The sequence below is a fragment of the Photorhabdus sp. RM71S genome (assembly GCF_042879355.1).
Taxonomy (GTDB): domain Bacteria; phylum Pseudomonadota; class Gammaproteobacteria; order Enterobacterales; family Enterobacteriaceae; genus Photorhabdus; species Photorhabdus kayaii.
Genome location: NZ_JBHFKV010000019.1, coordinates 1 through 56310, shown reverse-complemented (window position 1 = coordinate 56310; position 56310 = coordinate 1). Strand labels below are relative to the sequence as shown.

The window sequence follows — 56310 nt, the reverse complement described above, 5'->3', positions numbered from 1 at the left end:
TGTCCATGATGGTCGCGGTGATTCTGGCAACAGCAGGGATCAAAGGCTCGATGTTGGTGGCTATTGGTTCTGTGGTTGTTGGCGTTGCTATGGTTTTCTTCCCGGCGATTGTCCATCCATATATGAAGAAAGTAACAGGTTCTGACGACGTTGCCATTGGGCATTTTTCCTCGCTTTCCTATGTTCTCGCTGGTTTTATTGGCAGCAAACTAGGAAATAAGGCCCATTCAACCGAAGAGATGAATGTTCCGAAAAGCTTGCTGTTTCTGCGTGATACACCGGTTGCCATCTCTTTTACGATGGCGATTATTTTCATGATCAGTTGCTTATTTGCTGGTGGTGATTTTGTGAGGGAAGTCAGTGGTGGGAAAAATGGATTTATATTCTCGCTAATGCAATCTATTACCTTTGCCGCAGGTGTATATATTATTCTGCAAGGTGTGAGAATGGTCATTGCAGAAATTGTTCCTGCATTTAAAGGAATTTCTGACAAACTGGTCCCAAATGCTAAACCTGCGTTAGATTGCCCGGTTGTCTTTCCTTACGCCCCTAATGCAGTATTGGTAGGATTCTTGAGCAGTTTTGTGGCTGGTGTTATCGGTATGTTTGTACTGTATGCACTCGGTATGACGGTCATTATTCCCGGTGTTGTGCCGCACTTTTTTGTTGGTGCGGCGGCCGGGGTTTTTGGTAATGCGACAGGGGGGCGTAGAGGCGCTATTCTTGGGGCTTTTACTCAGGGCTTTCTGATTACCTTCTTACCCGTATTTCTGTTACCCGTTTTGGGGGATATCGGTATTGCCAACACGACATTCAGTGATGCTGACTTTGGCGCATTGGGCATTCTGTTAGGTATTATTGTTCGTTGATTGTGGAGTATCTGGATCTTGGAATTGAAACAGGGCTATAAACACCCTGTCTCTTGTCAAAATGTTGATGTAAACCATTCGACCATGATAAAGCACCCGTCAGTGCTCATGAGAATTTCTTGGTTTCATCGTTTTTTATATAAAGTCTTCAACAGAAATAGAAAAGTAAATTTTCAAAAAAATGATTATTTAGTCACGTTTTTAGCCCTTTATTTTGATTTATCAAATTGTTATCCATATATCAGTTAGGGGAAATTTAAGCAAAATTCAGGTTAATTAAACAGGTCAGAGAGAAATATGTAATAATGAAATCGATTATTTATAGCAAAATATGGCCTATAGATTGAAGGTATTGGGGGGGAATATAAAGATCATAACTATTCTCTTTGCAAAGTGTTCTTAACTCAATTGCTGAGCTAACTGATAGTTTCTCATAGATACTTTCGAAATATTTTTCCACAGTGCGATATGAAATTTTCATTTCGTCAGCGATATATCTATTACTAACGCCACGGCAGAATAAAAAAATGATTATCCATTCTTTCTCTTTTAATAGATTGTTAGGTTGTTGAAATCGAATTGATATAGGAATATTGTTCTCCATATAATGAGATACAGTAAAATTATGTATTTCTCTTGCGTGAGCAATTATACCAATACACTGTTTATTTTCATCCATTAACGGATATTTATCACAGAAATAGGATGTGGCTTGTTCATTTTTTGCTTGAGGGTAAGTGCTAAGAGATGATATTCGTTGCATACCCTGTAACACCTTATGATCATGTTCCTCAAAAAGATGAGAGAATTGATTCACTGGTGAAGGTAATTCTTTATCGGTATACCCAATAATATCAATATTTTCAGGTAGCTTATTAGCTTTGATAAACATTTTATTTGCATAAATAAAGCGGAACTCCTTATCTTTTACAAACCACGGTTCTGAGCTTTTATCCCACATATTAGTTAATTGAGGAGTAATAAAAGGGACTTTTTTACATCCTGATTGACTCATATTTGACCTTTATAACATTATTACCTTATAAAAAATTTGAATAAATAGACGATATTTATAAGTAAGACAATAAGAACCTTTTTGGTGCATAGAGATCAAAACTATTTAGTCGGCAATATTCCTCCAGTTGTGAGTCTGAGTTAACTTTCAATTTATTATAAATCTTTCTTATATATTCCTCTATGGTTTTATCTGAGATTTTGAGTAATTGACAGATTTGTGTCCTACTATATTTTTGTAGAAAAAGAAAGACAATTTCCCATTCCTGTTCAGTAAGGAGATGAGTCGGCGATTGAAACATAATAGAAGTAGGTAGTTTACTGTGAAATAGCCGAGCCAGTGAATTATCCTGAACTTTCCAGGCATGGAAAAGAATACCGATGCATTCACCTTTATCATCATCGAGTGGAAATTTTTCCTGGAAATAAGATGATAAAACTTTATCTCGCCCAAAGACATGTGTCTCTAATGATAAAATACTTTCTCTATTTTTTATTACCTGCAAATCATGTGTAATAAAATCTTTGGCAAATTCATTGCCCCTCCAGGGAATATCACTATCATATTTACCTTCATAATCATAGTTGGCATTTATATTTTGGAGTTTAATTAATGCACTATTACCATAGAGAAAACAGGAAGATTTATCTTTTACTCCCCACGGTTCATTGCTTGCTTCCAATGTGTTGATTATTTGTAACGAAGTGGTTGAATTTTTTCTAGTCATATTTGTGTAATATTTTGATTTAGGAAAACATAATGCTTTCTTGTTGCAAAAATTTTTCTGGTGTGTCGAGATCAACATCGTTAAGACAACAATATTCTTTTTGTTTTTGGTCGATGTATTTTTGTAAAACACAGACAGGTTAGAGAGAAATCTTTTTCTTTATTGGCATCAAAGAGAGTATTAATACAACTTCCTGAATTTTCATATTTTGCAATAGGCGAGGGTAACTCACTTGCTGAAAGTTCGGTAATATCAGAATTTTCAGATAAGTTGAGTCGTTGGCAAAAAAGCGGATTTGCATAGATAAATTTTGACCGGCAATGTTTAGTTTCCCAAAAATCATGACTATTTTCCCACATGTAAACTAATTGCGGAGTAATATTATTTTGTTTATTTTTTATATTTAACATGGCAACTCCTTAATGAGTCTTTAAATCATTATCTGAAGCGTTTTTTTAATGATTACACTTAAAATAACCTGAATATATAAGAGATTGCAATGATTAATTCGTAAAGAAATAAAATTTATTGATTTTTACACATATCTGTTAATTAAATAGTTTATTATTCTGTGTAAAAAATACCTCTATGTAAAAAATATAAGTATTAATATTGTTTAGTTCTGAAATTATTTAAATCGTCTTTATACAGGTTTGATTTAATCCTTAACATCTCTTTCTCTGTTTTTATTTTCCTTGGCTGTCGAGATCATATTGTATAGCTTGTACTCAATGAATTAAGACGTTGCTTGTAATAATAGTAAATCAATGAACATGATCAGATTAGACTCGAATGAAGTTATTTCGTTGATTTCTGCATCGAAATAAATTGCCTCGTCATACAGTGCAAAGTGCACATCAGCTAGTGAAGCTAATGGATTAGCAGATGAGCGGGTAGAGGATGCGGATCACTCCTCAACGTCAATTAACGGGAAAAGTAACATGTAACTTTTAAACGTGTGAGTACACTCGCAAACCAAATTTTGTTGCAAATGATTGGCGGAGGAGGGCAATAATGGGTCATAATATTGAGGTTTAAAAAATTTATAAAAGGCATCATTGATGACGACATGGATAAAATCTGGTAGTGATCTGAAAAGCTGGATATTGTATCTAGCTGATATACCAGATCATTCTGCATAGAGAATCGTCTACCTGTGTTACCAGTTTGTTAGATTTGCTGTCTGCCGGGTTCCTCTAGCAAAGATAGAGAGATTAAATGTTTATCGGAAGCCGGCAAACATTGCTGCATCAACATCCTTCCTTAGTGATTTGAACCAGATATCAATCTGACGGACATGTCCTTTTGTTAAAATGGTTATTGGGCCTATCGCAGCGATTTTTGTTGGTAATTCTAGCCAAAAAGTCTTATTTGGTGGGGATCGGTTAATTGAATCACTATTTTTCTTTTGGCCTTGTGATGGTAAGAATAGGGGGGGATTACCGGAGAACAGACATTGAATATCTATCCATTACGCAGCTTGAGCATAGATCAAGTACAGGAACAGGGTTTTCATACAGTCATCTGCCGCCATTTCGGTGCAGGTTTAATTACTATGGGGGATTTAGGGTTGGTTCCGGGTCTTAATCAGTTACAGATAACGCAGCATGTTAAATGCGTTGAAACAAAGAATATTTGGGATAGACCATAATGGGTCAGCGAAGACATCTAACGCAACACGAAGTGGAAAGTATGCTGGAAATGGCGAAAAAGAGCCCTAATGGGGAGCGCGACTATTGTCTGGTATACATGAGTTTTGTTCATGGCTTACGTGTTAGTGAAGCTAGGTATCTACGGATATCTGATCTGGATTTGGAAGATGGAAGTTTATATATCCGGCGTTTAAAAGGCGGATTTTCTACTATTCATCCTCTTTTGGGCTATGAAATCCAGGCGATCAGGGAGTGGCTAAAAGTCCGTAAAACCTTCCGAGGGGCAGAAAGTGATTGGTTGTTTCTGTCGCGTACCGGAAAACCACTAACTCGCCAGCGCATTTATCAAATTATTAGTCAGTTAGGGAGATTGGCTAATATTTCCGTAGGTTCTCATCCGCACATGTTGCGCCATGCCTGCGGTTTTGCACTTGCAGATAGGGGAATAGATACGCGGTTGATACAAGATTATCTTGGGCACAGTAATATTCGCCATACTGTGCGGTATACTGCCAGTAATGCAGAGCGTTTCCACGGTGTTTGGGGTGTAAAAAGGAATCGGCATCGGGAATTACACTTTGATTATGTCCCACAGGAAAATGCTTGTTCAATTGAATAAGCGATTCTGATGTATGCGCCTGTTAAGGCGCATACATAAAAACCATCTGTAGAACTCGCTTTTCTTCTTCTTCACCTCGTAAAAATAAGCGTTTCGGAAACCCTTCAACTATTTCCAGAATAGGGTAAATAACCGGTCTAAAATCTAGGGTATTTAATGCCGCAGTTTCGCTGAGACTTGTTTGGATTGCCTCATTGATAAATGCGGTTAAACCTGTTCCATCTGTCGATGAAAAAAATGTTTCACAGAACCCTCAACATCGACATCTCTGCCAGCATAGGCAAGCACACTCATCTTGGGAAGGTTGGTGAATGGCAAGTGAGTTATTGGTTTACCAAATCTGTTAAACCGAAGATAGGCAAAAAACGATGGCAGAAAAAATGTGAGTAATCTCAAAAAATTGCGATTTTATTTCACATAAGTATTGAATGAAAATTAGTCATGTCCCACACTCGTTGAAACGTTTCAGTTTTTTATCTCTTTTTTCTTTTATTGGACTTAATGCTTTTTTCTCTACGTATAAACTGAAACGATTCTATTTTTGGTAATAGGGAGAAAATTATGTTCCAGTTGGCTCTGCAAAATATCCATACTGGCGCAATTGCAACCAGTAAAGAGGATGCCATTCGCCAAGTGGCGGCCATGTTAGCCGCGAGTGGTAACGTCAGTGATGCCTATGTTGACGGCATGTTGCAACGTGAAAAGCAAATTTCCACCTACCTTGGCAACGGTATCGCCATTCCGCATGGCACGCTAGATACCCGTGATCTGGTCATGAAAACCGATGTACAGGTATTTCACTTTTCACAGGGTATTGAATGGGATCAAGGAGCGATGTGTTATGTGGTTATTGGTATCGCCGCGCGTTCCGATGAGCATTTAGCACTACTGCGTCAGTTAACACACTTACTGAGTGATGATCGTATTGCAGAGCAGCTAAAAACGATTGAGTCAGCACAGGCACTGCATAGCTTGCTAATGGGAGAAGTTCAGCAGGCTGAGTTTAAATTCGATACCAGCTTGATCACGTTAGATGTTAATGCCCGCGATCTGATGACATTACAGGCATTGAATGCCGGGCGGTTACAGCAAGTGGGGGCCGTAGATACGACCTTTGTCAGCAAAGTGATTAACAGCAAACCACTGGATCTTGGGCAGGGCATTTGGCTCAGTGATAGCCCCGCCGGTAACTTAACCAGCGCTGTGGCAGTGAGCCGATTATTCACGCGGGATAACGAGCCGGTGGTGATGTTGCTGACGGTTGCGGTTGCTGACGACCAACCGCTAAATGTGTTGCACCACCTAAGTAACTTGCTATTAGCACAAAAAGCGGAATGTTTGCTGAAAGCTGATGCGCCGACAGTGCTGACATTACTGACCAGTGGCGTACTGGCGCAGAGCGCCATATCCAGCGGGGAATTTGTCCTGTGCAACGAACATGGCTTACATACTCGCCCAGGTGCTCTGTTGGTTAATGTTATCCGGCAATTTTCCAGTGAAATTACCATCATCAATCTTGATGGTGCCGGTCAACCGGTAAACGGCCGTAGTCTGATGAAAATCATGGCATTGGGCGCTAAAAAAGGCCATCGGCTTCATGTTACTGCCAATGGTGATGATGCGCAGCAGGCGATAGCGGCCATTGGCGAAGCGATTACTTCCGGTTTGGGGGAGGGGCCGCGAGAGTAGAAATCCCCAATTTGCCGTGATAATGGGGCGCGTCGATCTACAACCCTTTTAGCTAACAGCAGGAGAAGCATAATGAAAATGCTGATTATCGTTGATCCTTCACTCGGACTTGCCGGAAGTTATCTGGTGAAAACAATCCTCAGTGCCGCTGCGGCGGAAAACGGACTGATACTAACAGAAAATCCAGCAGAGGCCGATTTGGTGGTCGTGACCGGCAGTCGCATCCCCACCGATAACACATTGAACGGTAAGCTTGTTTATCTCGGCGACACGGAACAGGCATTGCATGCGCCGAAAAATTTCTTTCAGCAGGCAAAAGCTGACGCGAAGCCGTATCAGATACCGGCAACTGACATCAGTTGTGATACAAAACGGATTGTCGCGGTGACTGCTTGTCCTACAGGGGTAGCGCACACCTTTATGGCCGCGGAGGCCATCGAAACCGAAGCCAAAAAGCGCGGTTGGTGGGTAAAGGTGGAAACGCGCGGCTCAGTAGGTGCGGGCAATGTTATTACGCCGGAAGAGGTGGAAAAAGCGGATCTGGTGCTAGTCGTTGCCGATATTGACGTAGATCTGGCGAAATTTGCCGGAAAACCGATGTACCGTACCTCCACCGGGCTGGCGTTGAAGAAAACAGCGCAAGAATTTGATAGAGCGCTAGCCGAAGCCAGGCTTTTCGAACCGGAAGGGCAAAATGTTAAAACTGACCGGAGGGAAGAGAATACCGGTATCTATCGTCACTTGTTGACGGGCGTCTCTTATATGTTACCGATGGTGGTGGCGGGTGGCCTGTGCATTGCATTGTCATTTGCTTTTGGCATCACTGCATTTAAAGAATCGGGTACATTGGCGGCGGCGTTAATGCAAATCGGTGGTAGCTCAGCTTTTGCTCTGATGGTCCCTGTACTGGCTGGTTACATTGCTTTCTCGATCGCTGATCGCCCAGGTCTGACACCCGGTTTAATTGGCGGCATGTTGGCAACTAGCACGAACGCGGGATTTATTGGCGGTATTATTGCGGGTTTCCTCGCCGGTTACGTAGCGAAGTTGCTTAACACCAAAGTGAAATTGCCGCAGAGTATGGCAGCATTGAAACCGATCTTGATCATTCCGCTATTTGCTAGCCTGATCACCGGCCTGATTATGATTTACGTTATTGGTAAACCTGTCGCCGGTATCATGGCGGGGCTAACGTATTGGCTTTCTCATATGGAGACAACCAACGCACTCCTGCTAGGAGCCATTTTAGGCGGGATGATGTGTGCTGATATGGGGGGAGGGATAAACAAAGCTGCCTATGCGTTTGGTGTCGGCTTGCTTAGCTCGCAAACCTACGCGCCAATGGCTGCCATTATGGCTGCGGGGATGGTTCCCCCGCTGGCTATGGGAGTGGCGACACTGATTGCCCGGCAGAAGTTCGATAACGTTCAGCGGGAAAGTGGTAAAGCCGCATTGGTGTTAGGTTTATGTTTTATTTCCGAAGGCGCGATTCCCTTTGCTGTCCGTGATCCGATACGTGTGCTCCCATGTTGTATCGTTGGTGGTGCGGTGACGGGAGCCATCTCTATGGCAATAAGTGCGCAATTAATGGCACCGCACGGTGGCCTGTTTGTGCTGTTGATTCCAGGTGCTATCACACCAATACTGGGTTATTTGATGTCGATTATTGCTGGTACTTTGTTGGCAGGATTGATCTATGCACTGCTTAAGCGTCCAGAAACGACCACAACTAAAACATAAAAACAGAAATTATTAGTTATCAAATTAAAATCATTGAAATTTAAGAAAATTACCTATTTATTCGTGACCTCATTCGCATTTTTGCTATTTTCCGATTGTTATTTGCCTCCTTAAATTGGATATAAATATATTCAAAAAAATGAAGAATTATTATGAGTCATGGGCTGCTTAAAAAAGAGGGGGTTGCACAAGCGTGCCTGGCACGTTATCTGCTAGGTGAGCGCTGTGGTAATCGGTTGAAAACGATTGAAGAGCTGTCATCTGACTATGGGTTATCTGTTGGGTTAGTTCAGTTTGCATTAAAAAAACTGGAGAGTTCTGGTGCGGTTTATGTGGAACGACGGGGGCGCAATGGTAGCTATTTGGTCAGTATGGATCACAAAGCACTGTTAGCCCATGCTGATATTAGTAACGTGGTTTGTGCAATGCCGCTGCCTTATACCCGATTGTATGAGGGGCTGGCAAGCGGTCTGAAAGCGCAATTTGAGGGCATTCCATTTTACTTCGCCCACATGAGAGGTTCAGATGCTAGGGTGGAATGCTTGCGTAAGGGTATTTATGACTTGGCGGTGGTATCACATTTGGCGGCGCAAACTTATTTGGAACAAGGTGATGTTTGTACTGTACTTGAATTGGGACCACATACCTATGTTGGTGCACACCAACTGATTTATCGCAAAGGAGGTGAACATAATATCCGTCGTGTTGGGCTGGATCATCGTTCTGCCGACCAGAAAATCATGACTGAAGTGTACTTTGCCGGGCAGGATATCACGTTGGTGGATATTTCTTACCACGAGAGCCTGTATAAGGTAGCGAAAGGTGACATTGATGCCGTGATCTGGAACGTCAGCAGAGAAGTTGAACTCAGTTCCAGGGAGCTTATTGCAGTACCGCTCCATGGAAGTGCATGTTTTATCCGAGCCTCTGAAGCGGTGATTTTAACCAGAGCTGATGACATTCTGATGCAACAACTTTTACGTACGATGGTAAATACAACAGAGTTATTAGTTCATCAACAACGTGTACTGGCAGGTCAGCAGGACCCAAGCTATTAATTTGGCATAGATGGCGTTAACGAATGGAAAATCGACTGAATTTGCTCTATCAGGGAAATGTCATTGATCAGGATATTCATGATGGCATGTTACAAGTTGTGGCTCAGCTTGAAAACGATTGGGAAATTCCTGTCAGGAATGCGTTAGGAGAAATAGTAATAACACATATGGCCAACGCGTTAATGCGCTCACGCCGGGGAGAACAAATCAGTTCAATGGATACTGAACTGCTGATGGAAGTGCGTCAATCGAGAATCTTTTCTCATTTGCAAGCGATTAATGCTTCGCTATTAGTACATTTTGACGTGCAATTACATCCCTGTGAGGAGGGGTATCTGCTGGCAAACTTGTTTAGCCTTTGGGCGGCAAAGGGGCAGTGATAACACGACAACAGAGATGAAGGATTTTTTTTCCATCAAATATTCAAAAAAATGATGATTTAACATCTAACTTATTGCAGTGGCATTGATCGCCGAAGGAGTACAGGAGGTACAGCATGTTTATACATGCGCTGAACAAACAAAATCCGGCACTGATTGAGGCAGCTCAGACATTATGGGCGCGAGGGGTCTTACTGCCTGATACTTATGTTATTGACGTTGATCAGGTTTTAGAAAATGCCAGACGATTGCTTGCGGTAGCGGAGCATTATGGTATTGCTCTCTATCTGATGACCAAACAGGTTGGGCGTAACCCTTGGTTGGCTCGTAAACTGATGGAACTGGGTTATCAGGGTGTCACCGCAGTGGATTTTAAAGAGGCCAGAGTCTTGATGAGTGGGAAAATCCCGGTGACTCATGCAGGCCATCTGGTACAGATCCCTCGTAATATGGTCTCCTCAGTGATGCAGCAACATCCGGAAGTGATCACAGTATATTCTTTAGAAAAAGCGGAGGAAATTTCCAGTTTGGCGCAGCATGAGGGAAATGTGCAACGCATTATGCTGAAAATCTATGATGATCATGATCATTTATATCCAGGTCAGGAAGCGGGTTTTCACTTGTCGAAATTGCGCACCATCGTTCAGCGCATCATGGCAATGCCCGGTGTAAAACTGACGGGGTTGACACATTTTCCTTGCTTGTTGTGGCAAGAGGATCAGCAGCAGACACTGCCAGCGCCAAACTTATTTACTTTACTGAAAGCAACAGACATTTTACGACAAACTGGGATTGAGGTGACGCAGATAAATGCGCCGTCGGCGTCAAGCTGTAGCACACTGCCGCTATTGGCAAAGTATGGCGTTACCCATACCGAGCCTGGACATGCGCTAACAGGAACAATCCTTGCCAATTTTCGGGGAGAGCAGCCAGAGCGCATCGCTATGCTCTATCTGACGGAAATATCCCACCGATTTAACGGTAACAGTTACTGCTATGGGGGCGGTTATTACCGTCGTGGACGGGCGCATAACGCGCTGATATTCCTGCCAAACGGCCAGATTACCGCCACGCACCTGTTACCGATGGATGACACCAGCATTGATTACCATTTTCCTCTGAGCGGTGAATTTCCGGTCGGCTGTGTTGTCGTGCTGTGCTTTCGCACCCAGATATTTGCTACTCGCAGTGATGTGGCGTTGGTTAGCGGTATCCAGTCAGGGCATCCGGTCTTGGAAGGGCTTTATGACAGCCAGGGAAACCCTATCCCGATTAATGGAGAAAATGGCCTGTGAACAGACGCAGTTTTACTCTCTTCGTCTGAGGACTCTCTTACTCATGACCCAGAAAAACAGAATTGATGCATCTGGCTATACCTATGCACATGAGCACCTGCATCTCGATTTATCGTCATTTAAAAACAGCATTGACTGCCGGCTGGATCAGTACGACCTGATTTGTGAAGAGATGAAAACGCTGGTCAGCCTGGGTGTACACAATATTGTGGAGATGACCAATCGTTACATGGGACGTAACCCACAGTTTATGCTGGATTTGATGCGGGACTCCGGCATTAATGTAATAGTTTCAACTGGCTATTACCAATCTGCCTTTTTTCCTGAACATGTAGCACATACCACAGCTCGACAACTGGCGGATGAAATGATCGCTGAGATTGAACAGGGTATCGACGCTACGACGCTGAAAGCCGGAGTCATTGGGGAAATTGGTTCCAGCAAGGGGGTAATTACGCCTGATGAAGAGAAAGTATTTTATGCTGCGGCGATAGCCCATTTGGAGACCGGGCGTCCTGTTTCGACCCATACGACATTAAGCACAATGGGTCTTGAGCAACTGGCATTACTGAAAAAGCACGGTGTAGATGCTGAACGCGTAGTGATTGGTCACTGTGATCTTAAAGATAATCTGGACAACATCTTGCGCATCATTGAACAGGGGGCCTACATCCAGTTCGACACGATTGGCAAAAACGATTACTACCCGGATGAAAAGCGGATCGCTATGTTACAGACTCTGGCCCAACGTGGCTTGCTTAACCGCGTCATGTTATCGATGGATATTACCCGTCGTTCTCACTTAAAAGCCAATGGTGGCAATGGATTTGCTTATTTAATTACCACCTTTGTGCCGATGCTAAACCGGGCTGGATTAACGCAAACCGATATTGATTTGATGTTACGTGATAACCCAATGCTATTTTTCAACTAAAGGAAAAACATATGAGATTTGTTATTGGAGGACAAATTGAGAAAGAAAAAATTGCTGAAACTTTACGCCGTCTGGCCGGGGATAAAACCTTATCCATTACCGTGATGGGTGACATAGATGCCGCTATGGCGCTTAAGAGTGGTGATGCGGATTACTACTTGGGAGCCTGTAATACCGGTGGAGGCGCTTTGGCAATGGCAATTGCGATTGTTGGTATTGACAAATGCGCCACCATCAGTATGCCAGGGAAGATCCTGCCTGATGAAGAAATTATTGCCCATGTTAACGCCGGGAAAACGGCATTTGGTTTTACTGGTCAGGATATAGACGCGGTTATTCCGGTGGTTATCAAGGCTATTCTTTCTTCATGAGGACAGGAAAATGGAATATGAATTTTTCACTCGCTTAATGGAAATTGATCCGTTTAAAGCGGGTTTGTTAGCGGTGATTGGTGGGATATCTGCCATGATGGCTAACCGCGGTATTGCTGTATTTCATGATGGGCTACGTCCTTTAATGCCGGAGCATCTGGAAGGGCGTATGAATCGTAAAACCCTGGCTGCCACCAGTTTTGCCCTAAGTTTTGGGTTGGTTATCGGCTTTGGTATTCCGTTCTCGCTGACCGCCCCGATTATTCTGGTGCATAGCTTATTATTGGGAACCGATGTCATTGGTACCTGGTGTGCAAACAGTAAAAAAGGTTTCATACTTTCCGCTGTCTTGGGAGCGCTATATGCCGTTGCCTTGATGACCGGTTTACGATCTGTTGTCGATATCTTTGCCCATTTGCCGGTTAATTTCATGGGTAACCTGAGTAAAGTTGGCGATCCTATCGTAGCCTGCTTTGCACTGTTTCCTGCGATTGTTGTGGCCTATCAATACGGATATGGCAAAGGAATATGGGTACTGATTGCGACATTGGTGGGATATATCGCGACGAAAGCGGTAGGATCATTGAGTTTTGGTGGGGCTCTGAGCAAACCGGTGCAATTGGATCCTAACGGGATAGCTCTGCTGATATCAATGATTGTGATGTTCTACTTTGCTATGAAACAGCGTGCTCCCAAAGCCGGCGAGGGAGCTGCTCCGGCTAAAGGTGCGAATGAGACGCTGGTTGGACTATTCTCCACGCGGATACAGCGCATTCAAAATAACATCTGGTTGCTGGTATTAAGTGGTGGTTTGACTGCGGTAGCGGCTTCGATGTCACTCAGTCTGCTGGCGGAAGGTCCGGTATCACTGCAACTGATGGCGCAGGGGGAAGGGGCTAACGCCATGTTGGTGGCGCTTGCCAGAGCGATCAGCTTTGTGCCGTTAGTCGGTATGACAGCCATTGCGACTGGGGTTTATAGCCCGGTCGGCATGAAGTTCGTGTTTGTCGCCGGGTTAGTCACCAATAATCTGTGGATTGCCTTCATTGCCGGTAGTTTGATTATGTTTATAGAAATCAAACTGCTGGCGAGAATTGCTATCTGGTTGGATAAATATCCCGGAGTCAAAGCTTGTGGTGAGCATATTCGTACTGTTATTACCCGCATGTTAGAAGTTGCCTTATTGGTGGGGGGAATGATGGCTGCCAACGCCATTCTGCCGGGCATGGGATTTATGGTGGTGGCGGGTATTTATCTACTCAACCGTACGGCTAAACGTCCTTTGGTTGAAATGGCGATTGGGCCGATTGCAACGATTGTGGTTGGTGTGCTAGCTAACGTCATCTATCTGTTGGGCATCAGCTAATTGAATATACCCGTCATCTTTCAAGCTGCCTCTTTGTTGGCGGCACTTACTCACCCCGGTCACATAGTTCTCTATGCTTCCGGGGATTTGCTCCCTTGCCGTCGTGATGCATCTTGAAATCCATAGGGTATAAATTTCCCCCTTTATTTTGTGATGATAAAAATAGAGGGGAAGCACGAGAAAATAGATTAATGCGGGAGAGCCGATATTGAACACCTATCCATTACCTAGTCTGAATATGGAGCAGGCGCAGCACAAGCAGTTTCGTTTAGTTGATATTATCTGCCGCTATTTTCCAGGTGCGGATTTTCTCACTACAGGAGATTTAGGGCTGGTGCCGGGATTGAACCGGCCACAGATAACGCAACGCGTTGAACAGGTCATTGCCGATTTCTTTTCTGCTGAGGCTGCTGTGTTAGTACAAGGGGCGGGAACTGGGGCAATACGTTGTGGGTTGTCGGCATTACTTAATGCGGGCGATAGCCTGCTGATTCATGATGCGCCGTTATATCCTTCGACAGCGGTTACTGCCGAGCAAATGGGCTTGCATCTGGTGCGGGCCGATTTCAATCAATCCGAACAAATACGGGCTGCGATTTTGCAACATTTACCGGTCGCGGGGTTGGTACAACACACGCGGCAGAAAATTGATGATGCTTATGAGCTGGCAGACGTTATATCACTGTTGAATGCTGCATCACTACCGGTTCTGGTTGACGATAACTATGCTGCCATGAAAGTGGAACGTATCGGTTGTGAATGGGGGGCTATGTTATCGGCTTTCTCCAGCTTTAAACTGTTTGGCCCGCAAGGTATCGGTGTTGTGGTAGGTCAACAAGCGGCAATAGAGCGCATCCGGCGTAGTATGTATTCCGGTGGCAGTCAAGTACAGGGATTTCAGGCATTGGAAGTATTGCGTGGATTAGTATTTGCTCCGGTGATGCATGCTGTGCAGGCACAGGTGAGTGAAACATTAGTGGCCCGGCTTAATCAGGGAATCATACCGCAGGTGAAACAGGCGTTTATCGCCAATGCACAATCGAAAGTATTGCTGGTGGAGTTTTATGATGAGATTGCCGAACAGGTACTTCATGTTGCTCATAAGCTTGGTGCACTGCCATATCCGGTGGGCGCTGAATCAAAGTTTGACATTCCGCCACTGTTTTACCGGTTATCTGGTACATTCCGTCAATCTGATCCCACGTTAGAGAGACGGATGATAAGGATAAATCCTAATCGAAGTGGTGCGGAGACAGTAATAAGGCTCCTGAGTCAAAGCTGTGCACAGGCCGCTTCCTTGCTACACCCTCAACCACTCCCGATATACCGCTTTCCATCAGTATGAGAGGCAGACAACAAGCCCGTTCTTGGGTCTCGTTTTCATTTTGCCGGCGCGTGTGACGATGCTCGAAGTTGTGAAACACTATACGGGACTAACGTCCCGTCGAAACTCCCTTCCCGCCTTGTGTCGGCGAGAGTACCCTCTTAAAGGAAAAGATGGGGAAATCGATATCAAGGCTCAAGGCTTATAAATCCTGAATTAATGTAAAGGTCGGCGATGTCATTAATTGTATCCCTAATTATTACCTGAATGGTTAATAGAATTATTAATAATTAACAGTAAAATCGATTATTTATAATATAAAATGACCTATTGATAGAAAATACCTTGGTGGAACATAGAGATCATACCCCTTTTCTTTGCAAAGTAATCGTAACTCAGTCAATGAGCTGACGGATAGTTTTTGGTAAATACTTTCAAAATGTTTTTCCACCGTGTGGCATGAAACATTCATTTCAATGGATGTTTCATTATTATTCATACCGCAGCAAAATAGAAAAATAACCATCCACTCTTTCTCATTTAACAAATCATTAGGTGGTCTGAGACTGGCTGACGTTGGTATATTGTCTTTAATATAATGATAAACCGTAAAGTGCTCTAATTCTCTGGCGTGAGAGATAATGCCAATACAGTGATTATCCTCACCCATCAATGGATATTTTTCGCAAAAATAGGATTTAGGTGGCCGACCATTACCTTGAGGATAAGTGCCGACAGAGCATACTTTCTGCATGCATTCTAAGACCCTGCGATCATGTTCTTTAAAGTGATGAGCAAAACCATTAACAGGTATTGGTAATTCGTCAACGGTATACCCTATGATATTAAAGTTTTCCGGTAACTTAATGACTTTAATAAACTTGGTATTTGCATAAATAAAGCGGGATTCCTTATCTTTTACAAACCAAGGATCTGGGCTTCTGTCCCATATATGTGTTAATTGCCGAGTAATAAAAGGGACTTCTTTAAATCCTGATTTATTCATAAATATCCTTTAAGATAATTATTGCTTTTTTGAATTATTGAATGTAAATATATCATTGAAAGCAAAGCATATTTCCATAGGGTTGTCTATTTTATCAATAAATAACTAACAAAGGTAGTATGTAGAAACTGGGAAATAATACGTAATCTAAGACAATAAAAACCTTTCTGGGATATAGTGATCAAAATTATTGGCTCGACAATACTCTTCCAACTGTTGACTGGAGTAAATCCCGATTTTACGATATATCCTTGACATATGTTCCTCAACCTCATGATAGGCGATATTCAATATTTTCCCAATCTGTTTTTTGGGCTGTTTCTGTAAGAAGAGAAAGATAATATCCCACTCCCGATGAGTAAAAAGATCGGAGGGGGGTTGGAGTAGCATGGATGACGGTAATTTATCATAATATTGATGTAGGTAGGTCAATGAATACTCTTTAGCCTTCCACATATGGTACATAACTCCCATACAATTACCATTGTCATGATAAAGAGGCAACTTTTCACAAAAATAGGATGACAAAATTTGCTCTTGCCCAAAAACATGGGTTTCAAGTGAACAGACTCTTTCGCCTTTAACCATGACATTTTTATCGTGGAGAATAAACTCATTGGCGAATTCAGCACCATCCCAGGGCAGTTCATGATCATAAAGCCCTTCATAATCAAATGACTCTTTAAAATTATGAATAAACCTCTTTGTGGCTGAATTACCGTAAATAAAGTTTGAAGAACTATCCTTTATTCCCCACGGTTCATTACTTATTTCCATTGTATTAATAACTTGAGGTGATATTGCATAGTTATTTTTCATATTAACAAAACTCCTTTATTCTAAAGGTTAAAGAAAAACTCTGTTTTTTGGATGGATAAATTTTTTGGGCATATAGAGATCATAATCATTGGTGCGACAATATTCTTCCAATTGATAACTAGAATGAACCCCAATTCTTCCATATATTCGTGAGATATGAGTTTCAACCGTACGATAAGAAATATTTAACATTCTACCAATTTGCTTGCTGGTATACTTGTGTAACATCAGGAAAATAACATCCCATTCCCGTTGAGTAAAGCGATCGGTCGGTGGTTGAAATAATATAGACGCCGGGAGTTTTCCATGAAATAGGCGAGTGAATGAGAAATCTTGGGCTTGCCAACCATGATATATAATGCCTACACAGCTTCCGTCTTCATGATAAAGAGGATATTTTGCAAAAAAGTAGGATGATAGAATTTGTTCTTTTCCATGTATATGTGTCTCAAGTGAACATATTCTTTTTTCCTGTTCTACCACTTTTTTGTCATGGGCCATGTATTCTTTGGCAAATTCGGCGCCATCCCAGGGCAATTCATGCTCATAAAGCCCTTCATAGTCAAAAGAGCTTGAAATATTTTGAAGACGTTTACATGCCTGATTGACATAAATATAGCGTGTATTTTCATCCTTTATTCCCCATGGCTCATTACTCTGCTCCATTGTATTAATAATCTGAGGGGAGATGACATATTTCTTCTTCATATTAGTGAGAACTCCTTTTAATCTAAGGGTTAAGGGAGCATTCTGCTTCCAGGTTGCACAAATCTTTTTGGCACATAGAGATCATAATCATTGGTGCGACAATATTCTTCTAATTGACGACTAGAATGAAGACCCATTCGTTTACATATGCGTGAGATATGGTTTTCAACCGTACGGTAGGAAATATTTAACATCATACCGATTTGCTTATTGGTATATTTGTGTAACATCAGGAAAATAACATCCCATTCCCGTTGGGTAAAAAGATCAGTCGGTGGTTGGAACATAATATTGGCTGGCAATTTTCCACGAAATAGCCGGGTGAATGAAAAATCCTGAACTTGCCAACCATGATATATTGTTCCTATACAGCTTCCGTCTTCATGATAGAGAGGGTATTTTTCAAAGAAGTAAGACGATATAATTTGTTCTTTAAAAAATTTATGTGTTACAAGTGAACATATTCGCTCTTCTTTTTCCATTACTATTTTATCATTGGTCATGTACTCTTCAGAAAATTCAGCACCATCCCAGGGAAGATCATAATCATAAAGACCCTCATAATCAAAGGAACGTGAAATATTTTGAACGCGATTACATGCTTGATTAGCATAAATAAAGCATGAGTTTTTATCTTTTATTCCCCAAGGCTCATTACTCTGCTCCATTGTATTAATAATCTGAGGGGAGATGGCATAGTTCTTCTTCATATTAGTGAGAACTCCTTTTAATCTAAGGGTTAAGGGAGCATTCTGCTTCCAGGTTGCACAAATCTTTTTGGCACATAGAGATCATAATCATTGGTGCGACAATATTCTTCTAATTGACGACTAGAATGAAGACCAATTCGTTTACATATGCGTGAAATATGGTTTTCAACCGTACGGTAGGAAATATTTAACATCATACCGATTTGCTTACTGGTATACTTGTGTAACATCAGGAAAATAACATCCCATTCCCGTTGAGTAAAGCGATCAGTCGGTGGCTGGAACATAATATTGGCTGGCAATTTTCCATGAAATAGCCGGGTGAATGAGAAATCCTGAGCTTGCCAACCATGATATATTGTTCCTATACAGCTTCCGTCTTCATGATAAAAAGGATATTTTTCAAAAAAATAGGATGACAGAATTTGTTCTTTTCCATGTACATGTGTTATGAGTGAACACATCCTTTCTTCTTTTTCCATTACTATCTTATCATGAATCATATATTCTTTAGCAAATTCGGCCCCATCCCAAGGAAGGTCATAATCATAAAGCCCCTCATAATCAAAAGAGCTTGAAATATTTTGAACATGTTTACATGCTTGATTAGCATAAATAAAGCATGAGTTTTTATCTTTTATTCCCCAAGGCTCATTACTCTGCTCCATTGTATTAATAACCTGAGGTGATATTGCATAGTTCTTCTTCATATCAGTGAGAACTCCTTTTAATCTAAGAATTAAGGAAACATTCTGCTTTCTGGATGCACAAACCTTTCTGGCACATAGAGATCATAATCATTGGTGCGACAATATTCTTCTAATTGACGACTAGAATGAAGACCAAGTCGTTTATATATGCGTGAGATATGGGTTTCAACCGTACGGTAGGAAATATTTAACATCCTACCGATTTGCTTACTGGTATATTTGTGTAATAGGAGGAAAATAACATCCCATTCCCGTTGGGTAAAGAGATCAGTCGGTGGTTGGAACATAATATTGGCTGGCAATTTTCCATGAAATAGCCGGGTGAATGAGAAATCCTGAACTTGCCAACCATGATATATTGTTCCTATACAGCTTCCGTCTTCATGATAGAGAGGGTATTTTTCAAAGAAGTAAGACGACAGAATTTGCTCTTTGAAGAATTTATGTGTTACAAGTGAACATATTCTTTCTTCTTTTTCCATTACTATTTTATCATTGGTCATGTACTCTTCAGCAAATTCAGCTCCATCCCAGGGAAGATCATAATCATAAAGCCCCTCATAATCAAAGGAACGTGAAATATTTTGAACGCGATAATTAGCTTGATTAGCATAAATAAAGCATGAGTTTTTATCTTTTATTCCCCAAGGCTCATTACTCTGCTCCATTGTATTAATAATCTGAGGGGAGATGGCATAGTTCTTCTTCATATTAGTGAGAACTCCTTTTTAATCTAAGGGTTAAAGAAACATTCTGCTTTCTGGATGCACAAATCTTTCTGGTACATAGAGATCATAATCATTGGTGCGACAATATTCTTCCAATTGACGACTAGAATGAAGACCAATTCGTTTACATATGCGTGAGATATGGTTTTCAACCGTACGATAGGAAATATTTAACATTGTACCGATTTGCTTGCTGGTATACTTGTGTAACATAAGGAAAATAACATCCCATTCCCGTTGAGTAAAAAGGTCAGTCGGTGGCTGGAACATAATAGATGCTGGAAGTTTTCCACGAAATAGTCGGGTAAATGAAAAATCCTGAGCTTGCCAACCATGATATATCACGCCCATACAGTTACCATCTTCATGATAGAGAGGATATTTTGCAAGAAAATAGGATGACAGAATTTGTTCTTTTCCGAATAAATGTGTTTCGAGTGAACATATTCTCTTTTCTTGTTCCATGACTTTTTGATCATGAACCATGTATTCTTTGGCAAATTCGGCGCCATCCCAGGGTAATTCATGTTCATAAATCCCTTCATAGTCAAAAGAACTTGAAATATTTTGAAGACGTTTACATGCCTGATTGACATAAATAAAGCATGAGTTTTTATCTTTTATTCCCCAAGGCTCATTACTCTGCTCCATTGTATTAATAATCTGAGGGGAGATGACATAGTTCTTCTTCATATTAGTGATAACTCCTTTTAATCTAAGGATTAAGGAAACATTCTACTTTCTGGATGCACAAACCTTTCTGGTACATAGAGATCATAATCATTAGTGCGACAATATTCTTCTAATTGACGACTAGAATGAAGACCAATTCGTTTATATATGCGTGAGATATGGGTTTCAACCGTACGGTAGGAAATATTTAACATCCTACCGATTTGCTTACTGGTATATTTGTGTAATAGGAGGAAAATAACATCCCATTCCCGTTGGGTAAAGAGATCGGTCGGTGGTTGAAATAATATAGATGCGGGAAGTTTTCCATGAAATAGTCGAGTAATTGAGAAATCTTGGGCTTTCCATGCATGGAGAAAGAGACCGATACATTCATTTTCATCATTATATATTGGATATTTTTCCGAAAAATAAGATGATAGAAATTTATCTTTCCCATATGTATGTGTTTCAAGTGAACATATTCTTTTCTCTTGTTTCATAACATTTTTATCGTGAATAACGAATTCTTTTGCAAATTCAGCCCCGCTCCAAGGGAGTTCAGTATCATATTTCCCTTCATAATCAAATAAATCTGGGAGATTTTGGATTTGTCTGAATGCCAAATTACCAAAAATCCAACATGAGTTTTTGTCTTTGATTGCCCAAGGTTCATTACTTTGCTGCATGGTGTTAATAACTTGAGATGAAATAATTAATTCATTTTCCATGTTATCATTCCTCTTTCTAGCTTTAAAATTAGATTTTTAATCTTATAATCAATTTAACTCACGACTACCTCAAACCCTAGGGTAGTTCATGATCATAAAACCCTTCATAATCAAATAATTGTTTAAAATTATGAATAAATTTTTTTTTAGCTGCATTGCCGTAGATAAAGTTTGAAGAACTATCCTTTATTCCCAACGGGTCATTGTTCATCGCCATTGTATTAATAATCTGAGGTGATATTGCATATTTCTTCTTCATATTAGTGAGAACTCCTTTTTAATCTAAGGGTTAAGGGAGCATTCTGCTTCCAGGTTGCACAAATCTTTTTGGCACATAGAGATCATAATCATTGGTGCGACAATATTCTTCCAATTGACGACTAGAATGAAGACCCATTCGTTTACATATGCGTGAGATATGGTTTTCAACCGTACGGTAGGAAATATTTAACATTGTACCGATTTGCTTACTGGTATATTTGTGTAACATCAAAAAAATAACATCCCATTCCCGTTGAGTAAAGCGATCAGTCGGTGGCTGGAACATAATATTGGCTGGCAATTTTCCATGAAATAGCCGGGTGAATGAGAAATCCTGAGCTTGCCAACCATGATATATTGTTCCTATACAGCTTCCGTCTTCATGATAAAAAGGGTATTTTTCAAAAAAATAAGACGAAAGAATTTGTTCTTTTCCAAATGAACATGTTATAAGTGAACATACTCTTTCTTCTTTTTCTATCACTTTTTGATCATGAGCGATGTACTCTTTGGCGAATTCGGCCCCATCCCAGGGCAATTCATGATCATAAAATCCTTCATAATCAAATGACTCTTTAAAGTTATGAATAAATTTTTTTGTAGCTGAATTACCATAAATAAAACATGAGTTTTTATCTCTTATTCCCCAAGGCTCATTACTTTGCTTCATTGTGTTAATAACTTGAGATGAAATAATTAATTCATTTTCCATGTTATCATTCCTCTTTCTAGCTTTAAAATTAGATTTTTAATCTTATAATCAATTTAACTCACGACTACCCCAAACCCTAGGGTAGTTCATGATCATAAAACCCTTCATAATCAAATAATTGTTTAAAATTATGAATAAATTCTTTTTAGCTATATTGCCGTAGATAAAGTTTGAAGAACTATCCTTTATTCCCAACGGGTCATTGTTCATCGCCATTGTATTAATAATCTGAGGTGATATTGCATAGTTCTTCTTCATATCAGTGAGAACTCCTTTTAATCTAAGAATTAAGGAAACATTCTGCTTTCTGGATGCACAAACCTTTCTGGTACATAGAGATCATAATCATTAGTGCGACAATATTCTTCTAATTGACGACTAGAATGAAGACCCATTCGTTTATATATGCGTGAGATATGGGTTTCAACCGTACGATAGGAAATATTTAACATCCTACCGATTTGTTTACTGGTATATTTGTGTAACATCAGGAAAATAACATCCCATTCCCGTTTAGTAAAAAGATCGGTCGGTGGTTGAAATAATATAGACGCCGGAAGTTTTCCATGAAATAGCCGGGTGAATGAGAAATCCTGGACTTGCCAACCATGAAATATCGTTCCCATACAGCTTCCGTCTTCGTGGTAAAGAGGATATTTTTCACAAAAATAGGATGACAGAATTTGTTCTTTCCCAAATAGATGTGTTTCGAGTGAACATATTCTTTCTTCTTCTTCCATCACTATTTTATCTTGAGTCACGTGTTCTTTAGCAAATTCAGCACCATTCCAAGGAATTTCATAATCGAAAAGCCCTTCATAGTTAAAAGAATTTGAAACATTATGAAGAGATTTTAATGCCAAATTAACATAAATAAGGCATGAATTTTCATCTTTTATTCCCCAAGGATCATTACTCTGTTCCATTGTATTAATAACTTGAGATGAAATAATTAATTCATTTTCCATGTTATCATTCCTCTTTCTAGCCTTAAAATTAGATTTTTAATCTTATAATCAATTTAACTCACGACTACCCCAAACCCTAAGATAGTTCATGATCATAAAACCCTTCATAATCAAATAATTTTTTAAAATTATGAATAAATTTTTTTTAGCTGCATTGCCGTAGATAAAGTCTGAAGAACTATCCTTTATTCCCAACGGGTCATTGTTCATCGCCATTGTATTAATAATCTGAGGAGAGATGACATAGTTCTTCTTCATACTAGTGATAACTCCTTTTAATCTAAGGATTAAGGAAATATTCTGCTTTCTGGATGCACAAACCTTTCTGGTACATAGAGATCATAATCATTGGTGCGACAATAATCTTCTAATTGACGAGTAGAATGAAGACCAAGTCGTTTATATATGCGTGAGATATGGGTTTCAACCGTACGATAGGAAATATTTAACATTCTACCGATTTGCTTACTGGTATATTTATGTAACATCAGAAAAATAACATCCCATTCCCGTTGAGTAAAGAGATCGGTCGGTGGTTGAAACATAATATTGGCTGGCAATTTTCCATGAAATAGCCGGGTGAATGAGAAATCTTGGGCTTGCCAACCATGATATATCGTTCCCATACAGCTTCCGTCTTCATGATAAAGAGGGTATTTTTCAAAAAAATAAGACGAAAGGATTTGTTCTTTTCCAAAAGTATGTGTTAAAAGCAAACATACTCTTTCTTCTTTTTCCATCACCTTTTGATCATGAGCGATGTATTCTTTGGCAAATTCGGCCCCATCCCAAGGTAATTCATCATCATAAAGCCCTTCAAATTCAAATGAACTTGAAAAATTCTTAAGAGATTTTAATGCCAAATTACCATAAATAAAGCATGAGTTTTTATCCTTTATTCCCCACGGGTCATTACTTTTCTTCAATGTATTAATAACTTGAGATGAAATAATTAGTTTATTGTCCATATTATTACCCCTATTTTTCTAACCTTAAAATTAGATTTTTAATTTTATAATCAATTCAATTCCATACTACCTATAGTGACAAATCTTGCGGGAATATAAACGTCAAGTTTATTTTCTTTGCAGAAATCTTTCAATTCTTCGTGTAATGATAAATTGAATTTTTGGTAAATTGACTGAATATGATTAACCACATCTTCGGCACTTATCATTAACTCTTCACCGATTTTCTCTTCATCTAATGAGCGCAGAGTTAGAAAGAGAACTTCCCATTCAGTTTGTGTCAATTTGTCATTAGGGGCGATAAATTCCAACGTTGCCGGAGGGGTTTTATCATAATAGTAAGCAGTAGAAAAGTTTTGGGTTTTGCACATATGAAAAGTGATCCCAATACAATTGCCATCTTCATCACAAAGTGGGTATTTATTACAAAGATAGATTTGCTTAATCTTATATTCTTCAAATGGATGCGTTTCTAGTGAACTAACGCGTTGCATAGTTTGAAGAACTTTTTGATCCTGACGGTGGAATTCTTTTTCATATTCTGCAATAGGTGAGGGTAATTCACCTGTTGTAAGCCCGGTAATATCGAAATCTTCAGGCAAATTGTGTAGTTGATAAAAAGCGGAATTGGCGTAAATAAATCTTGATTGGAGATCTTTGGCCCCCCAAGGTTCATCGCTGTTTTCCCACATATGAATTAATTGTGGGGTGATATTATTAGGTCTGTTTTTTATATGTTGCATTGGTGACTCCTGAACGATTATTTCAGTTGTTATCTGACATGTTTGTTAACTAATTATACTCAAAATTCCTTGGTAATATAATAGAATATAATAACTTGCTCGTCAAAATACATATATTTATTAATTAAGACTTTTATTGTTATATAATGATACTTTTAACATTAACGAATATAACTAAAAATACTATTTTGTATAAAAACATTTTAGTTTACTTACTAAACAGCAAAATTAATGAATAAGCTTTTTAAATCATGAGTAATTAAGTGACGTAGATCAAAAATTTTCTGTCATTAACCAAAGCGTGAGGGAGTGGTTGTTATAACGATGATAGGTAATAGGATGAAAAAGAAGGTGTTATTTTTGGAGCGGAATAATGGCGAAAAAATGGCATTTAATCGGAATAATATTCGATCAATTAAAGAATGCTTTTTAAACGGCGTATGTAGAGCATTGTAATTAGATAAACCATATTTTGGAATTATCAGAATAATCAACTAAATAGAGTTTTCAATCTAAAAACCGAGTTTGAATTTGCCTACTGCGGACAATGGCTATTCTTAAATAAAATTAAGGTTAGGTAAATTCTATAAAATTAAATTATCGAAGAATAATTAAATAAAAAACTTACTTAAAATGGTATAGTCCGAGATATAAAGTTGCATTTCAAGTTCCACTTAGATGTTTGTTACAATCAGGTTCTTACCCCATATCCCGCAGTTTGTATCAATGATTTTCTGCTTTGACAGTGCCGGCGAGGTAACGCCGGAGGTAAAAATTTGACCTGATTTTCATTAACTTCAGAATATTCCTATATTTTTTAACTTAAATTTGTTGCATTATTGATCATCGCTTAACACTTAAGTGGTAATAATATGTCAATGATTTTAGTTAAACCCATGCTTCATGTGGTAAGTCAATGGAAAAGTGAATAGATGGCAATAGGATATTTCCTGCTGGTTGGTGACAAAACCACCTGTGGCGGACAGATTATTACTGGTGACCACACCATGACATTTAATGGACGCGCAACGGCTCGCGAAGGGGATAAGGTTACCTGTGGTAAGCATCCCGGTACTTACATCATTGTCGGTGGTGTATCCGATATGTTTGACATGGGGCGAAAGTTGGCCGGCACACTGGATAGTGTCAGCGCTTTCCCCTGTCGGGCCCGGTTTATTAATTCTGAGATGGACAGCTATGAGAAGCAGGATCAGCCTCGTCAACAAGCGGTAATGGCGGCGCAGAACTTCTCATCACCGGTGAAGGAAGTGAGGGATATTCAGCCCAGTCCTCCACCAGTAACGCAGGAGCTTCCGCCTCCGATCCCGGTATTTGCCAAATCCCGCCAACGGGCCAAAGGTTGTACTGATGCCGGTACGGAGACTGAACCGGCAAATAATTTTGGCAGGATAGCGATATATCAGGTGCCGTCATCTCCTGCGCCGGTCACGGCACAAGAGCCTGAACAGCCTCCACAGGGCAAGAAATACCCGCCAAACCGGATAAGCCGCAGGATAAAAAATTACCGTGGTATAAGCGGTGGTTTAGCGGTAGCAAAGATAAGGCCGAAGCCGCCGTTACCGCTGTGGCCGCCATTGCTCGCGGTGCGATAGCGGACGGTGAAGCATTGGTGATGCGTTACGTTGGTGGTGGCGTTACCAGTGCTGGGCGCTGGCTGGCGGCACCGAATCTGTTGACAGTCGGATTAATGGGACTGTTTTATTCATCGGAGCTAAATCAAGGCGAAGAGGACTATTTAGATCGGTATCACCTGAGTGAAATTGCGGAACGGTCCGGTAAAGCGCCGACTCGTGTTCGCTTTCGTTGGATCAGAGATGAAAAAAGCGGAAGGATGACGGTTCAGGGCTATCACGTTAGCCCGGAAAGTGGTTTGGATAAAGTGCCAGTTCGTATGATGAGATTGAATCCGACTACCGGTAATTATGAATGCACAAACTTAATCAGGAACAGGAGTTATACAAATAATGGCGGCCAACATTGAAGCATTGATTAATTTCTTGGGTAAGTCTTATCAGGAAATTTTTGATAAAGGGTTAATTCCTTATAAGACCAAGCCAACAGGATACCCAGGAGATCCTGATATCACTTTGGATATGATTAAAGAAGGGATGTATTTGGCTTTTAAGAGGGATGGTAAGATTCTGTTTGCTATATACCCGTCATCTTTCAAGTTGCCTCTTTGTTGGCTGCACTCGCTCACCCCAGTCACATAGTTCGCTATGCTCCCGGGGATTCGCTCCCTTGCCGTCGCGATGTATCTTGAAATCCATAGGGTATATAATATTTTTAAATAAAATATTCCAACAGGGCGGGTTATTTTCTCCATTAATAATGAATAAGAACAACATGAAAAAACTAGGAATAAATACGTAATCTAAGACAATAAAAACTTTTCCGGTATATAGTGATTGAAATTATTGGCTCGACAATACGCTTCCAGTTGTTGGCTGGAATTAACCCCTATCTTACGGTATATCCGAGTCATATAAGATTCAACAGTGCGATAGGCTAGATTCAGTATCCGTCCAATCTGCTTTCTGGTATTTTTCTGTAAAAAGAGGAAAATGACATCCCATTCACGTTGAGTAAAAAGATCAGTTGGTGGTTGCAGCATAATTGAGGCGGGAAGTTTGTTGTGGTATTGATGTAAATAGGATAATGAATAGTTTTGTGCTTTCCAACCATGATATATGACTCCGATGCAATCTCCATCTTTATGGTAAAAAGGTGATTTTTCGAAAAAGTAAGACGATAGGATTTTCTCTTTGCCAAATATATGGGTTTCGATTGAACATATTCTCTGCTGTTTTTCTATTACCTTTTTGTCATGATTAATAAATTGTTCCGCAAATTTAGCGCTATCCCAAGGAAGTTCATTTTCATAGACCCCTTCAAATTCAAATGAATTTGAAAAGTTCTGAAGAGATTTTAATGCTAGATTACCGTAAATAAAGCATGAATTTTTATCTTTAATTCCCCAAGGCTCGTTGCTTACTGCCAGTGTATTAATAACTTGAGATGATATAGTTATGTGATTACTCATATTATAGTTCCTTTTTACCTATTTTGGGTTTAAGTCGTGATATGTTTGAATCATATTGTCAGTTTAATACTTTATTACCAGCAATAACAGGCTTTTTCATAAAATAATTATTATGGTTATTTTTATTACGAGAATTGTTTAGTTGTATATGACATTGTAGATTTAATTTTGGGTAAATTTTCTTACTATAATTAACTGTGTTTTCTACAATAGATGAAGGTAATTTACCAGTTAAAAATCTTTCAATATCCTAATTCTTAGGAAAATTGTGATATTGGTAGAGAATAGGGAGGGGGATTTTTGATAAATAATTATTTTTATTGGAAATTATTGCCTTTTTTACACAGGTAAATTAGTTCAATAATGGTATTATTTTTGTTGTAATTTATAGTTAATATGACATTTTATTATTTAGGTGATTATTTAAATGATTTATTTGTTTATGATATTTAAAATAGCTGTGTTTTATAATAGAGAGAAATGGCTAATTCTTTCTTTTAATTAAATTTAAATTTATTTAAGATGTGAATTTCAAATATGAGGAAATGTAACAGGAAATAATTATTTTTTCTAAAAATTAAATAGGCATTAAGCTGTTTATGTAACTGATATTTTTAATATATGAAAATTATGCCGGTATAATTTGAAATAATCTTACCATCCATTGATGGTAAGATTGTATTATACCGACAGCGATAAACTATTTAATCATGCTTTTTATGATTAAAAAATAGTAAATAAAATCATTAAGATAGTAAAAATTTTTCGGGTACATAGCGTTTAAAATTGTTGATGAGACAGTATTCTTCCAGTTGTTGGTTGGAGTCAACACCTATCTTGTGATATATATTGGTTATATGGGATTCAACTGTACGGTAAGAGATATTTAATATTTTTCCAATCTGTTTCCTGGTGTATTTTTGTAAAAAGAAGAAAATAATATCCCATTCACGTTGGGTAAAAGAATCTGTTGGTGGGTGAAATATAATAGAAGTGGGCAGCTCGTTATAATATTGATGTAAGTTAATTAATGAAAAATCTTTGGCTTTCCATCCATGAAAAAATATGCCTATACATTCCTTTGCATCGTTATATAGTGGTAATTTTTCTTGGAAGTAAGACGATAAGATTTTTCCTTTTCCATATGTATATGTTTCAAGTGAACAGATTCTTTTCCCTTTTGTTATTACAATTTTATCATGATCAATAAATTCTTTCGCAAACTCCGCTCCACTCCAGGGAAGTTCGTCATCAAAAAGCCCTTCATAATCAAATGACGTTGGAATGTTTTGAATAGATCTTAGGGCCAGGTTAGCATAAATAAAGCGTGAATTTTTATCTTTGATTCCCCACGGTTCATTGCTTGCTTCCATCGTGTTTATTATTTGTGATGAAATATATGTTCCATTAATTTTTTTCATGATTAAGACCTATTATAGTGATGATAAGTTTATAATACTCGGCAACCCTAAGTGATCAATATTTATACCCGTTATCCTTCAAGTTGCCTCTTTGTTGGCTGCACTCGCTCACCCCGGTCACATAGTTTGCTATGCTCCCGGGGATTCACTCCCTTGCCGTCGCGATGCATCTTGAAATCCATTGGGTATATAGGGTGTAAAAGAGGGTAGTTATTTTTCTTGTAGTGGTCTCCAAATGAGTGAGTTTCTAGCAAAGTGACTCTGCATCGTTTCAAAGTATGTTTTATCTTAGTGGAGGAATTCTTGTTCATATTTTAAGATTATCAAATATAATTTATATGTTTAAATGACTCTATTTTTATTCTTCGTACAAGTTAAGATTAAAGTGATACTGTTTAGTTTACTTTTTATATTTTGCATAGTAAATCCTTGGTGATTACTTAAGACATTATCTGAATGATTTAAGTAATAACTCTACTTAACATGATTTGATTCTATAGCATAGAACAACAATTTGTTTTTCAAGGGAAAATAACTATTAATTAAATTCTTTATTATTTAATAGAAAAACTTTAAATAAAAAAATATATTTATGGGTATTATTTTACAGAAAAATTATTTAATAAGGGTGTTTTTTATGAATGTTCAATGATAGCTGGTAATACTTATTTTTTTCGATGGTAATTATTGATGAATGGTTATATACCCTATGGATTTCAAGATGCATCGCGACGGCAAGGGAGTGAATCCCCGGGAGCATAGCAAACTATGTGACCGGGGTGAGCGAGTGCAGCCAACAAAGAGGCAACTTGAAAGATGACGGGTATAATTACTTAAATTTCCCTATAATCTAACTTTTCAAATGAATTTATAGCGCTATTTTTCGATAGATTATAAATTTTAACTCCTCTTTTTATTGCTATTTCATGAGCTAGGTTGAAACAAGGAATGATGAAATCATGTAAGTTATTATTTAATTTGGTATCTAGCTGATCATTTTGGGTTTCATAAAATCTTGCTTTCGAAAAATTGTTCATGTCTAGACCTGCGAAATATATTTTTTTATAGCCCAAAAACAATGCTATTTGCAGAGCGGAATATGCAACTGTTGTTCCGTTGTAGAATCCGAGATTTAAGTTTAATGAGAATGCTACACTATTCTGTATTATTATTTCATCACTCTTTATTTCAAAAAGTTCTTTTTCCTCTTGATAAACTGGCTGGTCAATGTTCTCAATAATAATGACTTTACATGTTAATTCAAGATAGCTGTAATGAATTAAGATATCATTGAGACAATCCATTGTTGTGAAGAGTATCAATTCATCGTCTTTTAATATATTTAAAACGATATTCTTCCTATTTAGAATGAATGTGCGGTCAATTATAACATGGTATTTGAATTTCACTTCTGGTGATAATTCATACGAGCCGTTAACACCCATAATATCAAATTTGGTATCATCAAAAAAATCTGTTTTGATGGTAGATACCGACGGTCCAGATGCAATAATGATTAAGGGTTTTTCTGATTTTTTTGGGAATTCATTGATGTTTATATTTTTCTTATTGAATGAAATGGAGTCGATTTTGCCATTAATGTTTCTTGAGATCTTTATGTGAGGCCAAAAGTTCATATTGTGTTTCATTTTTTTACTGGATACATTTCTGTATATTGATTTTGTTATATTCTGCTTACAGAGCATACCTAGTTTTAAAAGATATTTATATTTAAAAAACATATTGTAGTCCCATTGTTCATTTTAAATTGGAATATTCAATTATTTATTTTTTGCTTTTTTATCTTTATCTCATTTTGAGATTTAGGTGTATATGCAATACAATTAGCAGGGATATCTTTATTAACAAATGACATTGCGCCTATGTAGACATTATCTCCAATTGTTATATTATCACTTATAATACAAGAGTTTGCACCTATTTTTACATTATCACCTATACTTATTTTCCCTTGAGTATCTTCATTAAGAACGCCAATGGTTGTATTTTGTAAAATATGAAAGTTATCACCAATAACGCAAGTGCGGGAAATAACAATGCCAACATAATGAGATATACGTAAATTTTTTCCTATATAGGAGCCTAATCCTAAATCACATCCATATTTATTTCTTAAATTTCTATTGATACGAATTGAGATTTTCTTGGCTTTATTTGTCCTGTATAAATAATTAGCAATTCTCCACCAGAAATAGAACCTGCGGTCTGGGCATTTAAGGACTCGATGGATTGTTTTGAACCATGAAAACGATGTCCGTGAACAGATAACTTCGCTGAGTAAACATGCTTTTAAATGGCTTAGCTCTTCTTTATGTGATAACACCGTGTTCATTTTTTTATCAATACCTTGCACTGATTAGCCGTATCATTTTTCAGACATGGATTATATTAAAAATGTTGAATTTAGCCAAATAAATCGATTTGGCAAACCTAGCTATGTGAATTTTTGTTGACGAAATACAAGTGAATCCCAAGAAAAAACCACCGTCAAGTGCAAATGACGTAAATTCAGTAAACACAGGCACAATTTCAATTGTTGCCAACGCTGATATTGCGGTAGGAACAGCAACGTACTGGAAAGATCATAAGTTTGGTATTGCTCTTGCTCAAATCGTATTAATTAAAGTTGGAAATTTTTAAATTATCAGTAATTAAAGTGTCAATAGTGATACTGAATTGGTATTAATAGATAAATTTCTGGATGTAGTTTCTAATGTTGAATTACTGATTGCTAGCAATTATATAAAAATAATTAACCTTGTAAGTAATAAAAACACTGCATTATTCTTTTTCTGAACTAGACTTGATTGGCGCGAATTGCAAGAGGGATTGCTTTTACAATAATTTAATATATTGATTATAAAATAATATTATTTAATTTTAGGAGAAAGTACATGAGTTATAAGAATGATTTTAAGGCTTTTTCTATTGGTGATAATGCGAATGTGGTAAATCAAGGAAAATATGAAGAAAACCAAAGTTTGAAGAGTGGATTTACACCAGATAATGTTCCCACTCACTTGTTAAATAAGGTATTACGTCAAGCGTCAACCATATCATCTGTCGTGGCTGATTTTATCGCGACACGATCTGGCAATGATGTTCTGGATGATGGCAACATAGCCAAACTCACCGATCAATTAAATAAAGCGCTAGAGCAAAAAATTACAACAGACATTCCCAGTGCTTCATTAACACAAAAGGGCGTTGTTCAGCTTACAAATGTGATTGGCGATAGCAACACATTGGCGGTTACACAAAAGCTTGTTCAGGAAGTCATAAATTCATTACGTGAATATACCCGCGAAGAGATAGATAATCGGATTAAAACAGCCAATGAAATTCCTGTTGGTTCTCCTATTCCGTGGCCGTTACCTCATCCACCGTTTGGTTATTTCGCTTGTAATGGTTCAGCATTTAATAGATTGCAGTATCCGAAGTTGGCGGAAGCTTATCCTGACGGTAGATTACCTGATTTAAGGGGCGAATTTATCCGCGGATGGGATGATGGTCGAGGGATAGATCCAGAACGTTCATTATTGAAGTTGCAGGAGGGGTCTTATTTACTACAGGAAGCTGGTGGAGCTGATAATGTTGTTAATTTTTCACGTAATGATCGTGTGGCATTACAGTGGGATATTCCGCAAAATAAAACCATTTCATTAAGGGCTAGGGCTGCTACAGCAGGCCCTGGGACTTGGACCACCACTGCAACTTATATAGGGGTATCAAGACCTCGCAATATCGCATTTAGCTACATAGTGAGAGCAGAGTAATGGCTGAAAATACGCTTGATAGCCAGAATATAGAAGCATCCTAGGATATGGGAATTTTGCTTGTTGATGGACAAGCATGTTGGCTGCAAAGGGTAAAATGTAACTGAAAAAATGATATTTCCCCGAACCTAAATTTTACCCTTTTTTAATGACCAACTATAATTCATTGATTTTTAATGAAATTTAATTTCTCTCATAAAAAAGGGTTTTTTTGCTTTTGATAAATATATTCTTTGATAGTCAGTGAGTTGGAGTTAATATGTAACAGTGCACTGCCATACAGGCAGCTTAGAAAAACAATGCTACGTTGTTTTCCTCAGACTTGTGGATATGCTCTTCTAAATGGTGGCGAGTCATTAAGATGATTAGGGTATACAAGTATTGGTTTATGAAAACAAGTAATACTTGTTTTTAAGGTGGGTTTATTTTTATTGATTGTTAGAAATGTGACTGCTTAGACATTCTTAGATGATAGTGAAGGATATGGGACAGAAAAGCCACCGAGTGGTGGCTGGTATAATTATTATGCTTTCTTTCTAAAGTTATCGTCGTTTTTAACAAACTCAAAAGCATCAAGGATAATACCTGTTATCCTCAATATATCTTCTGGAGCTTCTATAAATATTCTTGAGTTATTAGCAGATAATCCAGCTCTATTAACTTCGTTGGCTAATATATCAGTTAGCTCAATAGGTATTTGGATATAAGGTTTATTCTTCTTGTCAAAGTATCTTATTATCCATCTATTTGATTTTCCTTGATAAAGGATACCAAAGTAAGATTCTGTATCCTTGTATTGCAAATCAACAGAATCCCCGACTATTGATTTTGCTTTTTCATATAGAGTTAATTCGTTTTTAGTGGTGACAATATTAGGGTTATCTAGATCTACTATCTCATCTGGTTCTTTCGGATTCTCTTGAGGTTCTATCTCGTCTTGAACTCCATCAATTGGAACATGTTTATTTGAAAGACCGGAAACCACCATTGCGCTGACAGATTTCTCAACAGCTTGTTTTACCAACGGGGTGATTGATTCAATAAAGCGCTGATTTAGTTGGCGTTCGACATTAGATCGATTGGCAACGTATCTCACAAATTCACTATCAACATCTCTTAAGCTAGTGCTGATGGTTTTAGTAAAAGCGGATAAGTAAACACTTTCCTCTGCAAGCGTTCTTAGTGCTTCCGGTTTGAATTTATCGTGTCTAAATCGATAGAGCTGGCCTACATCCGCATCGCTAACTTCATCCATTTTAATGCGTAAGAATGGGGTAGGGTCCATTACGTTTTTTTGTTTTAAATCGGTAAAGAAACGCCACTCTAATCCATTTGTAATTGCTGAAATAGTCACTTCTGGAGTAGAATTAAAGTATCTGGATAACTGAGGACAGTGGTTATCTAGCTTTTCGCTGTATCCCTTTGCTTCAATAAACATAACTGGGACACCTTGGCAAAACAAGGCATAATCAACCCGCTCATTTGCTTTTAACCCGGGGAAATCCGCTCCGTATTCGGCTTTAACTTTTTGAGGGTCATACGGACTGAACCCAAGAATATCTAAAAAAGGTAATATTAATGCTTGCTTAGTTGTTTCTTCGGTGGTGCAGTGTTGGCCCGCACTCTTAACGTGGTCAACATGATGTTTTATTTTTATCTTAAAATTGTCCATTCCATAACCTTAATAATCTAAAACGGAATACCAGAACATTCTCCCGATGATGTTCACTTGATCTTCATCTGCAACTTCATCTTCGTATTCATCACGGTTATAACTTCTGATAAGTAATTTTCCTCTCGGGCGTCTGTAAAGACATTTAAGACGCTTTAATCCATCCTGTTCAATCGCATACACTTTTCCATCAATAATTTTCTTATTAGAGATATCTACTGCTATTGTTGTTCCATCCGGGATAACTGGCTCCATGCTGTCGCCCTTGGCAGGAAAACAAATAATTGTAGAGCCGTCAGTTGGGGCGCCAATTTTTCTTAATGTTGCTTTGGAAAATCTTAACTTAAAGCTGTTATAATCCGCATCAATACACCCACCATTGCTGCATGAGAATTCAATATCCTTTAAGAACGGCACCTTCACCTCATCGCCATCTAGTAGCATGTTGTTGTCCCATTGCGCCTCGCTATCAGGTGGAACTTGGTCCGCACCCTTTTTGAGTGTTTCGCCAAATAAAAGCCAGTTCACATCAGCGCCAAGGATAGATGCTAATGTTGTTAGCCTCGATTTTCTTGGTTCTGTGTTTGATTCCCACTGTTGTACAGACTGTGGAGTAACGCCAAGCATATCTGCTAGTTCAGCTTGAGTTAATTTTTTTGCAAGCCGAGCTTGCTTGATTCTTTCGTGCATTGTTTTCATGCCTTAAATATATAAGCGAGGCTTTTATTTTTATAGCAAGCAAAACTTTATTTTTAAAGTATTTATTGTATTTTGTTTGTTGTTTTTAGTAAAAAAAGAAAACCTTTATGAGCATACTGGTTTTGAAAAATAACAATGCTAATAGTTAGCAAGGTTAATAATGTATTAGAGGAAATTTTAAATATTATTAAAAACTGCCAATGATCAGGAAATGGGCTATAGAATTGAAGCGTTGTATTAACAGTTTTTCCGAGTAGAAATATAATATTAATTATGGATAATTTTTGGGAGTATGCATCAATAATAGACTAATTGTCATAGAATAAGGAAGGTCAATGTTGATTAATATTATAAGAGCAAAATGGTTTTCAGATGTTAAATATAAATGGTTTGGGCATGTTTTTCATTCTAAAATATTTAATTACTTATTGTTGCTAATTATATAAAAACAGTCAATCTCCTAATAAATAGGAATGCTGTATTACTCTCCTTTCTGAACTAGACTTTAATTTAAATGAATTGCAGACAGATTATTTTTACAGTAATTAAGTATATTGATTATAAAAGATATTTTTTGTTTAAGGAGTAAATACATGAGTAAAAAAAATGATTTTAAAGCTTTTTCTATTGGTGATAATGCTAATGTAATTAGCCAAGAAAAATATGAAGAAAATCAGAATTTGCAGACTGGGTTTCCACAAGATGGTATTACTACTGATATGCTAAATAAGGCATTACGTCAGTCGTCCACGATATCTTCTGTAGTCGCTAATTTTATCGCCACACACTCTGGCAATGATGTTCTGGATGATGGGAATATAGAGAAACTCAACGCTCAATTAAATAGAGCACTGGAACAAAAAACAAAGGTTCCTGATGCCTCATTAACACAGAAAGGTATTGTTCAACTTACAAATGAGGTTGGCAATAGCAATACATTGGCTGTTACACAAAAACTTGCTCAGGAAATAATAAATTCATTACGTGAAGAAATTAATATCCCTGTGGGTTCCCCCATTCCGTGGCCGTTACCCTATCCACCTATCAACTATCTCGTTTGTAACGGTGCATTTTTCAATAAATTACAGTACCCAAAGTTAGCAGAAGCTTATCCTGACGGCAGATTGCCCGATCTAAGGGGAGAATTTATCCGTGGCTGGGACAGTGGTCGAAATGTGGATCCATCTCGTTCAATATTGTCATGGCAGGAAGGGGCTTATTTGCTACAGAATGTTGATCGGGCTAATAATTTTATGATTACTCTCTCACGTAATGAGTTTGCAAAATTGCAGTGGGATATTCCCCAAAATAAAAATACTTCGGTAAAAGCTGTATATTATAAAGCTCAGGCAGATTGGATTGCAAATTCCGCATTTATAGGGGTATCGAGGCCCCGTAATATAGCATTTAACTACATAGTGAGAGCAGCAGCATGCAGCATAATGACAGAACAAAAATACGCTTTAGAACATGAAACCGCCGTATTGGGTGAAGACGGATTAGCAATTCAAGCTGGCTGGATAAAAGTTTATCACACGGATCAAATAACAAGAGAATTTACTCACGCTGATATTGAATATGTCATGCTCGGTGTCAGTTTGTCAGCGAATTCTTATTTAGATGCACCAGACTTTCCCGATTCTGATGATGTGGCTGTTTGTCGCAGTGAAGACGGTAAGTGTTGGGAAATCGTCCCTGATTATCGGGGGAAAATAGCTTACGGCACGTTAACACGAATTCAACAGAAAATCACTGAACTGGGTGAATTGCCTGAAACTCTGACCTTCAAGCAACCGACCACCGATTTTGATAAATGGGATGGCACAAAATGGGTCACTGATAATGTAGCTCTAAAAGCAAATCAGATTGAACAAGCGGGGCAGCAGCGTGTAATTCTGTTGCGACACGCGAATGAATCCATTGCATTACTGCAAGATGCTGTTGATTTAAATATCGCTACCGAAGTAGAAAAATCCGCTTTACTGACATGGAAAAAATACAGGGTAATGCTCAATAGAGTAAATATTTCGCTGTCTCCCGATATTGAATGGCCGGAACTGCCGAGGTAAAGAGTATAATGAAAGGATATAGTGAATAGTGATTTCCATCACGAAAAAAAGCCACCTTGCGGTGGCCTTTTCTTTTCCCTAACTCACTGTTTTATAGTAAGTTTTCATTTGGTGCCCAGGGCGGGACTTGAACCCGCACAGCCTTAAGGCCGAGGGATTTTAAAAACCATCACAGCATTTTAAGAAACAATAAGTTAAGTTAAATCAGTTAGTTATATTTTATATATGTGCATTAATGTAGAGCTATATATGATGTTGTCGCCACTTGAAATCAGTCATCTTCAATCTGATCATAAGGGTTGAGAGTTAGTGCCAAATCGAGATGCTCTGGAGCAAAGTGTGCATAGCGCATTGTCATATTTATAGTGCTGTGACCCAATATTTGTTGTAGCACTAAAATATTACCGCCCCGCGTCATAAAATGTGATGCAAATGTATGACGGAGCACATGAGTTAATTGTCCATCCGGGAGGCTTATTCCCGCTCTTGATAATGCTCCTTCAAAGGCGTCGTAACAGTTCGAAAACAGAATTCCTCGGCGCTTCGGTAATCTATCGTATAAGCGTTTTGATATTGGCACTGTACGATTTTTGCTACTTTTTGTTTTTGTGAATGTTACTTTGTATTTCATTACTTGGGATTGAGTTAATTTTTGTGCCTCTCCCCATCGGGCCCCGGTTGCAAGACATATACGTACAACATGACCTAGGTCTTTATTTTTGGAATCATCGCAGGCATCCAACAAGCGTTTAATCTCTTCTTGGTACAGAAATGCTAGTTCTTGGTCTCCTTCCTTGAATTGTCTGATGCCACTTAAAGGGTTGTCCCTTTCCCATTCACCCATTCTCTTTAATTCTGAGAATACGGCATGCAAATATGATTGTTCTCTATTAACTGTAGATTGCGCCGGTGATTCTCGGCCTTTTGCGTTCCATTTACCATTCAGTCTTTCTTCTCGATAAATAGCAAATGTATTTTTATCGAAATCAATAGCAAAGGGATCACCTAATCGTTTACATAAAGTATCTAATTTAGTTTTGCGTGATTTGCCATCATTAAGTGTTTGCCCGTGCATTTCATACCAACGATCAACCAAGTCGCTTATCTTTTGAGTATTCTCAGCGCTAATGTCTAAATGTTCTGTGGAAGTCATGCGACGATCAAATGAAAGTGCTTCCCCTTTTGTGGCAAACTGTTTTCTTACTCGCTTTCCATCTCGTCCGTTGGGGTAGCATTCACAAATCCATTTGCCGGATTGTAATTTTCTTACTGTCATAGAAATTTCCAAGAATTTAATTGTAAAATATCATCAAAAAATTCTTCTTTACTGTATTTCTTTCCTGCGTATTGGATTTTTGATGTTATCCGTTTTACTTTGAATATTCTGTTGTCAGATGCATTCATACAGAAGCAATTAAAATATGGTTCACTTTCTGAGTTTATCGAAACCTCATTCAATAAAACATTTCTCCTACTTCTATTGTTGTTTAAGTCTCTGTAACTGAATTCTACACTGATAGGATTATCAGCCCATATGACAGATAAATTTTCTTTAAATTCATTGGATTGTGATTCATTCCACATATCAGTGTCATGGGGTGTATCTTCGGTATCATTTTTATCACTGAATATGACTCTATCCACCATTTCTTGCAGATTTAAAAGTTCTTCTCTATTTAGAGAATTGAGATAACTCCTGATTTCTTTTTCTGATTTGAAGTTTGAAATAGGATTATTTGTGATTTTTTCAATATCTTTTTTATATCCCCTGATAAGATCATCTTGTATTTTTAGTTGCTCGTCCGTTTTTTTTGCTTGCTCTTTTAATTTTTTATTTTCTTCCGTGGTAGCATATGTACCAATGGAAAACACAATGATGGTCCCTAGTACCCACAAAAAAGTAGTCATAATTATCTCCTAAGTTAATCAACAGCATTTAATAATGCTGTTGATATTGCAATCACTTATTGCAAAGTTCTAATGCGGCATCAATAAAAGGTCCCAAGCTTATTTTTGCTCCGGGCATGTGTGGATTATCTTTCCAGTAATCTGAGTTGTTGATGTCTTCTGCTGGATACTTCCCTTTTCTAGCTAATGCATTGGCTAAACCAGTCATCGCATACACTCGATTTGTGTCTAGATCCATGATAAAGGCACCGCCATAAATACACTGTAATTGTGCTTCGTTACTATTGAACGCCCATTCATCACCGTATTCATCTTTAGTAATACCCTTAAAGGGCACTGCAAAAGCGACAGATGATAAAGTTAATAATAAACAACTAAGAGTGAATTTTTTGATTTTCATTTTGTTGGTATCCTTTTATTGAGTATTGAGTATTGAGTATTGAGGTTTTCTGGCAATAGGTATACAAAGCAATTAAAGTAATAAATATCTACGGCCCTAATTTAGCAAAATAATCGGGCTAATTTAGAAGTCAGTGATTGTGAGGTAAATCACAATCAGAAAATTAATCATCCTGCCTCTTTTTTGGGCTTTGACTGCGCGAACGAATCGCTAACTGCCTGCATATTTAACTGCGCCGCGCTGTCCATCGCACGATAATTTTCTATTAGCTTCTGTTCCTCGTTTGTTATGTTTGTTTGAGGGGTTCGCCTCCCTGTAAGTACATATGAGATATCTATACCAAATCTCTCGCCAAGAAGAGTAATTGTTGCTGCATCAGGCATTGTTTCCCCTCTCTCATATTTTCCCCAAGTGCGCGTAGAGATACCAAAAACAGATGCTATAGCTTCCTGGCTATTACCTGTTTTTTCCCTTTCTTCACGCAACCTAGAGCCAATTAGGAATAATAGTGCCTCTTTTGTTGTTGACATAAGAATAAAACTTCCTTAGATTGTGTTGTACAGGAACTTAGTGGATCACAATATATCATTATGAATATGAAACAAGTCAAACATGTTCAACGATCACGTATTCCTAGGGGGTTTGTATCAAAAAATCCCGTACCGATACGTCTCTCCCCTGATGAGCGTCTAGAGCTGGAAATACTTGCTGAGAAGGAAGGTCGCTCACTTTCTAGTATGGCGAGAATTGTTCATCTTGCCGGAATGGTAGCTATTGAGTCCGAACTTCAAGCGGATTAAAGAGGCGATATGCAAAACATTACAATAAATATCAGCGTTCCTGTTCCGTATGTATCAATTGATGAATACTCACGCTTAAGTGGTATTCCTGTAGATACATGTAGGGGAATGGTCAGCGATGGCCGAATTATTATTAGGCCAAAGCAACAACCAAAGGAAAAAATCGAAGTAAATTTAGTAGCAATGTTGAAAGATGCTATTAAAAATAGCTGAGGTGATAATGATGAATCACACCAATCTCATTCTAAAACCAGTCAGCAATCATACAGAAACCTACGGCGCTTTTGCAATTCGCCGGTTGCCGAGAAACAAAATCAATACAACCACTCGCTACCAGATCAGCGACGGCGAGTATTCATATGGCAAGTTTGATTCAAAAGAACAAGCAATGAGTCAGGTCAGACAGTTATATAGGAGCAGACAGTGAATAGCGTATATAAAACAAAATATAAAGTAGGGGATACCGTTATTCATGGTACCCGCCTTGCTTACTCGGCTTACGGTCAAATAGTTAATATCAATGCGTATGATTTTCTTGAGCAGCTCCCTGCAACAGTTCGGCGCGTTGAATATAGCCTTGAAGAAACTTCACCGTGTCTTTTGCTTGCTCAAGAGTAAGCCCGGTAAATAGCTGACCGTCTTTAGGTAGTTTATGTGGTGGTTTGAGGCGATGTGGAACCGGAGGCAAGCCAGATGATTTGCTTCGATGTATTCCAGTTCGGCGGGGATATAAATAGGTACTTCTTTTTTAGACATTTTGCTTACCTTTTTGGTCGTATGGACGCACCAGAATACCATGTGCCAGATATGGATAAAACCAAGCAACATTTGATCAATACTTGAGAATAGTTTGATTGTATGAGGTGAAAAATGGAATGTTTAATGTTTCAGCATAACAAAAAAACTATTTTAGTGATTGAAAGTGATATTGCTTACAGTTATCCGGTTTCATCATTAAGTTGTTTATGTATAGTCATGAATAATGGAAAGAAATATAACGCTACCAATGTTGTATCGGTATCCCTTGAAAACATTAATGGCGAACTCTTGTTAACAGAACAATGTTATCAACAAAGTCAGGTAATTATATAGGAGTAGAGAACATGCAACGTCTAACAACTGATTCTGGATTACCAAATTTAAAATTATTATCACATATTGAACGCGCCGATCTTCATTTAACCATCGTGCGTCGAATAACAGATGTCCTGCAATATGCGGGAGACGAAACCCCGCTGTCTCTTTCTGACGTGATAGCAATCTTTGAATCATTCATGAAGATTAGCACCGGTGAAAATTACGAACTGAGATTGTTAAATAGAGGATTAAGCAATGTCACAAAATAAAAAACACGTACACGCTAAATTAATGATGCAATATGCACGAGATGCTTTGAAGACAGACGAGCCGTGGTTAATGTGGGAACGGCTTCATATTGAAGCAGTCAACTGGGAACAATGTCTATATAGTCCGGCGTGGAGCACAGAATTTAAATATCGCCGCAAGCCTGAAATGATCACGGTCGGAAAAGTGAGTTTTCCGAAGCCTGTTGATTATGAGTTAAATAACGGAGATGAGTATTATTCTGTTATTGAATCAATGTCACGTAATGAATTCGGTCAGCTTGCTTGGTTCGGAGATGATATTGACAATTTATATCTTAACAACGGATGCATTCATTTAACTGAGGAAGCTGCTAAACAACACGCCGAAGCATTAATTAAAATCAACAACGGGGAATTCTAATGAACTCACTCGAAAAGATGTCTCATAAATATAAATTGACTGGCGAAGACTTTAAGTCACCAAAACCGACTGACGGCTTATTATATCCGCTCGTCATGTTGTATGTTGCGTCCGCTATTATTTTCTTACTGAAATAAACTTCCCTATATTTGAAAAAAAAGGGGGGGGGAGGCATGGCAAATACAGAAGCATTCCGCTTTGCTGAAATAGCGATGGGAAACCGGGCCGATGCACTTAATCAGTTATCGGCAATACGATATCAACACTTTGGAGAGAATCAAAAAGAGTTGAGCGAGTTTATTTCACTCATGAGGGATAAATGGGAGTGGCCGGATAGCTTCGCATTTAACAAGCGCGTTCTGACTGCTATTTTCAATCTCGCTGGTATTCATGAATCCCGACATGATATTAGCTTTAATGAATTCACTCATGATGAGAAGAAATCATTAGTACGGACAATTAATCATTTAAAAGTCGTGGCTAGCATATTTCCCGAACGATTATCTATGCCACGTTAATTGATGATTAATTTACTGGCGTAAACCCGCCCGGCTTTTTGTTACCTAAATAAAGGAAAGTGAAAATGAGAAATATCGAAAAGAGAAATATAAAAATTGGCGGCAAAGTTGAAGAAAATACTTTGCTGGAATTGCTCAACGACGCACGCGCGGACGAAAGGCAATGCTGCGCTGCTCGCTTCTCTGCGCGTCTTGTCAAACTCTCAACGCGCATTCTTAAGCATAAGCTTGATTATGCCAATGCTTCTCTATTGTTAACCGACGAAGCGCGGGAAATCGAGCGTCAGGCGGAGGAGTGGCATTATGTCTGATTCTGTTGATATTGCTGAAAAACATATTGCCGCCACTTTAGAGCGTCAAATCAGAGCTGTGACTGACCGTTGTACCAGTGTTTCAGCTTTTGAGTGTGATGACTGCGGTAATTCTATCTCAGAAGAACGTAGGAAAGCTGTAATAGGCGTCACTCGCTGTATTACATGCCAGTCAATCATTGAACTGAAACAGAAGCATTATCGGAGTGTGTGAAATGGAAAATAAACCAGCTTGCAATACTGAAAAGCAGATTTGCTGTCATAATTGTCATGTGGATATTGAATTAAGTGATTTGATTTTTCAAGAAAATATAACGGGTGACGATGAAGGATATTTTCATTGCCCATCATGCCTAGTTCCACTCTTGACGGAGAGTGATTTCTCAAGCGGGAATAACAGCCATGAATAAAACAATTTTAAAATGGGCGGGCAGCAAAGCTCGCGTCATGGATAAATTATTACCACATTTACCAGCCGGGGGACGGCTGGTAGAGCCGTTCGCTGGCTCTTGTGCTGTCATGATGAATACCGATTATGACGAATATTTAATTGCTGATATCAATTCAGATCTGATTAATATGTATCAGCAAATTAAAGATAATGTTGAATTATTCATAGAATTATCACGAGATTTTTTTAAGTTCTATAATAATGAGCATGGCTTTTATTTGTTGAGAGATAAATTTAACTCAGAGTTGCCGGAGTGCCGTTCCCCGCTTATTCGCGCCGTTTGGTTTTTATATCTGAATCGTCATTGCTTTAATGGCTTGTGCCGATATAACAAAAGTGGTCATTTCAATGTGCCGTTTGGTAAATATAAATCTGTGTATTTCCCGGAAAATGAGATCCGTGCATTTGCTGAAAAAGCGCAGCGAGCGGCGTTTATTTGCGCTGATTGGAGAGAGACATTGCAGCTTGTCAAAGCTGATGATGTTATATATTGCGATCCGCCCTATCTTAATAAATTCACCAGTTACTACGATAACCATTTCAGCGTTAGTGAACAGTATGAGCTGACCATCGCGTTAATCATATTGCATGACGAATCGGGTAATTCTATTGTTGTATCAAATAGCATAGATGCCAAAAGCATTTATAAAGGTTTTGATGTTTTTGATATTACAGAAATTACAACTCATCGTTCTATTGCAGCGTCAGGCAATAGCAGAAAACCCGCGACAGAAATTATTACCAGTCTATTGATGGGGGTGAGCTAATGATTGATATCCGGTGTCATGCAGATAATACCATCAATGTTATCTCCGTCTCTGGGGGTAAAGATTCCTTGGCTCAATGGTTGTTGGCTATTGAAAACGGCGTAAATCATATTGCTGTATTTGCAGATACGGGACATGAACACCCGCAAACCCTAGAGTATCTGGATTATCTGGAAAGCCGTTTGGGGAAAATTCATATCAGGCGTGTAGTTCTGTTTATGCTGGAGTGTGTGAGTGAATATGCAATGTGAATGGGCGTTTTCGTGGAATGCGCCCCGTCCGGCGATAGCATCACCCTTTTTTGAGGATGCTTTGTTATCAAAGGGTGAGGTGACGTCCGAACATCCACATGTAAAAAAATATCTGACCCGCTTAATAGAGCGGGATTTGCTGCATAGCCAGGTCTTAACGCCCGCACAGCAAGAGGCTCGCCGCCAATGTGCTTTACAAGAGAAACAGGCTTATGAAGAGAATCGGCGCTCGTGGCATGAAACTGCCGCAGGTGTTGAGTCTTATTTAAATGAGCAACCGCATTTTATTAAATCGTATTTTCAGAAAAAAATAATTTGGCTGCGTAAAAATCGCGGTATCAAACATAGCAATGCATTTTTGCTCGGAACAGTTAAGAGTGCATTGCTGCGTTTAAATGCCGTCAGAGAAAAACAAGGCGTCAAGCCTTATTGTGAACTGGCGTCTTATTACCAGGGCGTTTACCGCCATCTTGCCGAAATGAATAAGCGCCGGATTAAATCGCTGGCGAATGAAATCGCGGCGCGTATCAATGAGATGTTTTGTATTGAAACAGAAAATGCAAACGGTGAAACCGACGATTTAACAAAAGCTGATCTCTTGCTGATATATCGCAATTTGGCCGCCGAAGTTTATTCACTGCATATTATGCCGCCCGCCTGGTCACAACTAAAACCTATTCCCGGTCAATCTGACGATGAGCTGGATTTATACCCGGCTCTACCCGCGATATCAAGAATGATTAACACAGATTGGTGGGAGCGCCAACTCTGGCGTCTGCGCTGCGACTGGCGCGAGGGGCAGCTACGCGCAGCAAATCAGGTCAATAAAAAGGCTCATCCTTACCTGAGTTACGAAGCGGTTTCGGACTGGCAGGAACAACGTCGCCGCAATGCTGAATTCTTTAAAGCGCACGATTTGGTTGATGAAGCCGGTAACGTGGTTTCATTGGAAAATATGGTTTATGCAAGCATCAGTAATCCGGTTATTCGTCGCCATGAATTAATGGCGCGAATGCAAGGCATTGAGTTTGTTGCTCAAGAACGCGGTGACGTTGGCGTTTTTTATACTATAACTTGCCCGTCCAAATATCACGCCAATAATCATAGTGGTCATGCTAACCCAAAATGGAATCATTCAACGCCCGTTCAGGCACAGCATTATTTACGTAAAGTGTGGGCCAATATCGGCTCAAAACTGGATCGAGATGGGTTGCGAATTTACGGCTTCCGGGTTGTTGAGCCGCATCATGACAGTACTCCGCACTGGCATTTATTGCTGTTCATGCGCCCGGGTGAGCGTAAAGCCGTCACTGATATTATGCGCAGTTATGCCATCAAAGAAGACAGGCAAGAATTAGGTAAGCGGACAAGCGCCCGGTTTACCGCCAAAAAACTCGATCCGAAAAAGGGCAGTGCTACGGCATATGTTGCTAAATACATTTCAAAAAATATTGACGGTTACGCGCTTGACGGCGAGCGTGATAAAGAAACCGGTAAGCCACTAAAAGAGACGGCCAAATTCGCGATGGCGTGGGCTTCTCGTTATCGTATTCGTCAGTACCAGGCAATCGGGACTCCGCCCGTCACTGTCTGGCGTGAATTGAGAAAACTCAGCAATCAATTAACATCGGTATTAAAAATTTCAGGTGAGTTTAAGCGTGGGAAAGCGCTATTAAGTGACCCGCAAATGGATGCGGTTACTGCCGCCGCCGACGTCGGGTGCTTTGCTTCATACATCATGAAACAAGGCGGTGTGCTGATCCCGCGTAAAGATTATGTTGTTCATCTTGCGTATCAGCAAAATGATGAACCCGATGCCTATGGTGAAGTGGTAGATAAGATTTTTGGTATTTGGTCGCCACATATCGGCGAAGATTCCCGCGTATGCACCCGTCTTACAAAATGGAAAATTGTCTCTAAGAAAATTAACTCCAGCTCTAACAACTCTGAATCCGTAGGTTTGTCTTTTGGGTCTTTGTCTTTTAGCGGCCCCGCCGCCCCTTGGAGTTCTGTCAATAACTCTCCGGTGGTTCAAAATTCAAACAACAACAGGAGAGAAATTGACAGACATTACGATGATTTGTTGGTGAATGAGTTTCATCAAAACTACCCGACAATGCATTTTGATGAAAAAGTGAAACGGATTTATGAGTCGGCAGCACTCAATAACATCGACATGGACGATTTTTTAGCTCGCTCATTACTTGATGGAGGAAATATTATCGTCAATGACGAACGTTATTGCTTATCTATGTTTGGTTATTTGCAGAAAGAAACCAAACAACATAGAAAAAGCGTAAAAGCAATCATGAACAGGTTAAATGATAAATTGGGTAACCCTATTAATCTTAACGATATTTTTCATGATCCCGGAGGGCATTACTCTGCCATGGCTGAAGAGGCCGAAAGAAAATATTTTGATGAGCTAAGGGGTTAAAAATGACTGACTATTCAACTACGTGCGCAATGAACAATGTTCTGTCAGAAATGACAAAACAAGATGAACTCTGGGGTGCTGACCGTGATCATGACCCGTTCGTGTGGGCGGCAATATTGAGTGAAGAGATTGGGGAGTTCGCGCAGGCTATTTTGCATGATGAATTCGGCGGCAGTCACGCAGGAACGGCAAGAGATGAAGCGGTACAGATTGCCGCCGTCGCGCTGCAAATTATTGAGTATTATGACCGGAAAAAACGGAAACGACCCGATTTATCATTTTCGAATAACCCGGTATGGGTTGGTTTTGATCCGGGCGAAGAGCACACATCATGAAGGTGACAAAATTTCAACAAAAAGAAGATAAATTACTGGCTATTTTAAAAGAAAATAGTGACCGTTTTTATATTGATGATAACGGTATGATCCATATCAACTGGGAGCACCCCGCAGTACGCGCGGAAGTGATGAAACATATTGAGCAGCTTGCTCATATAAAACCGGGTGATAAGCTGCCGGGATGACCTCGATTAAATTAACTTAAGCCCGTTAATAGCGGGTTATTTTTACCACTTTGGTTTATTTTACTGATAACTATATAATTTTTATGGTAAATATCGGATGAATGAATTTCTCAAAAAAATCATTGAGTATTGCGACAGGAAAAAACCAAAATATCGACAAAACGAGTCACACATGATTCAATGGGATCAGTCTTGGCATTCAGGATATTATGTATGAGTAACACTAAAATTACCTCTATGGCGGCGGCAATGGCGATTGCGATAGCCCCTGTGCCAGCTGATAGCATAGGGTGCCATGATGCAATAACCAGCACCAAAAACACCATGACATTACAACAGGTGAGTGATTCAGTCGTTTTTCTTCCCATTGAAGAGGCGACTGCTTTTATCGCGAATATCGCTAGTCGGATGCGATTCCATTTAAAAAATCTGCGATCTGAGTGGGAATCAAAGCGTATCCCCATTGACGATAAAAGCATGTCCAGTTTTGCGAAGGACAACATGCATTACCTGGCTAAACATATTGTTGTCTGTGCAAGCTTCATTCAAGCGGCAAAAGTCGCGTTGACTGCCGTTCCTGATACAAACGCAGAATTACGCAGTATGATTACGCGCTTCGGGCGTGCATCTGCTGACTTACGGTATACGTTGGAAGAAATCACTGCATTTTCAAAAAGTACGCATATCCCTAATAAAGCATCAAATGCCGGTGCTGACTTAGATAAAGATGCGGTCCGGGAACTTATTCGTACCGAACATGTTGCTTTAGGCTTGGAAGCTCCAGTTTTCCATTGAAGGGGATACCGTGATCCACGTTTCTATTCACAAAGATATTGAAATCCCCGCAGTGGCAAGGCAGTATGCAAAAATTTTGCAAGATTGGAAAAATGGCGGATCGCTTCCCGCCATTTTTGGTGATGAGGGACGCTGGGAAGACCACGCGTCTCTATGTCAATCTTATGTTTTTAAAATTCATATTAGATTACCCGACGAACCTCCCTGGCCTAGTCATTTACCCGCTGCCGCCAGAAAATCTGATAGCTACCTGGTTTATTCCCGACATTGGTGTGATCCATCAAAATATCAAATCATTAGCATCATGAGTCCCAACGCTCATGAGCTAGCAAGAACCTCATTTCTTGCCGTGCTGGTTGATCGCGCGGAAGATTTTCAAAACACATGAGAATGAGTTTGCCCGCCAACTGGCGGGTTATTTTTTTGTATGAAATTCATTGCACAAATCTGCATAATTTTGCACAATAATCACCACGCCAGCGATCCCCTTCCGCGCCAGACCCGGCAAGCCTTCATCCACTACGCACAATTGCACAAAAACGCGCCCTTTTTGCGTGCGGGCGAGGCGGGGGAGCAAGCGCGAGCAAAGAGGGGGTATTCGTGGGTTACTTTGGTAATCGCGAAATAGGCCGCTGACACCGCGCCAGAACCGCGCAGCGACGCGGATGTCTCAGCGTTCAAGGCGGGGGGCGGAAAAGAAAGAAAATGAACACAGCGCGATTGGGTGACGATTAAATGCGTTGTGTCCGTGGGAAAGGTTGGTTTGGTCGTTATTTGCTGCTGTTCAACGCATCAAGCAAAGCGTAGCGATTGAATTGCACAACGGCTTCACCCGCCCAATCATTGACTGACTTCAAGCTTTCAGTAATGGGGTTAAGTTCATTGATAGAAAAAACTTTCGCCGCTTTCTCAATATCCCCAAAGTTACCCCCACTCGTGGGAACAATCCCCATCAATTGCGGTGGCACGCGGTGCATAGCTAGCATGTCATCGCGGGTTGCTTCTTTAACGTTAGTAAATTCATCTTTGGCGCTGATTTGGCTGAACGGTAGGATTTGCAGCCCGTCTTTCTTTCCGTTGGCTGCATAGACAAACAGGTTCTTGAATGCGCCATCTCGCCGGGATTTTTGCAACGCAGTTTTCAAATTGTCTACGCCTCTGGGGTCGGCAAGCGCATCAGTCAGATAGACAATAACGCCTGCGTGACTGCCGTTTTCGTAATAGTTCATTCTGAATGTTGTTGCAGCCCGGTTGAGGTTGGCGGAAAGAAGACCGGCTAAATATTCAGGTAAACCGTAAATTTCTTGATGAATGTCGGGGTTCATCAGATGAAAAATACTGCCAGCGCTGAATTCAAATTCTTGTAGCCAGCTTTGTACGAACCAGTATTTGTCGATTTCTTCTCCCCGTCGTGTGTACTTTGCTGGCGTGTGCTTGAGCTTTAACAGTCCGCCAACTCGATTCATTCGCTTTTCCAGATAGGCATTACCAAATACCAAATAATCCAGTACATAGGCGGCCATGTCCTGTCGTGACAATAGCGGGTGAGGTTTAAAGCAGCTCATGATCACATTACGTTTAAAAAATAGGGGCGACTGATGATAAACCGCCGCTGAAAATGCGCGGGCCAGGCCGTAAAAATCAATGGGGGTTTCATACCAGCGGCCATTTTTGGCGCATTCCATGCAATCCAGCAGATCCCAGCCAGATGTGATTGGGGTGGGTGTATCAAAAGTAAAGGCTGCGCACTGTGCCACGTCGCCGTCATTGATTGTATTCGTTACTTCAGGCTGGTGTTTATTTTCAGCCGGTAAAAGTGTGTGCATGATTAAAACTCCATTACAAAAGACTCATTCGTGCCCGCATCGCTGGATATTGGCTCGGCATACAGGGCATTCATAACAGCCCACGCAATGTCGCCGTGATCGGCTCCGCGCGTGCGGTTGGCGTCATAAGTCACAACACTGCCCTGTGTAATTATTTTCTTAATGGACATAAACGAGGTAGCGACTTGTTTCATGCCAGCGTCATATTCAAACCTGCCGGAACGGATTAGCATTTGTGCTTTCATCACTAGCAGGCGCTTAAGCGGCGCGGAATATTTCAATAGGGTTGCGGCCGGAAACCATTTGCAGACCAGTTCATGCACGGCTTCACCCGTTCCGCCTGTGCCATCTATTGTTATCCCCTGTACATTATAGCGTTCGGTGAGTTTACGAATTTCTTCGGCTTGCTTCTCAAAAGCCATACCGCGGCATTGCAGGGCTTCGATGACCCGCCATTTGCCGCCGCTGACAGCAGGCGGTGACATTACAACCAGCCCTAAACCGTCACCGTTGCCGCCTGTACCAGTTGGATCAGCGCCGATATAGACGGGTTTGCGTCCTAGCGGCCGCAGCGCATAGGGTTTCCAGTCCGGCCAGACATTGTCGTTGTAACCGTCAACACCGCATTTAATCACTTCGTTATAGTCAAAGGCTCGTTCACCCGATTTAACAAAAATGCAGCGGTACAGGTTGTCAAAATCAGCCGGATTGTTTTCGCTCTCAATTTCTTCTAAGTCAACAAGATTTAGACCTGCCGCGATAGCGTCATGAATAGTCACGATCTGTCGCCAGATGTTATCTCCGCACAACACGCCATGCCGTAATGCGGCATGGCTGGTATCAATAACAACTTGTTTCTTGCCGCCGCGGGCTTTATTAAAAAAGTCGCCTGTCCAGAACGGGAACCCTTCGTGTTCCTCGCTGGACGGTACCGAAAAATAAGTTCGTCTTAATCCGATGTGGGTTGCCATCCCCGCCGCCACTTTGCGCAGGTTCATAAAATTGCTAACCCAAAAGAATTCATCGAAATAGAGATCGCCGGTATAGGATTGCGCGGTTGCTGCTGATGTGCCGAGAAAATAGAGCGTGGCGCCATTTGACAGGGTAATCTCGTCACCGCCTTTAAGCTCAACACCCACCTGGCGGGCGACAATCTGGATAAATTTCTTGAACTGATATGCCTGCGCACGGCTGGCAGACAGAAATATCTGGTTATTGCCGGTTTCCAACGCGGTGATCAACGCTTCACGGGCAAAATACCATGTGGCCCCAATTTGCCGCGATTTTAATATCATGCGGTTACGGCGGTCTTTCTGTTTGTACCAGCGTTTTTGATACTCAAACAGGGATTCATAAACCGACGCACGCAATGCAGCGACTTGCTCATCACTAAAATGATTTTTCGGGGTTTTTACCTTTTTCTTTTCTTCTTTTTTAGCTTCAGCGCGATCGAAACGTTCCAACTGGCGATAAAGAAAATCAAGCGTCTTAAAATCATGCGGTGCCAGGGTTTCTTTCGCTTGTAACCGTAATATTTTTACGTGAAGCTCGCCGTTGACGCGCTCGCGGGGGTTGGCTTCATCCCACTTATCGCGCCGCCGCCACGAATAAATCGTGTTCGCACTGACGCCCAGTCGTTTTGCTATTTGCGAAACGCTGTAGGCTTGCCAGTACAGGCTTTTTGCTTCGTGTCGAGGATCATGTTCTGTCGTCATCATGCCGCCACTTTCCCACGGTCACGCGCGTGCCGCTATGACTCCTGCCTGTCGCGGGGCCCCGACACGGCGAAAGCTTTGAGTCAAAAAGCCGTGACTGCGAACATAGCGCTATCAAAAGTCAGAAGTGCCTGTTGGAGAAGTGACAATGCCAAAAACCATTAAATTAACGGTCTGCACGGAGGGAATGACGCTCAATGGCTTTGCCGTCACCCGCGAGCAGATCCAGCAGATGGCCGATAGCTATAACCCTCGACTGTACGCCGCCCGCTTGAATCTGGAGCACGTCAAAAGCCTGTTCCCGGACAGTACGTTTCGTCAGTTTGCGTTAGTACAATCTGCCAGTGCCTACGAGGTTAAAGACGGCCCATTACAGGGCAAGCTGGCGCTGGAGGCCACTGTTGAACTGGATGAAGAAAAGGACGCGGAATTAATCAAGCTGAACCAGAGTGGGCAGAAGATTTTTTCCAGCATTGAGTTTTACTCCCGTTTTCCTCAGACCCAGAGCGCCTATTTGACCGGCATTGCGCTGACGGATACCCCCGCCGCTGTCGGTACGGAATTAATCAAGCTGAGTGTGCAGGAGCGCGGTCTGCCGGCCAGTGATGATCGCTATTTGTCGGCATCACTGGAAACCATGGTTGAATTGCTGGCGGGGACTGAACAGAACCCTGTCGATGATAAATCCCTCGGTGAAAAGTTTGTTTTATCCGTGAAAAAAGCGCTAGGGCTGCACCGTGATCACAACAACGCAGAATTAAACATTTTGCGGGAAATGGTGCAATTAACCGCTGAAAAATGCGGTGAAGCCCTTAATCAAGCGCAAAAGTTGTGCCAACTGGAAACCCTATGCGCCAGTCAGTCGGAAAAAATCACTGTGCTTGAAAATGAACTCTCTACGCTGAAAAGCCAACTCAGCAAGCAGGATAATTCATCAACACATCGACCACTGGCAAATGGTTCAACCCAAGTGTTAGCCGATTATTAATTGCTACAGGAATTTTATTTATGTCACTCAGTAACGAAGGACGTCAACAATATCTGTCCTACCTTGACCAGCAAGGCAAATTAAACGGCGTCAGACGCGAAGGGGATAGCATTCAATTAACGGTGACCCCCGCTGTTCAGCAGCGTCTTGAAAAAGCCAAGATGGAAGCCAGCCCATTTTTGAATGAAATCAATTCTGTCGGTGTAACCGAGCAGGAAGGGGAAAAAATCGGCGTGGGTATCAACCGCACCATTGCTAGCCGCAACACATCCACTACGGAACGCCGTGAGCCAGTCAGTGTCCATGATTTAAAGGCTAACAGATATCGTTGTGAGCAAATTAACTTTGATACCTTTGTCAGCTATACGCAAATTGATGCGTGGAATGACCACCCGGAATTTCAGCAACTGATTAGTCAGCAGATTGTTCAGCAGGAAGCCAATGACCGTCTAATGATTGGTTTTAATGGTACATCGTGCGCCCTGAAATCCGACAGAGCAAAAAACCCGCTGTTACAAGATGTCAATATCGGCTGGTTACAGCACATGCGCGACAACGCCCCGGAGCGTGTGATGAAAGGCATTACTATTACCAGTCGTGACGAAGACGGGAAAATCATCAAGAAAGGCGACTACGGCAACTATGACGCCGCTGTTTATGACGCGGTGACCTCTTTACTTGAACCTTGGCATCAGAATGCCCCCGGTTTGCTCGCAATCACCGGTTCACGCCTGACGACACAGAAAAATTTCAAGATCCTGAACCAACACAGCCAAAACAACCCGAACATTGAACTACTGGCCGGTAATGAGTTGATGAAACTTAGCACGCTGGGTGGTCTGCCGACGATGAAAGTCCCTTTCTTTCCTGACGGTACTATCTGGATCACCACATTTAAAAACCTGTCGCTCTATTGGCAAAAAGGGAAATACAACCGCTATATCAAAAACGAGCCGGAATACAACCGTATAGCAACCTATGCGCAAAGCAATGACGGTTATGTTATTGAAGACTACGGCCTGAGTTGTCTGATTGAGGGGATTTCGTTGGCAAGCGCAAAAAGCAGCGGCGAAGAATAAGTCACAGTATCTGGTGCCGTCATCATGCGGCACTGGCACGAGGGGGAATGATGCTGACACCGGCACAACAACATTGGCAACAGGTTATGGCTTCACGCCGTGGCGATGAAACTATGTCATCGGAAGCGCTGACCGCCTATGAACAGATATTACACCGCCTGCGCATTGATCAGTCACGGTTATCTGACCTGCAAGGCACAGAGCGAAAAATTGATTACAAACGCGAAGTCATTGCGCATTATGACAGTTGGGTTGACGGAGTGTTGGCAGCCGGTACCGGGCAGGCCGACGAGGTACTCATTCACGTGATGATTTGGAGTATGGACATTGGTAATTACGCGCGGGCACTGACGCTGGCCGAGTATGTCATTCGCCATAACCTGCCCTTGCCCGATCACTATCGCCGTACCGTAGGACCATTATTAGTAGATGAGATTTGCGATAAAGCCCTAACGATTTTTTCAGCGTGTAGCGAGTCCGTTGAGCCTGTCCCTCTCGCAATACTTGAGCGACTTGCTGAATTGGTTGAATCATTGGACATGCCCAATCAAGTTAGAGCCAAGCTGTTTAAAACAGTGGCGTATACCCTGCGCCTCAGTAAGCAGCGAGCAGACAAAGAACGCGCATTATTCCTCATGCAGCAAGCATTGTTATTGTTTGCCAATATCGGGGTGAAAAAAGATATCGAAACTCTGACGCGAGAATTAAAAAAGGCCGCTGATGGCCCGGCCTCACCAGATAGCGCAGTAACTGAGTCCCCAAAGACGAAGCCAGCGGCGACGGGGAAAAAAACGACCAAGGCAAAAACAACAGCGGCGAAGAATAAATCTTCACGTTAACTGAATGCACCCCGCGTGCCAGGCGGCACGGTGATCAGACCGGTTTTTAAACTCAGTCCGTTTTGCCGTTCACCGCCGTTTCTTTCAGCAGGTGGATTATGAGCTTAGTAGCAGCCAAACAACCCCGTTCTATCGATACTCATGCAGATATCAATGACGGTGGGGCAAAAGTCACTTCCGGTACATTCTGGCCGGATATCACGCTCGCTGATTTGCGTAATTCGATGCGCCTGAGCGGAGCAGTGACAACTGAACGATTGATACATATCACTGTTGAAGCGGTGTTATATGTCAATCAATTGCTCGCTGTGTGGCAACAAGAACAGGAAGAAAACGGCTTTGCTTCACTGGCTGCGGTTCCTTCTCCTGCTATCAACGACACTACGGCGTATATTTTCCGCTACCGACACGCGGTTTACAGTTTCACTAAAGCTTTGCTGATTGAAAATTATCGCGACATTGACACAACACGCGACGGAGAAAAACACGCCGAGGCGTTGAGTACGCAAATTGATGATCTGCGACGCGATGGACAAAATGCGGTTCGTGATGTGCTCGGTAAAAATCGCATGATAGCGGAGCTGGTTTGATGGAAGTGCAAGCGCTACAGGGGGATACCGTTGATCTATTGTGCCAGCGCTATTATGGCCGTACTCAAGGCGTTGTTGAGGCTGTGTTGAATGCTAATAACAATATTTGCAACACGACGCTATTACGCCCCGGCCAGCTTGTCATCTTACCCGATTTCGCGCCATCGGCGCAGGATAGCATCGTTCAATTGTGGGATTGAATACCGGGCTGTAGGGAGCCTGTGATTAAGGAAAGGATGATACATGAAAAATCAGCCTGACGTTTTTTTTCAGTTATGGGAGTGGCTGCTATCAGTTAGAGAACAAGGTATAGGTGCAGCACTGGCGGCCGCAATGGCTTATCTCAGGGGTCGCTATAACGGCGGTAAATTCTGGACGACAATGATGGACGCCATTATGTGTGCCATGATCGCCTGGTTTATCCGTGACGTGTTGGATTTCTTTGGTATGAGCACGGACTTGGCTTACATCGGCAGTGTGATTATTGGTTATCTGGGAACAGATTTTTTTGGTCAGTTACTTCGCGGAACGTTAAATAATAAAGCGGGGATAAAAGAATGAATATAAGCAGAGGTATTCGAAACAATAACCCCGGCAATATCCGTTGGGGTGATGACTGGCAAGGATTGGTCCCTCAATCACAACGTACCGACCAATCTTTCTGTCAGTTTGTCAGTCCTGAATATGGTCTTCGGGCCATGATTAAAATTATTCAGAATTACCATCGGAAATACGGAATCAATACAGTCAGCGGCATTATTTCACGATGGGCTCCCACTAATGAAAATAATACTGATGCCTATATTAACCACGTATGTAAAGACACGGGAGTGACTCGCGATCAGGTTGTTGATGTATTTAATAAAGTA

The 56310-nt window shown here is 40.3% G+C and carries 65 protein-coding genes and 5 pseudogenes (1 of these 70 only partly in view); 40 read left to right on the top strand and 30 right to left on the bottom strand.

Going from position 1 to position 56310, the window contains the following annotated elements; genetic code table 11:
- On the top strand, positions 1 to 869 hold the 3' portion of the coding sequence (locus ACGF5R_RS12040; RefSeq protein ID WP_112876914.1) for a PTS ascorbate transporter subunit IIC. It extends 388 nt beyond the left edge of the window; the window shows 869 of its 1257 coding nt (coding positions 389-1257); its start codon lies beyond the left edge, outside the window; the stop codon is at positions 867 to 869.
- A 319-nt stretch (positions 870 to 1188) separates the two neighbouring features.
- Here the strand turns inward: ACGF5R_RS12040 and ACGF5R_RS12035 are convergent, their stop codons facing one another.
- From ACGF5R_RS12035 to ACGF5R_RS12020, 4 genes and pseudogenes are all read right to left on the bottom strand, one after another.
- Complete coding sequence (locus ACGF5R_RS12035) at positions 1189 to 1884, bottom strand: helix-turn-helix transcriptional regulator (RefSeq protein WP_112896016.1); 696 nt, start codon at positions 1882 to 1884, stop codon at positions 1189 to 1191.
- A gap of 55 nt (positions 1885 to 1939) precedes the next feature.
- Positions 1940 to 2611, bottom strand: a complete 672-nt coding sequence (locus ACGF5R_RS12030; protein WP_112877006.1) for a LuxR C-terminal-related transcriptional regulator — start codon at positions 2609 to 2611, stop codon at positions 1940 to 1942.
- A gap of 80 nt (positions 2612 to 2691) precedes the next feature.
- The gene (locus ACGF5R_RS12025; protein WP_262981063.1) at positions 2692 to 3021 is read right to left on the bottom strand and encodes a hypothetical protein; all 330 of its coding nucleotides are present in this window, start codon (positions 3019 to 3021) and stop codon (positions 2692 to 2694) included.
- A gap of 326 nt (positions 3022 to 3347) precedes the next feature.
- Positions 3348 to 3506: pseudogene (locus tag ACGF5R_RS12020) on the bottom strand (MurR/RpiR family transcriptional regulator); the annotation flags it as partial.
- A 755-nt stretch (positions 3507 to 4261) separates the two neighbouring features.
- Between ACGF5R_RS12020 and ACGF5R_RS12015 the strand changes: the two are divergent.
- From ACGF5R_RS12015 to ACGF5R_RS11970, 10 genes are all read left to right on the top strand, one after another.
- Positions 4262 to 4882 carry a tyrosine-type DNA invertase gene (locus ACGF5R_RS12015; protein WP_112876918.1) on the top strand — a complete coding sequence of 207 codons (621 nt, stop codon included), beginning with the start codon at positions 4262 to 4264 and terminating at the stop codon, positions 4880 to 4882.
- Between the two features lie 561 nt (positions 4883 to 5443).
- Positions 5444 to 6571 (top strand): fused PTS fructose transporter subunit IIA/HPr protein, encoded by a 1128-nt coding sequence (fruB, locus tag ACGF5R_RS12010; protein WP_112876920.1) that lies wholly within the window; start codon positions 5444 to 5446, stop codon positions 6569 to 6571.
- Positions 6572 to 6643: 72 nt separating this feature from the next.
- The gene (gene fruA / locus ACGF5R_RS12005; protein ID WP_387691008.1) at positions 6644 to 8311 is read left to right on the top strand and encodes a PTS fructose transporter subunit IIBC; all 1668 of its coding nucleotides are present in this window, start codon (positions 6644 to 6646) and stop codon (positions 8309 to 8311) included.
- Positions 8312 to 8463: 152 nt separating this feature from the next.
- Positions 8464 to 9369 (top strand): GntR family transcriptional regulator YhfZ, encoded by a 906-nt coding sequence (gene yhfZ / locus ACGF5R_RS12000; RefSeq protein ID WP_112876922.1) that lies wholly within the window; start codon positions 8464 to 8466, stop codon positions 9367 to 9369.
- 23 nt (positions 9370 to 9392) lie between these two features.
- Positions 9393 to 9749, top strand: a complete 357-nt coding sequence (locus tag ACGF5R_RS11995; RefSeq protein WP_112876923.1) for a PRD domain-containing protein — start codon at positions 9393 to 9395, stop codon at positions 9747 to 9749.
- Positions 9750 to 9865: 116 nt separating this feature from the next.
- Positions 9866 to 11044, top strand: coding sequence for a YhfX family PLP-dependent enzyme (locus tag ACGF5R_RS11990; RefSeq protein ID WP_112876924.1), 1179 nt, complete (start codon positions 9866 to 9868; stop codon positions 11042 to 11044).
- Positions 11045 to 11087: 43 nt separating this feature from the next.
- Positions 11088 to 11978 carry a phosphotriesterase-related protein gene (locus ACGF5R_RS11985; RefSeq protein ID WP_112877007.1) on the top strand — a complete coding sequence of 297 codons (891 nt, stop codon included), beginning with the start codon at positions 11088 to 11090 and terminating at the stop codon, positions 11976 to 11978.
- An 11-nt stretch (positions 11979 to 11989) separates the two neighbouring features.
- Positions 11990 to 12349 (top strand): DUF2620 domain-containing protein, encoded by a 360-nt coding sequence (locus tag ACGF5R_RS11980; RefSeq protein WP_112876925.1) that lies wholly within the window; start codon positions 11990 to 11992, stop codon positions 12347 to 12349.
- Between the two features lie 10 nt (positions 12350 to 12359).
- Complete coding sequence (locus tag ACGF5R_RS11975) at positions 12360 to 13715, top strand: YhfT family protein (RefSeq protein ID WP_112876926.1); 1356 nt, start codon at positions 12360 to 12362, stop codon at positions 13713 to 13715.
- Positions 13716 to 13923: 208 nt separating this feature from the next.
- Positions 13924 to 15060 carry an aminotransferase class V-fold PLP-dependent enzyme gene (locus tag ACGF5R_RS11970; RefSeq protein WP_262981058.1) on the top strand — a complete coding sequence of 379 codons (1137 nt, stop codon included), beginning with the start codon at positions 13924 to 13926 and terminating at the stop codon, positions 15058 to 15060.
- A 289-nt stretch (positions 15061 to 15349) separates the two neighbouring features.
- On the opposite strand, the gene ACGF5R_RS11965 is transcribed toward ACGF5R_RS11970, so the two are convergent.
- The 14 genes from ACGF5R_RS11965 to ACGF5R_RS11900 all read right to left on the bottom strand — a co-directional run bounded on the left by ACGF5R_RS11965 (position 15350) and on the right by ACGF5R_RS11900 (position 24775).
- Entirely contained in the window at positions 15350 to 16045 is a 696-nt protein-coding gene (locus ACGF5R_RS11965) for a PAS domain-containing protein (RefSeq protein WP_112876928.1), read from the bottom strand.
- A 147-nt stretch (positions 16046 to 16192) separates the two neighbouring features.
- Entirely contained in the window at positions 16193 to 16864 is a 672-nt protein-coding gene (locus tag ACGF5R_RS11960) for a helix-turn-helix transcriptional regulator (protein ID WP_387691005.1), read from the bottom strand.
- A 27-nt stretch (positions 16865 to 16891) separates the two neighbouring features.
- Entirely contained in the window at positions 16892 to 17572 is a 681-nt protein-coding gene (locus ACGF5R_RS11955) for a helix-turn-helix transcriptional regulator (RefSeq protein ID WP_387691003.1), read from the bottom strand.
- A 29-nt stretch (positions 17573 to 17601) separates the two neighbouring features.
- A complete protein-coding gene (locus ACGF5R_RS11950) occupies positions 17602 to 18282 on the bottom strand; it encodes a helix-turn-helix transcriptional regulator (protein ID WP_387691001.1) in 681 nt (226 codons plus the stop codon).
- Positions 18283 to 18311: 29 nt separating this feature from the next.
- Positions 18312 to 18992: a helix-turn-helix transcriptional regulator gene (locus ACGF5R_RS11945; protein ID WP_387690999.1), complete on the bottom strand. Its 681-nt coding sequence runs from the start codon at positions 18990 to 18992 to the stop codon at positions 18312 to 18314.
- 29 nt (positions 18993 to 19021) lie between these two features.
- Positions 19022 to 19702, bottom strand: a complete 681-nt coding sequence (locus tag ACGF5R_RS11940; RefSeq protein ID WP_387690997.1) for a helix-turn-helix transcriptional regulator — start codon at positions 19700 to 19702, stop codon at positions 19022 to 19024.
- A 30-nt stretch (positions 19703 to 19732) separates the two neighbouring features.
- Positions 19733 to 20413, bottom strand: coding sequence for a PAS and helix-turn-helix domain-containing protein (locus ACGF5R_RS11935; protein WP_262981056.1), 681 nt, complete (start codon positions 20411 to 20413; stop codon positions 19733 to 19735).
- A 29-nt stretch (positions 20414 to 20442) separates the two neighbouring features.
- Complete coding sequence (locus ACGF5R_RS11930) at positions 20443 to 21123, bottom strand: PAS and helix-turn-helix domain-containing protein (RefSeq protein WP_262981055.1); 681 nt, start codon at positions 21121 to 21123, stop codon at positions 20443 to 20445.
- Between the two features lie 76 nt (positions 21124 to 21199).
- Complete coding sequence (locus ACGF5R_RS11925; RefSeq protein ID WP_339366762.1) at positions 21200 to 21382, bottom strand: hypothetical protein; 183 nt, start codon at positions 21380 to 21382, stop codon at positions 21200 to 21202.
- Positions 21383 to 21412: 30 nt separating this feature from the next.
- Positions 21413 to 22096, bottom strand: coding sequence for a PAS and helix-turn-helix domain-containing protein (locus ACGF5R_RS11920; RefSeq protein ID WP_112876935.1), 684 nt, complete (start codon positions 22094 to 22096; stop codon positions 21413 to 21415).
- A gap of 287 nt (positions 22097 to 22383) precedes the next feature.
- Entirely contained in the window at positions 22384 to 23064 is a 681-nt protein-coding gene (locus tag ACGF5R_RS11915; RefSeq protein ID WP_112876936.1) for a PAS and helix-turn-helix domain-containing protein, read from the bottom strand.
- 48 nt (positions 23065 to 23112) lie between these two features.
- The gene (locus tag ACGF5R_RS11910; protein ID WP_387690995.1) at positions 23113 to 23322 is read right to left on the bottom strand and encodes a hypothetical protein; all 210 of its coding nucleotides are present in this window, start codon (positions 23320 to 23322) and stop codon (positions 23113 to 23115) included.
- A 29-nt stretch (positions 23323 to 23351) separates the two neighbouring features.
- A complete protein-coding gene (locus ACGF5R_RS11905) occupies positions 23352 to 24032 on the bottom strand; it encodes a PAS and helix-turn-helix domain-containing protein (protein ID WP_112876937.1) in 681 nt (226 codons plus the stop codon).
- Between the two features lie 50 nt (positions 24033 to 24082).
- A complete protein-coding gene (locus tag ACGF5R_RS11900; protein WP_112876938.1) occupies positions 24083 to 24775 on the bottom strand; it encodes a PAS domain-containing protein in 693 nt (230 codons plus the stop codon).
- Between the two features lie 932 nt (positions 24776 to 25707).
- Between ACGF5R_RS11900 and ACGF5R_RS11895 the strand changes: the two are divergent.
- Both ACGF5R_RS11895 and ACGF5R_RS11890 read left to right on the top strand, forming a co-directional pair.
- Positions 25708 to 26723 (top strand): annotated as a pseudogene (locus ACGF5R_RS11895) (PAAR domain-containing protein); the annotation flags it as partial.
- A gap of 37 nt (positions 26724 to 26760) precedes the next feature.
- Positions 26761 to 26949: pseudogene (locus ACGF5R_RS11890) on the top strand (DUF6392 family protein); the annotation flags it as partial.
- 221 nt (positions 26950 to 27170) lie between these two features.
- Here ACGF5R_RS11890 and ACGF5R_RS11885 read toward each other — a convergent pair.
- From ACGF5R_RS11885 to ACGF5R_RS11870, 4 genes are all read right to left on the bottom strand, one after another.
- Positions 27171 to 27839 carry a LuxR C-terminal-related transcriptional regulator gene (locus ACGF5R_RS11885; protein ID WP_387690993.1) on the bottom strand — a complete coding sequence of 223 codons (669 nt, stop codon included), beginning with the start codon at positions 27837 to 27839 and terminating at the stop codon, positions 27171 to 27173.
- Between the two features lie 746 nt (positions 27840 to 28585).
- The gene (locus tag ACGF5R_RS11880) at positions 28586 to 29260 is read right to left on the bottom strand and encodes a helix-turn-helix transcriptional regulator (protein WP_387690991.1); all 675 of its coding nucleotides are present in this window, start codon (positions 29258 to 29260) and stop codon (positions 28586 to 28588) included.
- An 833-nt stretch (positions 29261 to 30093) separates the two neighbouring features.
- A complete protein-coding gene (locus tag ACGF5R_RS11875) occupies positions 30094 to 30897 on the bottom strand; it encodes a lipopolysaccharide core biosynthesis protein RfaZ (RefSeq protein ID WP_387690990.1) in 804 nt (267 codons plus the stop codon).
- Positions 30898 to 31037: 140 nt separating this feature from the next.
- Entirely contained in the window at positions 31038 to 31634 is a 597-nt protein-coding gene (locus ACGF5R_RS11870) for a serine acetyltransferase (RefSeq protein ID WP_262981049.1), read from the bottom strand.
- A gap of 110 nt (positions 31635 to 31744) precedes the next feature.
- Between ACGF5R_RS11870 and ACGF5R_RS11865 the strand changes: the two genes are divergently transcribed.
- A complete protein-coding gene (locus ACGF5R_RS11865) occupies positions 31745 to 31921 on the top strand; it encodes a hypothetical protein (RefSeq protein ID WP_387690988.1) in 177 nt (58 codons plus the stop codon).
- Between the two features lie 254 nt (positions 31922 to 32175).
- Complete coding sequence (locus ACGF5R_RS11860; protein ID WP_112876943.1) at positions 32176 to 33057, top strand: phage tail protein; 882 nt, start codon at positions 32176 to 32178, stop codon at positions 33055 to 33057.
- A gap of 523 nt (positions 33058 to 33580) precedes the next feature.
- On the opposite strand, the gene ACGF5R_RS11855 is transcribed toward ACGF5R_RS11860, so the two are convergent.
- Together ACGF5R_RS11855 and ACGF5R_RS11850 are read right to left on the bottom strand one after the other, a co-directional pair.
- Complete coding sequence (locus ACGF5R_RS11855; RefSeq protein WP_262981048.1) at positions 33581 to 34729, bottom strand: type I restriction endonuclease; 1149 nt, start codon at positions 34727 to 34729, stop codon at positions 33581 to 33583.
- 9 nt (positions 34730 to 34738) lie between these two features.
- On the bottom strand, positions 34739 to 35428 hold the full coding sequence (locus ACGF5R_RS11850) for a helix-turn-helix transcriptional regulator (protein ID WP_262981047.1): 690 nt from the start codon (positions 35426 to 35428) through the stop codon (positions 34739 to 34741).
- Positions 35429 to 36021: 593 nt separating this feature from the next.
- Here ACGF5R_RS11850 and ACGF5R_RS11845 point away from each other — a divergent pair.
- Both ACGF5R_RS11845 and ACGF5R_RS11840 read left to right on the top strand, forming a co-directional pair.
- A pseudogene (locus ACGF5R_RS11845) lies at positions 36022 to 36640 on the top strand (tail fiber protein); the annotation flags it as partial.
- Between the two features lie 230 nt (positions 36641 to 36870).
- Positions 36871 to 37497 (top strand): tail fiber assembly protein, encoded by a 627-nt coding sequence (locus ACGF5R_RS11840; RefSeq protein ID WP_262981077.1) that lies wholly within the window; start codon positions 36871 to 36873, stop codon positions 37495 to 37497.
- A gap of 271 nt (positions 37498 to 37768) precedes the next feature.
- On the opposite strand, the gene ACGF5R_RS11835 is transcribed toward ACGF5R_RS11840, so the two are convergent.
- From ACGF5R_RS11835 to ACGF5R_RS11820, 4 genes are all read right to left on the bottom strand, one after another.
- Complete coding sequence (locus ACGF5R_RS11835) at positions 37769 to 38773, bottom strand: tyrosine-type recombinase/integrase (protein WP_387690985.1); 1005 nt, start codon at positions 38771 to 38773, stop codon at positions 37769 to 37771.
- Entirely contained in the window at positions 38770 to 39405 is a 636-nt protein-coding gene (locus ACGF5R_RS11830) for a hypothetical protein (RefSeq protein WP_387690983.1), read from the bottom strand. The genes ACGF5R_RS11835 and ACGF5R_RS11830 overlap by 4 nt, the downstream gene beginning before the upstream one ends.
- Before the next feature lie 52 nt (positions 39406 to 39457).
- A complete protein-coding gene (locus ACGF5R_RS11825) occupies positions 39458 to 39805 on the bottom strand; it encodes a DUF2511 domain-containing protein (protein ID WP_387690981.1) in 348 nt (115 codons plus the stop codon).
- Between the two features lie 167 nt (positions 39806 to 39972).
- Complete coding sequence (locus ACGF5R_RS11820; RefSeq protein WP_387690979.1) at positions 39973 to 40335, bottom strand: helix-turn-helix domain-containing protein; 363 nt, start codon at positions 40333 to 40335, stop codon at positions 39973 to 39975.
- Between the two features lie 279 nt (positions 40336 to 40614).
- On the opposite strand from ACGF5R_RS11820, the gene ACGF5R_RS11815 reads away from it, so the two are divergent.
- The 16 genes and pseudogenes from ACGF5R_RS11815 (at position 40615) to ACGF5R_RS11740 (ending at position 48792) form a co-directional block, all read left to right on the top strand.
- Complete coding sequence (locus ACGF5R_RS11815) at positions 40615 to 40818, top strand: DNA-binding protein (protein ID WP_387690977.1); 204 nt, start codon at positions 40615 to 40617, stop codon at positions 40816 to 40818.
- 10 nt (positions 40819 to 40828) lie between these two features.
- The gene (locus ACGF5R_RS11810; RefSeq protein ID WP_387690975.1) at positions 40829 to 41032 is read left to right on the top strand and encodes a hypothetical protein; all 204 of its coding nucleotides are present in this window, start codon (positions 40829 to 40831) and stop codon (positions 41030 to 41032) included.
- Positions 41029 to 41223: a hypothetical protein gene (locus ACGF5R_RS11805; RefSeq protein WP_049585558.1), complete on the top strand. Its 195-nt coding sequence runs from the start codon at positions 41029 to 41031 to the stop codon at positions 41221 to 41223. Before ACGF5R_RS11810 ends, ACGF5R_RS11805 begins: the two co-directional genes overlap by 4 nt.
- A 485-nt stretch (positions 41224 to 41708) precedes the next feature.
- The gene (locus tag ACGF5R_RS11800; RefSeq protein ID WP_049585563.1) at positions 41709 to 41951 is read left to right on the top strand and encodes a hypothetical protein; all 243 of its coding nucleotides are present in this window, start codon (positions 41709 to 41711) and stop codon (positions 41949 to 41951) included.
- A complete protein-coding gene (locus ACGF5R_RS11795; protein ID WP_387690973.1) occupies positions 41938 to 42351 on the top strand; it encodes a hypothetical protein in 414 nt (137 codons plus the stop codon). Before ACGF5R_RS11800 ends, ACGF5R_RS11795 begins: the two co-directional genes overlap by 14 nt.
- Positions 42352 to 42524: 173 nt before the next feature.
- Entirely contained in the window at positions 42525 to 42869 is a 345-nt protein-coding gene (locus ACGF5R_RS11790) for a DUF5347 family protein (protein WP_387690971.1), read from the top strand.
- Positions 42870 to 42934: 65 nt separating this feature from the next.
- Positions 42935 to 43180, top strand: coding sequence for a DUF2732 family protein (locus tag ACGF5R_RS11785; RefSeq protein ID WP_387690969.1), 246 nt, complete (start codon positions 42935 to 42937; stop codon positions 43178 to 43180).
- Complete coding sequence (locus ACGF5R_RS11780; RefSeq protein WP_387690967.1) at positions 43173 to 43394, top strand: TraR/DksA C4-type zinc finger protein; 222 nt, start codon at positions 43173 to 43175, stop codon at positions 43392 to 43394. The genes ACGF5R_RS11785 and ACGF5R_RS11780 overlap by 8 nt, the downstream gene beginning before the upstream one ends.
- Position 43395: 1 nt before the next feature.
- Positions 43396 to 43590 (top strand): hypothetical protein, encoded by a 195-nt coding sequence (locus ACGF5R_RS11775; RefSeq protein ID WP_262981532.1) that lies wholly within the window; start codon positions 43396 to 43398, stop codon positions 43588 to 43590.
- Positions 43583 to 44398, top strand: coding sequence for a DNA adenine methylase (locus ACGF5R_RS11770; RefSeq protein WP_387690965.1), 816 nt, complete (start codon positions 43583 to 43585; stop codon positions 44396 to 44398). The genes ACGF5R_RS11775 and ACGF5R_RS11770 overlap by 8 nt, the downstream gene beginning before the upstream one ends.
- A pseudogene (locus ACGF5R_RS11765) lies at positions 44398 to 44592 on the top strand (phosphoadenosine phosphosulfate reductase family protein); the annotation flags it as partial. The gene ACGF5R_RS11770 and the pseudogene ACGF5R_RS11765, both read left to right, overlap by 1 nt.
- A gap of 46 nt (positions 44593 to 44638) precedes the next feature.
- Positions 44639 to 47086 carry a replication endonuclease gene (locus tag ACGF5R_RS11760; protein WP_387691047.1) on the top strand — a complete coding sequence of 816 codons (2448 nt, stop codon included), beginning with the start codon at positions 44639 to 44641 and terminating at the stop codon, positions 47084 to 47086.
- A 2-nt stretch (positions 47087 to 47088) separates the two neighbouring features.
- Positions 47089 to 47421, top strand: a complete 333-nt coding sequence (locus ACGF5R_RS11755; protein WP_387690963.1) for a MazG-like family protein — start codon at positions 47089 to 47091, stop codon at positions 47419 to 47421.
- Positions 47418 to 47609, top strand: coding sequence for a hypothetical protein (locus tag ACGF5R_RS11750; protein ID WP_112876946.1), 192 nt, complete (start codon positions 47418 to 47420; stop codon positions 47607 to 47609). The genes ACGF5R_RS11755 and ACGF5R_RS11750 overlap by 4 nt, the downstream gene beginning before the upstream one ends.
- A 213-nt stretch (positions 47610 to 47822) precedes the next feature.
- Positions 47823 to 48404, top strand: a complete 582-nt coding sequence (locus tag ACGF5R_RS11745) for a hypothetical protein (protein ID WP_387690961.1) — start codon at positions 47823 to 47825, stop codon at positions 48402 to 48404.
- Between the two features lie 10 nt (positions 48405 to 48414).
- Positions 48415 to 48792: a type II toxin-antitoxin system YafO family toxin gene (locus ACGF5R_RS11740; protein ID WP_112876948.1), complete on the top strand. Its 378-nt coding sequence runs from the start codon at positions 48415 to 48417 to the stop codon at positions 48790 to 48792.
- 382 nt (positions 48793 to 49174) lie between these two features.
- On the opposite strand, the gene ACGF5R_RS11735 is transcribed toward ACGF5R_RS11740, so the two are convergent.
- Positions 49175 to 50230, bottom strand: a complete 1056-nt coding sequence (locus ACGF5R_RS11735; RefSeq protein WP_112876949.1) for a phage portal protein — start codon at positions 50228 to 50230, stop codon at positions 49175 to 49177.
- Positions 50231 to 50232: 2 nt separating this feature from the next.
- Positions 50233 to 51948, bottom strand: coding sequence for a terminase large subunit domain-containing protein (locus tag ACGF5R_RS11730; RefSeq protein WP_387690959.1), 1716 nt, complete (start codon positions 51946 to 51948; stop codon positions 50233 to 50235).
- Between the two features lie 145 nt (positions 51949 to 52093).
- On the opposite strand from ACGF5R_RS11730, the gene ACGF5R_RS11725 reads away from it, so the two are divergent.
- The 7 genes from ACGF5R_RS11725 to ACGF5R_RS11695 all read left to right on the top strand — a co-directional run.
- Positions 52094 to 52933: a GPO family capsid scaffolding protein gene (locus ACGF5R_RS11725; RefSeq protein ID WP_112876951.1), complete on the top strand. Its 840-nt coding sequence runs from the start codon at positions 52094 to 52096 to the stop codon at positions 52931 to 52933.
- A gap of 20 nt (positions 52934 to 52953) precedes the next feature.
- Complete coding sequence (locus ACGF5R_RS11720; RefSeq protein WP_112876952.1) at positions 52954 to 54012, top strand: phage major capsid protein, P2 family; 1059 nt, start codon at positions 52954 to 52956, stop codon at positions 54010 to 54012.
- Positions 54013 to 54059: 47 nt separating this feature from the next.
- Positions 54060 to 54851, top strand: coding sequence for a phage terminase small subunit (gpM, locus tag ACGF5R_RS11715; protein ID WP_262981747.1), 792 nt, complete (start codon positions 54060 to 54062; stop codon positions 54849 to 54851).
- A gap of 98 nt (positions 54852 to 54949) precedes the next feature.
- Entirely contained in the window at positions 54950 to 55441 is a 492-nt protein-coding gene (locus tag ACGF5R_RS11710) for a head completion/stabilization protein (RefSeq protein WP_112876954.1), read from the top strand.
- The gene (locus tag ACGF5R_RS11705) at positions 55441 to 55641 is read left to right on the top strand and encodes a tail protein X (RefSeq protein ID WP_387690957.1); all 201 of its coding nucleotides are present in this window, start codon (positions 55441 to 55443) and stop codon (positions 55639 to 55641) included. The genes ACGF5R_RS11710 and ACGF5R_RS11705 overlap by 1 nt, the downstream gene beginning before the upstream one ends.
- Before the next feature lie 43 nt (positions 55642 to 55684).
- Positions 55685 to 56002: a phage holin, lambda family gene (locus ACGF5R_RS11700; protein WP_112876956.1), complete on the top strand. Its 318-nt coding sequence runs from the start codon at positions 55685 to 55687 to the stop codon at positions 56000 to 56002.
- Between the two features lie 2 nt (positions 56003 to 56004).
- On the top strand, positions 56005 to 56310 hold a 306-nt coding region (locus tag ACGF5R_RS11695; RefSeq protein ID WP_387691045.1), incomplete at its 3' end, for a structural protein.

Bases quoted from the DNA above. Each gene is read 5' to 3' on its own strand.
- ACGF5R_RS11810 (WP_387690975.1), top strand. From the start codon at position 40,829: ATGAATCACACCAATCTCATTCTAAAACCAGTCAGCAATCATACAGAA.
- ACGF5R_RS11965 (WP_112876928.1), bottom strand. From the start codon at position 16,045: ATGAATAAATCAGGATTTAAAGAAGTCCCTTTTATTACTCGGCAATTA.
- ACGF5R_RS11745 (WP_387690961.1), top strand. From the start codon at position 47,823: ATGAGTAACACTAAAATTACCTCTATGGCGGCGGCAATGGCGATTGCG.
- ACGF5R_RS11710 (WP_112876954.1), top strand. From the start codon at position 54,950: ATGAGCTTAGTAGCAGCCAAACAACCCCGTTCTATCGATACTCATGCA.
- ACGF5R_RS11950 (WP_387691001.1), bottom strand. From the start codon at position 18,282: ATGAAGAAGAACTATGCCATCTCCCCTCAGATTATTAATACAATGGAG.
- ACGF5R_RS11975 (WP_112876926.1), top strand. From the start codon at position 12,360: ATGGAATATGAATTTTTCACTCGCTTAATGGAAATTGATCCGTTTAAA.
- ACGF5R_RS11995 (WP_112876923.1), top strand. From the start codon at position 9,393: ATGGAAAATCGACTGAATTTGCTCTATCAGGGAAATGTCATTGATCAG.
- ACGF5R_RS11915 (WP_112876936.1), bottom strand. From the start codon at position 23,064: ATGGAAAATGAATTAATTATTTCATCTCAAGTTATTAATACAATGGAA.
- ACGF5R_RS11775 (WP_262981532.1), top strand. From the start codon at position 43,396: ATGGAAAATAAACCAGCTTGCAATACTGAAAAGCAGATTTGCTGTCAT.
- ACGF5R_RS11885 (WP_387690993.1), bottom strand. From the start codon at position 27,839: ATGAGTAATCACATAACTATATCATCTCAAGTTATTAATACACTGGCA.
- ACGF5R_RS11850 (WP_262981047.1), bottom strand. From the start codon at position 35,428: ATGAAAACAATGCACGAAAGAATCAAGCAAGCTCGGCTTGCAAAAAAA.
- ACGF5R_RS11800 (WP_049585563.1), top strand. From the start codon at position 41,709: ATGCAACGTCTAACAACTGATTCTGGATTACCAAATTTAAAATTATTA.
- ACGF5R_RS11795 (WP_387690973.1), top strand. From the start codon at position 41,938: ATGTCACAAAATAAAAAACACGTACACGCTAAATTAATGATGCAATAT.
- ACGF5R_RS11840 (WP_262981077.1), top strand. From the start codon at position 36,871: ATGACAGAACAAAAATACGCTTTAGAACATGAAACCGCCGTATTGGGT.
- ACGF5R_RS11940 (WP_387690997.1), bottom strand. From the start codon at position 19,702: ATGAAGAAGAACTATGCCATCTCCCCTCAGATTATTAATACAATGGAG.
- ACGF5R_RS11860 (WP_112876943.1), top strand. From the start codon at position 32,176: ATGAGTTATAAGAATGATTTTAAGGCTTTTTCTATTGGTGATAATGCG.
- gpM (WP_262981747.1), top strand. From the start codon at position 54,060: ATGATGCTGACACCGGCACAACAACATTGGCAACAGGTTATGGCTTCA.
- ACGF5R_RS12035 (WP_112896016.1), bottom strand. From the start codon at position 1,884: ATGAGTCAATCAGGATGTAAAAAAGTCCCTTTTATTACTCCTCAATTA.
- ACGF5R_RS11830 (WP_387690983.1), bottom strand. From the start codon at position 39,405: ATGACTACTTTTTTGTGGGTACTAGGGACCATCATTGTGTTTTCCATT.
- ACGF5R_RS11790 (WP_387690971.1), top strand. From the start codon at position 42,525: ATGGCAAATACAGAAGCATTCCGCTTTGCTGAAATAGCGATGGGAAAC.
- ACGF5R_RS11930 (WP_262981055.1), bottom strand. From the start codon at position 21,123: ATGGAAAATGAATTAATTATTTCATCTCAAGTTATTAACACCATGCAG.
- ACGF5R_RS11955 (WP_387691003.1), bottom strand. From the start codon at position 17,572: ATGAAGAAGAAATATGTCATCTCCCCTCAGATTATTAATACAATGGAG.
- ACGF5R_RS11705 (WP_387690957.1), top strand. From the start codon at position 55,441: ATGGAAGTGCAAGCGCTACAGGGGGATACCGTTGATCTATTGTGCCAG.
- ACGF5R_RS11880 (WP_387690991.1), bottom strand. From the start codon at position 29,260: ATGAAAAAAATTAATGGAACATATATTTCATCACAAATAATAAACACG.
- ACGF5R_RS11960 (WP_387691005.1), bottom strand. From the start codon at position 16,864: ATGAAAAATAACTATGCAATATCACCTCAAGTTATTAATACAATGGAA.
- ACGF5R_RS11720 (WP_112876952.1), top strand. From the start codon at position 52,954: ATGTCACTCAGTAACGAAGGACGTCAACAATATCTGTCCTACCTTGAC.
- ACGF5R_RS11815 (WP_387690977.1), top strand. From the start codon at position 40,615: ATGCAAAACATTACAATAAATATCAGCGTTCCTGTTCCGTATGTATCA.
- ACGF5R_RS11730 (WP_387690959.1), bottom strand. From the start codon at position 51,948: ATGATGACGACAGAACATGATCCTCGACACGAAGCAAAAAGCCTGTAC.
- ACGF5R_RS11990 (WP_112876924.1), top strand. From the start codon at position 9,866: ATGTTTATACATGCGCTGAACAAACAAAATCCGGCACTGATTGAGGCA.
- fruB (WP_112876920.1), top strand. From the start codon at position 5,444: ATGTTCCAGTTGGCTCTGCAAAATATCCATACTGGCGCAATTGCAACC.
- ACGF5R_RS12025 (WP_262981063.1), bottom strand. From the start codon at position 3,021: ATGTTAAATATAAAAAATAAACAAAATAATATTACTCCGCAATTAGTT.
- yhfZ (WP_112876922.1), top strand. From the start codon at position 8,464: ATGAGTCATGGGCTGCTTAAAAAAGAGGGGGTTGCACAAGCGTGCCTG.
- ACGF5R_RS11755 (WP_387690963.1), top strand. From the start codon at position 47,089: ATGACTGACTATTCAACTACGTGCGCAATGAACAATGTTCTGTCAGAA.
- ACGF5R_RS11835 (WP_387690985.1), bottom strand. From the start codon at position 38,773: ATGACAGTAAGAAAATTACAATCCGGCAAATGGATTTGTGAATGCTAC.
- ACGF5R_RS11785 (WP_387690969.1), top strand. From the start codon at position 42,935: ATGAGAAATATCGAAAAGAGAAATATAAAAATTGGCGGCAAAGTTGAA.
- ACGF5R_RS11920 (WP_112876935.1), bottom strand. From the start codon at position 22,096: ATGGAAAATGAATTAATTATTTCATCTCAAGTTATTAACACAATGAAG.
- ACGF5R_RS11780 (WP_387690967.1), top strand. From the start codon at position 43,173: ATGTCTGATTCTGTTGATATTGCTGAAAAACATATTGCCGCCACTTTA.
- ACGF5R_RS11935 (WP_262981056.1), bottom strand. From the start codon at position 20,413: ATGAAGAAGAACTATGTCATCTCCCCTCAGATTATTAATACAATGGAG.
- ACGF5R_RS11735 (WP_112876949.1), bottom strand. From the start codon at position 50,230: ATGCACACACTTTTACCGGCTGAAAATAAACACCAGCCTGAAGTAACG.
- ACGF5R_RS11820 (WP_387690979.1), bottom strand. From the start codon at position 40,335: ATGTCAACAACAAAAGAGGCACTATTATTCCTAATTGGCTCTAGGTTG.
- ACGF5R_RS11855 (WP_262981048.1), bottom strand. From the start codon at position 34,729: ATGGACAATTTTAAGATAAAAATAAAACATCATGTTGACCACGTTAAG.
- ACGF5R_RS11760 (WP_387691047.1), top strand. From the start codon at position 44,639: ATGCAATGTGAATGGGCGTTTTCGTGGAATGCGCCCCGTCCGGCGATA.
- ACGF5R_RS12030 (WP_112877006.1), bottom strand. From the start codon at position 2,611: ATGACTAGAAAAAATTCAACCACTTCGTTACAAATAATCAACACATTG.
- ACGF5R_RS11985 (WP_112877007.1), top strand. From the start codon at position 11,088: ATGACCCAGAAAAACAGAATTGATGCATCTGGCTATACCTATGCACAT.
- ACGF5R_RS11875 (WP_387690990.1), bottom strand. From the start codon at position 30,897: ATGAACTTTTGGCCTCACATAAAGATCTCAAGAAACATTAATGGCAAA.
- ACGF5R_RS11980 (WP_112876925.1), top strand. From the start codon at position 11,990: ATGAGATTTGTTATTGGAGGACAAATTGAGAAAGAAAAAATTGCTGAA.
- ACGF5R_RS11910 (WP_387690995.1), bottom strand. From the start codon at position 23,322: ATGAAGAAGAACTATGTCATCTCTCCTCAGATTATTAATACAATGGCG.
- ACGF5R_RS11900 (WP_112876938.1), bottom strand. From the start codon at position 24,775: ATGCAACATATAAAAAACAGACCTAATAATATCACCCCACAATTAATT.
- ACGF5R_RS11750 (WP_112876946.1), top strand. From the start codon at position 47,418: ATGAAGGTGACAAAATTTCAACAAAAAGAAGATAAATTACTGGCTATT.
- fruA (WP_387691008.1), top strand. From the start codon at position 6,644: ATGAAAATGCTGATTATCGTTGATCCTTCACTCGGACTTGCCGGAAGT.
- ACGF5R_RS11945 (WP_387690999.1), bottom strand. From the start codon at position 18,992: ATGAAGAAGAACTATGCAATATCACCTCAGGTTATTAATACAATGGAG.
- ACGF5R_RS11725 (WP_112876951.1), top strand. From the start codon at position 52,094: ATGCCAAAAACCATTAAATTAACGGTCTGCACGGAGGGAATGACGCTC.
- ACGF5R_RS11905 (WP_112876937.1), bottom strand. From the start codon at position 24,032: ATGGACAATAAACTAATTATTTCATCTCAAGTTATTAATACATTGAAG.
- ACGF5R_RS11770 (WP_387690965.1), top strand. From the start codon at position 43,583: ATGAATAAAACAATTTTAAAATGGGCGGGCAGCAAAGCTCGCGTCATG.
- ACGF5R_RS12015 (WP_112876918.1), top strand. From the start codon at position 4,262: ATGGGTCAGCGAAGACATCTAACGCAACACGAAGTGGAAAGTATGCTG.
- ACGF5R_RS11925 (WP_339366762.1), bottom strand. From the start codon at position 21,382: ATGAAGAAGAAATATGCAATATCACCTCAGATTATTAATACAATGGCG.
- ACGF5R_RS11825 (WP_387690981.1), bottom strand. From the start codon at position 39,805: ATGAAAATCAAAAAATTCACTCTTAGTTGTTTATTATTAACTTTATCA.
- ACGF5R_RS11700 (WP_112876956.1), top strand. From the start codon at position 55,685: ATGAAAAATCAGCCTGACGTTTTTTTTCAGTTATGGGAGTGGCTGCTA.